The sequence below is a fragment of the Mesorhizobium sp. USDA 3734 genome (genome assembly GCF_056279665.1).
The window spans coordinates 3770815-3827223 of sequence record NZ_JBWCCW010000001.1; the positions used below are offsets into that span (position 1 = coordinate 3770815).

The 56409-nt window shown below is 61.7% G+C and carries 55 protein-coding genes and 1 tRNA gene (2 of these 56 cut by a window edge); 20 read left to right on the top strand and 36 right to left on the bottom strand.

All coding sequences use genetic code 11. The features are described 5' to 3' along the window. Positions 1-1170, bottom strand: the 5' portion of a protein-coding gene (locus tag ACZ89F_RS18580) for a dihydroorotase (RefSeq protein ID WP_476093386.1). It extends 162 nt beyond the left edge of the window; 1170 of the gene's 1332 nt are visible here — the first part of the coding sequence; it begins with the start codon at positions 1168-1170; its stop codon lies off the left edge, out of view. Positions 1171-1245: 75 nt separating this feature from the next. Between ACZ89F_RS18580 and ygfZ the strand changes: the two genes are divergently transcribed. From ygfZ to ACZ89F_RS18595, 3 genes are all read left to right on the top strand, one after another. Further along, entirely contained in the window at positions 1246-2106 is an 861-nt protein-coding gene (ygfZ, locus tag ACZ89F_RS18585; protein WP_476093388.1) for a CAF17-like 4Fe-4S cluster assembly/insertion protein YgfZ, read from the top strand. Continuing rightward, positions 2106-2741 carry an HD domain-containing protein gene (locus ACZ89F_RS18590; protein WP_476093389.1) on the top strand — a complete coding sequence of 212 codons (636 nt, stop codon included), beginning with the start codon at positions 2106-2108 and terminating at the stop codon, positions 2739-2741. The genes ygfZ and ACZ89F_RS18590 overlap by 1 nt, the downstream gene beginning before the upstream one ends. Positions 2742-2804: 63 nt before the next feature. Continuing rightward, a complete protein-coding gene (locus ACZ89F_RS18595; RefSeq protein WP_476093390.1) occupies positions 2805-4943 on the top strand; it encodes a putative bifunctional diguanylate cyclase/phosphodiesterase in 2139 nt (712 codons plus the stop codon). Between the two features lie 12 nt (positions 4944-4955). On the opposite strand, the gene ACZ89F_RS18600 is transcribed toward ACZ89F_RS18595, so the two are convergent. Beyond that, entirely contained in the window at positions 4956-5846 is an 891-nt protein-coding gene (locus tag ACZ89F_RS18600) for a fatty acid desaturase family protein (protein WP_476093392.1), read from the bottom strand. A gap of 111 nt (positions 5847-5957) precedes the next feature. Here ACZ89F_RS18600 and ACZ89F_RS18605 point away from each other — a divergent pair, with 111 nt between their 5' ends. Then, positions 5958-6887, top strand: coding sequence for a LysR substrate-binding domain-containing protein (locus ACZ89F_RS18605; protein ID WP_476093393.1), 930 nt, complete (start codon positions 5958-5960; stop codon positions 6885-6887). A 10-nt stretch (positions 6888-6897) separates the two neighbouring features. On the opposite strand, the gene ACZ89F_RS18610 is transcribed toward ACZ89F_RS18605, so the two are convergent. From ACZ89F_RS18610 to rpoZ, 22 genes are all read right to left on the bottom strand, one after another. Next, a complete protein-coding gene (locus ACZ89F_RS18610) occupies positions 6898-7536 on the bottom strand; it encodes a hypothetical protein (protein WP_476093395.1) in 639 nt (212 codons plus the stop codon). Positions 7537-7648: 112 nt separating this feature from the next. Continuing rightward, positions 7649-7921: a DUF3303 domain-containing protein gene (locus ACZ89F_RS18615; RefSeq protein ID WP_057143425.1), complete on the bottom strand. Its 273-nt coding sequence runs from the start codon at positions 7919-7921 to the stop codon at positions 7649-7651. 17 nt (positions 7922-7938) lie between these two features. Next, positions 7939-9402 (bottom strand): RimK family protein, encoded by a 1464-nt coding sequence (locus ACZ89F_RS18620; RefSeq protein WP_476093396.1) that lies wholly within the window; start codon positions 9400-9402, stop codon positions 7939-7941. A 5-nt stretch (positions 9403-9407) separates the two neighbouring features. Continuing rightward, entirely contained in the window at positions 9408-10505 is a 1098-nt protein-coding gene (locus tag ACZ89F_RS18625; RefSeq protein WP_476093397.1) for a peptidase C39 family protein, read from the bottom strand. 202 nt (positions 10506-10707) lie between these two features. Continuing rightward, entirely contained in the window at positions 10708-11499 is a 792-nt protein-coding gene (locus ACZ89F_RS18630; RefSeq protein WP_476093399.1) for an anti-sigma factor family protein, read from the bottom strand. Next, the gene (locus ACZ89F_RS18635; RefSeq protein ID WP_476093400.1) at positions 11496-12014 is read right to left on the bottom strand and encodes a sigma-70 family RNA polymerase sigma factor; all 519 of its coding nucleotides are present in this window, start codon (positions 12012-12014) and stop codon (positions 11496-11498) included. The genes ACZ89F_RS18630 and ACZ89F_RS18635 overlap by 4 nt, the downstream gene beginning before the upstream one ends. Before the next feature lie 161 nt (positions 12015-12175). Continuing rightward, a complete protein-coding gene (locus tag ACZ89F_RS18640) occupies positions 12176-12592 on the bottom strand; it encodes a type II toxin-antitoxin system VapC family toxin (protein ID WP_476093402.1) in 417 nt (138 codons plus the stop codon). Continuing rightward, positions 12592-12834, bottom strand: coding sequence for a type II toxin-antitoxin system VapB family antitoxin (locus ACZ89F_RS18645; protein ID WP_476093403.1), 243 nt, complete (start codon positions 12832-12834; stop codon positions 12592-12594). Before ACZ89F_RS18645 ends, ACZ89F_RS18640 begins: the two co-directional genes overlap by 1 nt. Positions 12835-12880: 46 nt before the next feature. Next, positions 12881-15661 carry a DUF2339 domain-containing protein gene (locus tag ACZ89F_RS18650; RefSeq protein WP_476093405.1) on the bottom strand — a complete coding sequence of 927 codons (2781 nt, stop codon included), beginning with the start codon at positions 15659-15661 and terminating at the stop codon, positions 12881-12883. Between the two features lie 66 nt (positions 15662-15727). Continuing rightward, on the bottom strand, positions 15728-16246 hold the full coding sequence (locus ACZ89F_RS18655; RefSeq protein WP_476093407.1) for a PaaI family thioesterase: 519 nt from the start codon (positions 16244-16246) through the stop codon (positions 15728-15730). Then, positions 16243-17019: a DNA repair protein RecO gene (gene recO, locus ACZ89F_RS18660; RefSeq protein WP_476093408.1), complete on the bottom strand. Its 777-nt coding sequence runs from the start codon at positions 17017-17019 to the stop codon at positions 16243-16245. The genes ACZ89F_RS18655 and recO overlap by 4 nt, the downstream gene beginning before the upstream one ends. A 136-nt stretch (positions 17020-17155) precedes the next feature. After that, positions 17156-18292, bottom strand: a complete 1137-nt coding sequence (locus tag ACZ89F_RS18665; protein ID WP_126068546.1) for a porin — start codon at positions 18290-18292, stop codon at positions 17156-17158. A 584-nt stretch (positions 18293-18876) separates the two neighbouring features. Next, a complete protein-coding gene (locus tag ACZ89F_RS18670; protein WP_476093409.1) occupies positions 18877-19773 on the bottom strand; it encodes an aminoglycoside phosphotransferase family protein in 897 nt (298 codons plus the stop codon). Between the two features lie 9 nt (positions 19774-19782). Continuing rightward, positions 19783-20709, bottom strand: coding sequence for a GTPase Era (era, locus tag ACZ89F_RS18675; protein ID WP_476093411.1), 927 nt, complete (start codon positions 20707-20709; stop codon positions 19783-19785). Beyond that, entirely contained in the window at positions 20706-21461 is a 756-nt protein-coding gene (gene rnc / locus ACZ89F_RS18680) for a ribonuclease III (protein ID WP_476093412.1), read from the bottom strand. Before rnc ends, era begins: the two co-directional genes overlap by 4 nt. Continuing rightward, on the bottom strand, positions 21461-22210 hold the full coding sequence (gene lepB, locus ACZ89F_RS18685; protein WP_109663347.1) for a signal peptidase I: 750 nt from the start codon (positions 22208-22210) through the stop codon (positions 21461-21463). The genes rnc and lepB overlap by 1 nt, the downstream gene beginning before the upstream one ends. A 77-nt stretch (positions 22211-22287) precedes the next feature. Then, positions 22288-22701: a holo-ACP synthase gene (gene acpS, locus ACZ89F_RS18690; protein WP_056580473.1), complete on the bottom strand. Its 414-nt coding sequence runs from the start codon at positions 22699-22701 to the stop codon at positions 22288-22290. Beyond that, on the bottom strand, positions 22698-23297 hold the full coding sequence (locus ACZ89F_RS18695; protein ID WP_476093413.1) for a DUF2062 domain-containing protein: 600 nt from the start codon (positions 23295-23297) through the stop codon (positions 22698-22700). Before ACZ89F_RS18695 ends, acpS begins: the two co-directional genes overlap by 4 nt. Before the next feature lie 255 nt (positions 23298-23552). Next, positions 23553-23954, bottom strand: coding sequence for a VOC family protein (locus ACZ89F_RS18700; protein WP_476093414.1), 402 nt, complete (start codon positions 23952-23954; stop codon positions 23553-23555). Between the two features lie 45 nt (positions 23955-23999). Beyond that, entirely contained in the window at positions 24000-24578 is a 579-nt protein-coding gene (gene pyrE, locus ACZ89F_RS18705; RefSeq protein WP_476093415.1) for an orotate phosphoribosyltransferase, read from the bottom strand. 65 nt (positions 24579-24643) lie between these two features. Next, on the bottom strand, positions 24644-26872 hold the full coding sequence (locus tag ACZ89F_RS18710; RefSeq protein ID WP_136621234.1) for a RelA/SpoT family protein: 2229 nt from the start codon (positions 26870-26872) through the stop codon (positions 24644-24646). Between the two features lie 131 nt (positions 26873-27003). After that, positions 27004-27405 carry a DNA-directed RNA polymerase subunit omega gene (rpoZ, locus tag ACZ89F_RS18715; RefSeq protein WP_476093416.1) on the bottom strand — a complete coding sequence of 134 codons (402 nt, stop codon included), beginning with the start codon at positions 27403-27405 and terminating at the stop codon, positions 27004-27006. Positions 27406-27732: 327 nt separating this feature from the next. Here rpoZ and ACZ89F_RS18720 point away from each other — a divergent pair, with 327 nt between their 5' ends. Both ACZ89F_RS18720 and ACZ89F_RS18725 read left to right on the top strand, forming a co-directional pair. Beyond that, positions 27733-28314, top strand: coding sequence for a LabA-like NYN domain-containing protein (locus ACZ89F_RS18720; RefSeq protein WP_010915096.1), 582 nt, complete (start codon positions 27733-27735; stop codon positions 28312-28314). Between the two features lie 11 nt (positions 28315-28325). Next, on the top strand, positions 28326-28982 hold the full coding sequence (locus tag ACZ89F_RS18725; RefSeq protein WP_476093417.1) for a uracil-DNA glycosylase: 657 nt from the start codon (positions 28326-28328) through the stop codon (positions 28980-28982). Positions 28983-28991: 9 nt separating this feature from the next. On the opposite strand, the gene ACZ89F_RS18730 is transcribed toward ACZ89F_RS18725, so the two are convergent. Beyond that, the gene (locus ACZ89F_RS18730; RefSeq protein WP_476093418.1) at positions 28992-30005 is read right to left on the bottom strand and encodes a zinc-binding alcohol dehydrogenase family protein; all 1014 of its coding nucleotides are present in this window, start codon (positions 30003-30005) and stop codon (positions 28992-28994) included. A gap of 110 nt (positions 30006-30115) precedes the next feature. On the opposite strand from ACZ89F_RS18730, the gene ACZ89F_RS18735 reads away from it, so the two are divergent. Next, positions 30116-30478: a winged helix-turn-helix transcriptional regulator gene (locus ACZ89F_RS18735; protein WP_476093419.1), complete on the top strand. Its 363-nt coding sequence runs from the start codon at positions 30116-30118 to the stop codon at positions 30476-30478. 28 nt (positions 30479-30506) lie between these two features. Here ACZ89F_RS18735 and ACZ89F_RS18740 read toward each other — a convergent pair whose 3' ends face one another. The 3 genes from ACZ89F_RS18740 to dapA are packed head-to-tail and all read right to left on the bottom strand — an operon-like array spanning position 30507 to position 32645. Further along, complete coding sequence (locus ACZ89F_RS18740; protein ID WP_476093420.1) at positions 30507-31244, bottom strand: glycoside hydrolase family 25 protein; 738 nt, start codon at positions 31242-31244, stop codon at positions 30507-30509. A 14-nt stretch (positions 31245-31258) separates the two neighbouring features. Beyond that, on the bottom strand, positions 31259-31738 hold the full coding sequence (smpB, locus tag ACZ89F_RS18745) for an SsrA-binding protein SmpB (protein WP_013532594.1): 480 nt from the start codon (positions 31736-31738) through the stop codon (positions 31259-31261). 25 nt (positions 31739-31763) lie between these two features. Then, complete coding sequence (dapA, locus tag ACZ89F_RS18750; protein WP_476093421.1) at positions 31764-32645, bottom strand: 4-hydroxy-tetrahydrodipicolinate synthase; 882 nt, start codon at positions 32643-32645, stop codon at positions 31764-31766. 235 nt (positions 32646-32880) lie between these two features. Here dapA and ACZ89F_RS18755 point away from each other — a divergent pair, with 235 nt between their 5' ends. Together ACZ89F_RS18755 and ACZ89F_RS18760 are read left to right on the top strand one after the other, a co-directional pair. Beyond that, positions 32881-34932: a lytic transglycosylase domain-containing protein gene (locus ACZ89F_RS18755; protein ID WP_476093423.1), complete on the top strand. Its 2052-nt coding sequence runs from the start codon at positions 32881-32883 to the stop codon at positions 34930-34932. 164 nt (positions 34933-35096) lie between these two features. Beyond that, on the top strand, positions 35097-35996 hold the full coding sequence (locus ACZ89F_RS18760; protein ID WP_476093425.1) for an alpha/beta fold hydrolase: 900 nt from the start codon (positions 35097-35099) through the stop codon (positions 35994-35996). Positions 35997-36055: 59 nt separating this feature from the next. On the opposite strand, the gene ACZ89F_RS18765 is transcribed toward ACZ89F_RS18760, so the two are convergent. From ACZ89F_RS18765 to ACZ89F_RS18775, 3 genes are all read right to left on the bottom strand, one after another. Beyond that, a complete protein-coding gene (locus ACZ89F_RS18765) occupies positions 36056-37147 on the bottom strand; it encodes a tyrosine-type recombinase/integrase (protein ID WP_476093426.1) in 1092 nt (363 codons plus the stop codon). A 236-nt stretch (positions 37148-37383) separates the two neighbouring features. Continuing rightward, positions 37384-38526: a porin gene (locus ACZ89F_RS18770; RefSeq protein ID WP_476093427.1), complete on the bottom strand. Its 1143-nt coding sequence runs from the start codon at positions 38524-38526 to the stop codon at positions 37384-37386. 138 nt (positions 38527-38664) lie between these two features. Beyond that, a tRNA-Ser gene (locus ACZ89F_RS18775) sits at positions 38665-38755 on the bottom strand. A 471-nt stretch (positions 38756-39226) separates the two neighbouring features. On the opposite strand from ACZ89F_RS18775, the gene ACZ89F_RS18780 reads away from it, so the two are divergent. Further along, entirely contained in the window at positions 39227-40351 is a 1125-nt protein-coding gene (locus ACZ89F_RS18780) for a porin (RefSeq protein ID WP_476093429.1), read from the top strand. A 225-nt stretch (positions 40352-40576) separates the two neighbouring features. Here the strand turns inward: ACZ89F_RS18780 and ACZ89F_RS18785 are convergent, their stop codons facing one another. Together ACZ89F_RS18785 and ACZ89F_RS18790 are read right to left on the bottom strand one after the other, a co-directional pair. Beyond that, positions 40577-42244 carry a tetratricopeptide repeat-containing sulfotransferase family protein gene (locus tag ACZ89F_RS18785; RefSeq protein ID WP_476093431.1) on the bottom strand — a complete coding sequence of 556 codons (1668 nt, stop codon included), beginning with the start codon at positions 42242-42244 and terminating at the stop codon, positions 40577-40579. 233 nt (positions 42245-42477) lie between these two features. After that, complete coding sequence (locus tag ACZ89F_RS18790) at positions 42478-44142, bottom strand: tetratricopeptide repeat-containing sulfotransferase family protein (RefSeq protein ID WP_476093432.1); 1665 nt, start codon at positions 44140-44142, stop codon at positions 42478-42480. Between the two features lie 120 nt (positions 44143-44262). On the opposite strand from ACZ89F_RS18790, the gene ACZ89F_RS18795 reads away from it, so the two are divergent. Further along, the gene (locus ACZ89F_RS18795) at positions 44263-45375 is read left to right on the top strand and encodes a pyridoxal phosphate-dependent aminotransferase (protein WP_476093433.1); all 1113 of its coding nucleotides are present in this window, start codon (positions 44263-44265) and stop codon (positions 45373-45375) included. Positions 45376-45411: 36 nt separating this feature from the next. Here the strand turns inward: ACZ89F_RS18795 and ACZ89F_RS18800 are convergent, their stop codons facing one another. Next, positions 45412-46404: a bifunctional helix-turn-helix transcriptional regulator/GNAT family N-acetyltransferase gene (locus tag ACZ89F_RS18800; protein WP_476093435.1), complete on the bottom strand. Its 993-nt coding sequence runs from the start codon at positions 46402-46404 to the stop codon at positions 45412-45414. A gap of 164 nt (positions 46405-46568) precedes the next feature. Between ACZ89F_RS18800 and ACZ89F_RS18805 the strand changes: the two genes are divergently transcribed. From ACZ89F_RS18805 to ACZ89F_RS18825, 5 genes are all read left to right on the top strand, one after another. Next, the gene (locus ACZ89F_RS18805) at positions 46569-46853 is read left to right on the top strand and encodes an acylphosphatase (protein ID WP_476093436.1); all 285 of its coding nucleotides are present in this window, start codon (positions 46569-46571) and stop codon (positions 46851-46853) included. A gap of 71 nt (positions 46854-46924) precedes the next feature. Next, entirely contained in the window at positions 46925-47569 is a 645-nt protein-coding gene (locus ACZ89F_RS18810) for a TetR/AcrR family transcriptional regulator (RefSeq protein WP_476093438.1), read from the top strand. Beyond that, a complete protein-coding gene (locus tag ACZ89F_RS18815) occupies positions 47538-48701 on the top strand; it encodes an isovaleryl-CoA dehydrogenase (protein ID WP_476093440.1) in 1164 nt (387 codons plus the stop codon). The genes ACZ89F_RS18810 and ACZ89F_RS18815 overlap by 32 nt, the downstream gene beginning before the upstream one ends. 1 nt (position 48702) lies before the next feature. Next, positions 48703-50310 carry a carboxyl transferase domain-containing protein gene (locus tag ACZ89F_RS18820; RefSeq protein ID WP_476093441.1) on the top strand — a complete coding sequence of 536 codons (1608 nt, stop codon included), beginning with the start codon at positions 48703-48705 and terminating at the stop codon, positions 50308-50310. Positions 50311-50446: 136 nt separating this feature from the next. Then, positions 50447-52429, top strand: coding sequence for an acetyl/propionyl/methylcrotonyl-CoA carboxylase subunit alpha (locus ACZ89F_RS18825; RefSeq protein WP_476093443.1), 1983 nt, complete (start codon positions 50447-50449; stop codon positions 52427-52429). Between the two features lie 79 nt (positions 52430-52508). Here ACZ89F_RS18825 and ACZ89F_RS18830 read toward each other — a convergent pair whose 3' ends face one another. Continuing rightward, the gene (locus tag ACZ89F_RS18830; protein ID WP_109662624.1) at positions 52509-53630 is read right to left on the bottom strand and encodes an ABC transporter substrate-binding protein; all 1122 of its coding nucleotides are present in this window, start codon (positions 53628-53630) and stop codon (positions 52509-52511) included. 393 nt (positions 53631-54023) lie between these two features. Further along, positions 54024-54290: an SEL1-like repeat protein gene (locus ACZ89F_RS18835; protein WP_010915070.1), complete on the bottom strand. Its 267-nt coding sequence runs from the start codon at positions 54288-54290 to the stop codon at positions 54024-54026. Between the two features lie 449 nt (positions 54291-54739). Here ACZ89F_RS18835 and ACZ89F_RS18840 point away from each other — a divergent pair, with 449 nt between their 5' ends. The 4 genes from ACZ89F_RS18840 to ACZ89F_RS18855 all read left to right on the top strand — a co-directional run. Then, the gene (locus ACZ89F_RS18840) at positions 54740-55081 is read left to right on the top strand and encodes a DUF2147 domain-containing protein (protein WP_476093444.1); all 342 of its coding nucleotides are present in this window, start codon (positions 54740-54742) and stop codon (positions 55079-55081) included. 212 nt (positions 55082-55293) lie between these two features. Then, a complete protein-coding gene (locus ACZ89F_RS18845; protein WP_476093446.1) occupies positions 55294-55452 on the top strand; it encodes a hypothetical protein in 159 nt (52 codons plus the stop codon). A gap of 40 nt (positions 55453-55492) precedes the next feature. Next, positions 55493-55687, top strand: a complete 195-nt coding sequence (locus ACZ89F_RS18850) for a hypothetical protein (protein ID WP_056580548.1) — start codon at positions 55493-55495, stop codon at positions 55685-55687. A 116-nt stretch (positions 55688-55803) separates the two neighbouring features. Continuing rightward, on the top strand, positions 55804-56409 hold the 5' portion of the coding sequence (locus ACZ89F_RS18855; protein ID WP_476093448.1) for an AMP nucleosidase. It continues 858 nt past the right edge of the window; 606 of the gene's 1464 nt are visible here — the first part of the coding sequence; the start codon lies at positions 55804-55806; its stop codon lies beyond the right edge, outside the window.

Below are 56409 nucleotides of genomic sequence, written 5' to 3' on the forward strand. Positions count from 1 at the left end.
CGCATTGGTGATGGTCTGGCGCCGTTTCATATCGACGATGGTGAAGTCGGCGTCGTAGCCGGCGGCGATGCGGCCCTTTCTCGCCATGCCGAAGATGCGTTGCGGGCCGTGGCTCGACAGGTCGACAAAGCGCTGCAAGGTCAGCCGGCCGGCATTGACGTGGTCGAGCATGATCGGCACCAGCGTCTGCACGCCGGTCATCCCCGACGGCGAGGCCGGATAGGGCTTGGCCTTCTCGGCCAGCGTGTGCGGCGCGTGGTCGGAGCCGAGCACATCGACGATGCCCTGCGCAATGCCGTGCCAGACGCCGTCGCGATGGCGCGCGGCGCGCACCGGCGGGTTCATCTGGATCAGCGTGCCAAGCCTGAGATAGTCGTCGGCGCTTAGCGTCAAATGGTGCGGCGTCGCCTCGCAGGTCGCGACATCCTTGTGCTGTTCGAGGAACAAAACCTCCTCGGCGGTCGAGATGTGCAGGACATGAATGCGGGCGCGAACTTGCTGAGCGATGCGCACCAGCCGTTCGGTGCAGCGCAAGGCGGCGATCTCGTCGCGCCAGACCGAGTGCGATGAAGGATCGCCCTCGATGCGTTCGCCAAGACGCTCGCGCAGCCGGAATTCGTCTTCCGAATGAAAGGCGGCGCGGCGGCGCGTGTTCCGGAGGATCGATGCCACGCCCTCGTCGTCCTCGACCAGCAGATCGCCGGTGGACGAGCCCATGAAAACCTTGATCCCGGCCGCGCCCGGCAATCGCTCAAGCTCGCCGACATCCCCGGCGTTTTCGCGGGTGCCACCGACCCAGAAGGCGAAATCGCAATGCATACGACCACTGCCACGCCGAACCTTGTCGGCAAGCGCTGCCTCGCTGGTGGTCAAAGGATTGGTGTTGGGCATCTCGAACACGGCGGTGACGCCGCCAAGCACGGCCGCGCGCGAACCCGTTTCCAGGTCTTCCTTGTGCTCCAGTCCCGGCTCACGAAAGTGCACCTGGCTATCGATGACGCCTGGCAGGATATGCAGGCCGCGGCAGTCGATCGTCTCGCCGGCCGAGGCCTGGCGGAGATCGCCGATGGCAGCGATGCGCCCATCCTTCACGCCGATGTCGCGAGCCCCTTCGCCGTCATGGTTGACCACTGTGCCGCCTGTCAGGATGAGGTCGTAGATCATGGCCATGCTCTCTTGCGGGGGGAGTGCCAGCGGCTTACGTAAAGGCCGACCGTTTTGCAAGATCAGGTTGCTTTTCCGCCCATGCCCTTTGCCCAGCTCAAAGACCGCGCCCTCATTTCCGTGTCAGGCCCGGATGCCGAGCATTTTCTGCAGAACATCCTGACCACCGATCTCGACATCCTGGCTCCCGGCGAAGCCAAACCCGGTGCGCTGCTGACGCCGCAAGGCAAGATCCTGTTCGATTTCCTGATCTCGCGCGACGGTGAGACTGCATTCCGGCTGGAATGCCGGGCCGACATAGCGGACGATTTCGTACGCCGGCTGACGCTCTACAAACTGCGCGCCAAGATCGAGATTGCCAAGGCGGATCAGGCGTTTGTCACCGTCGCGTGGGGACATGAATCAACATCCTCACAATCTGATTCAACGGCGGCCGCCGACACGCGCTTTCCGAATGGCGCCGTCACGCGTTCCTATGGCGAAACAGATGAGCGCAGCGATCTTGCCGCGTGGCAGGCCTTCCGCATTGCCGGCGGCATTGCCGAAAGTGGCAGCGACTACCAACTCGGAGACGCCTTCCCCCATGACGTGCTGCTGGACGAAACCGGCGGCGTCGGCTTCAAGAAGGGCTGCTATGTCGGCCAGGAGGTCGTCTCGCGCATGCAGCATCGCGGCACGGCCAGGCGGCGTGTGCTGATTGCATCGGCCGACAGGCCCCTGCCCGCACCGGGCACCGAGCTAACCGTTGCAGGTCGGCCGGTTGGCACGCTCGGCTCGACCGTCGGCACGACCGGTCTGGCCATTGCACGCATCGACCGGGTCAAGGCGGCGCTCGACGCCGGCCAGCCGATCATGGCCGGGGACGCCACCGTTTCACTCGCCATCCCGGTCTGGGCAAAATTCGCCTTCCCGCAGGAAGCCGTCAGCGCGGAGGAGGCCTGATGGCCGCCGATCGCGTCGGCGCGCCAGCACGCGCCTGGCAGCGCATGCTGTCGGGCCGCCGGCTCGACCTGCTCGACCCCTCGCCGCTCGATATCGAGATCTCGGACATTGCGCATGGGCTGGCCCGCGTTGCCCGCTGGAACGGCCAGACCAGCGGCGAGCACGCCTTTTCGGTCGCCCAGCACTCGCTGCTGGTCGAGGCGCTGTACTGCGACCTGGTGCCTGAGGCTTCGGCCGACGCCAGGCTGGCAGCGCTGCTGCACGACGCTCCCGAATATGTCATCGGCGACATGATCTCGCCGTTCAAATCGGTGATGGGAGGCAGCTACAAGGACTGTGAATTGCGACTGCAGCGCGCCATCCATTTGCGCTTCTCGTTGCCGCCGGAACCAGCCGCTGCGCTGCGCAAGGAGATCAAGCGCGCCGACCAGATCGCCGCATACTTCGAGGCAACGCTGCTCGCCGGCTTTTCGACCGCCGAGGCGACCGAGTTCTTCGGCCGTCCGCGCGGCTTCAATGCCTCCCGCTTCGATTTCACGCCACGCTCGGTGACCTGGGCGCAAAATGCGTTCCTGAAGCGTTTTTCGGAGATCGAGACGTCGCGGCATCAGGTTTCGGCACCCGCCGTTGGCTGAAAAACGCTAAATTAACCGGAACGGGCAACAGTGCGGTGTTCGATCACGATCCGCAGGCGCCTCATGCCCGTCGCTGATGCCAAGGATGGTTCGGTCGTCCCGGAACGGGAGGCCGAAGGCATGGGGCGCTCGCGCCATATGGAAGACGAACTGCGCGAACAGAATGAACGCTTTTCGGCCGCGGTCGAGAACATGTCGCATGGGCTGTGCATGTTCGACGCCGACGAGCGGATGATCATCTGCAACGGCCACTACATCAACATCTTCTGTCTCGACGCCAAGGTGGTGCGGCCGGGCATCCATTTCATCGACATCCTGCGGCACAGCGTCGATATCGGCATTGCCTCGCAAAGCGCCGATGAACTCTACGCTATCCGCAAGCCCTATATCGACCAGGCGAGACCCTCGACCTATGAGGAGACGTTGTCGGATGGGCGCATCATCAACATCTCGCATCGTCCGCTGGCCTTGGGCGGCTGGGTGTCGATCTATGAAGACATCACCGAGCAGCGCCGCGCGCAAGAGGATCTCAAGGAGCAGCACCGCCGCTTCGACGCGGCGCTCGCCAACATGTCGCAAGGCCTGCTGATGTACGACGCCGACGGCAAGATGATCGTGCGCAACCGGCGTTATCTGGAACTTTACAACGTCACCGCGGCGGACTTCCCGCTTGGAACCACGCACCGCGACGCGCTCGAACGATTGTTGGAACTCGGCATCTATACGAAGATCGACGTCGACAGCGAGGTCGCCAAAACCGAAGCCTGCCTGGCGGCGGCAAAACCGCATTCGGCCCATCGGCATCTTACCGACGGCAGGACGGTTCTGGTCACACGCCGGCCGATGAGCGGCGGCGGCTGGGTGGTGACCTTCGACGACGTCACCGAACGCCGCCGCACCGAAGAGCGCATGACCCATCTCGCGCATCACGACACGCTGACCGGGTTGCCCAACCGCCAGATGTTTCGCGAACGGCTCGACCATGCTCTCGAGGAGGCGGCGGTGCCGCTGGCAATCTTCTCGCTCGATCTCGACCGCTTCAAGGCCATCAACGACACGTGGGGGCATCCTGCCGGCGACTGGCTGCTGAAGAGCGTGGCCGGCAGGCTGCAACGTTGCCTGCGCAGTGAAACGGACATCGTCGCCCGTTTCGGCGGCGACGAATTCGTCATCATCGAGTTCAATCTCAAAAGCATCGCCGATGCCGAGAAACTGGCAAAGCGCATCGTCGAGGCAATCGCAAAACCGTTCCGCGACAAGAACCGGGACATGCATGTCGGCATCAGCCTGGGCATCGCCATTTTTCCCGACGACGGGAAGGATGCCGATACGCTGCTGAAAAACGCCGATACGGCGCTCTACCGGGCGAAGAGCGAAGGGCACAACCTGTATCGCTTCTTCGAGCCCGGGATGGACGCCATGGTGCAGGCACGACGCGTACTTGAGACCGACCTCGAGGCAGCGCTGCCGCGCCAGGAATTCGATCTCGATTTCCAGCCCATCATGAACATCGCCTCCGGCGAGATCGTCGGTGCGGAAGCCTTGATGCGCTGGCATTCGCCGGAGCGCGGCACGGTGGCGCCGGACAAGTTCATTCCGGTCGCCGAAGAAACCGGACTGATCGTGCCGCTTGGCGAGTGGGCGCTGAGGAAGGCTTGCACTGCGGCGGCAAGTTGGCCTGCCGGCTTGCGGATCGCGGTTAATGTCTCGGCTGTGCAGCTCAAAAGCGGCGGCTTTGCCCGCAGCGTCATCTCGGCGCTGGCCTTTTCAGGGGTGCCCGCCGGCCGGCTGGAACTGGAAATCACCGAAACCGTGCTGATGGACGAGAGCGAGACCGTGCTGAGGACATTGCGGCAGTTGCGCGGACTCGGCATCCGCATCGCGCTGGATGATTTCGGCACCGGCTATTCCTCGCTCGGTTATCTCAGGCGTTTTCCCGTCGACAAGATCAAGATCGACCGTTCGTTCATCCACGACCTGGGCAATCGCGACACCGCGGCGATCGTTCGCACCGTCATCGGGCTGGGTGCCGAGCTTGGCATCACTGTCACCGCCGAGGGTGTCGAGAGCGAGGCGCAGCTCGACATCCTGCGAGGCAATGGCTGTACCGAGGCGCAGGGCTATCTGATCGGCGTGCCGTCAAATGCGGCCGATATTCAGCGTCTGTTGAAATCCGGCGCGTTGCACAGCCAGACCGGTTGAGGTCGACCATCGTCATTGCAGCGTCCCGATGTACTTTTCGTGGAAGCTGACATAGCCCGGCTCGACCATCTTCAAATGCCGCTCGATCAGCGCATGAAACTGCGGCAGTTGGTGAAACGGCACGCGGGGATAGGCATGATGTTCGGCATGGAACGGCATGTTCCACGCCAGCTTGCGGACCAGCCAGTTGGTCAGCGTGGTCCTGGTGTTCTCCAGCATGTTGGCGACGAACGGACAACGGCCGTGCTCGGCCAAGAGATAGAGGCGCAGAAACGGCTGGCCGAGCAAGGCCGGCAGTACCCAGACATAGAGAAGCACGGTGAGCCGGAAATAAACGGCCAGCAGAATGACCACCGCATATAATCCAATCATGGCGCGCGCCTCGATGCGCACCTTGTCATAGCCTTTGGGCGGAACGTAGCTCTCCCGGCCACGGTCCATAGCGTTGCCATAAAGCGTCTTGAGGTGCCCCCACCACAACGGGATACCAGAGACATGAACGAGATAGTGCCGCCATGTCTCCGGTTTGGGGAAAGCCAGTTCCGGATCATTGTCGGGGTCCTGGGTGAACCGGTGGTGGGCGAAGTGGAAGTAGCGAAACCAGTCCGCCGGCAGCGCGATCGCCAGGCTGCACACCCGCGCTACGGCGTCGTTCAGCCATTGCGTTTCGAAAGCCGTACGATGAACCGTCTCGTGCAGCAGCGTGAACAGGAACACGATAAGGATACCTTGCGGCAGCATCAGCAGCGGCCAGAACGGCACCTTGGCGGCGATCAGCGATCCGATGATCACGATCGCACCCCAATGAGCGGCAAGCTGAACGAGGCCCGCGACATCCGACTTGGCGGTCAGGCGGTTGCGTTCTTCCTGCGTCAACGATGAAATTACGTCGCGATGATCCACGGCTTCGATCCAGGCTGGGATTTGATGAAATTCACTGTAGCCAATGAAAAAACTTTCCAAAAACGACGATTTCTGCAATTTTGATAAGCTGAACTTATCTATCCGGTGATCATGGTCACACTTCCATCTCTCAAAGGACTTCAGGCCTTCGAAGCCGCGGCGCGTGCAGGTAGCTTTGCCGCGGCGGCGGAAGAGCTTTCGGTATCGGCCGCCGCCGTCAGCCAGCTCATCCGCGCCGTCGAGGAGCAGATGGGCCGCAAGCTGTTCCACCGCGTCAACCGGCGCGTCGTCCTCACCGAGGCCGGCGTCGAGATGCTGCCCAGGCTGACAATGGCCTTCCAGGAGATCGGCAGCGTCTCGCGCGAACTGGGCGGTGATGCATTCCGCCCGCGCCTGGTGGTATCGGTACCGCCTTCCATGGCCATGGGTTGGCTTTCGCAGCGTCTGGCCGGTTTTGTCGCAAGCCATGGCGCCGTCGACATATCGCTCAGAGGTGACGACGACCCGGTGCCGTTCGAGCGTGAGTTGATCGACATCCGGCTAACTTATGGCCCGCATTATCGCGAGCACCCGACCGAGGATATCGTCCGGGACGCAGTCTATCCCGTGTGTGCGCCCAGGCTGGCGAACACGATCAAACCCGCAGGCCTCGCCAGCCTGCCGCTCATCCACACCGGCTGGGGACCGACTGGTGCGTCCTTTCCGTCCTGGCACAACTGGTTCGAGGCGGCCGGCATCGAGCCCGGCCGGGCAGCACAGCGCGGCCTCTCGGCCAACTCATCGCGCGCGGCACTCGACCTTGCCATTTCGGGATTGGGCGTGGCGCTGGCGCAAGGGATCTACTGTGCCGCGGCCCTGGAAGACGGCCGGCTTGTCAGGCCCCTCGCCCGGGCGCTGGAGCTGCGCCAGCCCTATTGCCTGACGATCCCGGAGCGCAGTATGAGGCGCGATGTCGTGGCGGCGTTCCGCCAGTGGCTGATCGACGAATGCCGGCGCGCAGTGAGCTCACCGGCACTCGGCAGCGGATCACATCCCGATTGATTGGCCAAGCCTATCGCACCCTTTGACCGAATTGTCCCGGGACGCGCCTGGCCGGTTCCGCCGCCACCGGCAGCCTTGCTGGCTCGGCACGCGGACCCCGAGCAAATCCGTGCGGCAGAAGCCCAAGCACGATCATTGCCGCGATAAAGCTGTAGTGCAGGATCTCGAAAGTCGGCGGCGGGAGGCTACCGGGCAATACCGAAATAGCTAGTTTCGGCGCCAGAACACCAAAGCCGACCAAGGTTGGCCAGCCAATGTCGCGCACACGGGCGAACACCATCCAGATCATCGCCACGAGGGTGGCAAAGCCCATCGTAACAAGTATGGAGATGTAGATCGTGCCAATGGCGGAGCTTTTTGCCTCCATGGCCAGCGCCTGGGCCACCATGCCCGAAGCGTGCTCCTGTACCGGATCCGGCTGCGATGCGCCGCTTGGCGTGCCTTGGGTTCTCAACCCTTCGACAAAGGAGTTCTGGCTCTCGGCAATCCTTGCGCCGTCGGTCGCGTAGATTTGTTTTTGTATGCCTTCCTTTGCCCCGACCAGAAAATGCTCAATCGGGCCCTTGGCAAAATCGAAGCCGACAAGAAAAAACAGCAGGCAGAAATAGAGTATTTGGCCGCAACTTCCCGACTGAAACAGCTTTATCATCTTGCAAAAACCCTCGAGCAACCCGCAATATAGTCCGGGTTAACATGAAGGAGTTTAACGGCGGTTAGACCGTTTGTTCCAAATTGATCCAATCGGAAAGCCGGGACGAGGCTCAGAGGTGCCCGCTCAATGCTTCTGCCATGTCCTTGTTTGTCGCCACGGGAACGATCTCGAATTCCACCAGATCCGCCCATTCGATGACCCAGCGCTGCAGCAGCGTGACGTCATCGGCCTCCACCAGCAGGAAGCAGCGGCTCATGTCCGCCGCGATCCAGCTGTGATGCACGAGAAGCTCGTCCGGCTTCAGGCGGCCCCGGTCGCGAAAGCGGCGGTAGATTTCCTTGCGATCGCAGCCGGTAAAATCCTCGATCACGATGAACAGCATCTTTTCCCCCGATCAAATTACCGCCCCGGCCGGTCCAGCCGCTCCAGGAACCACTGCGTCAGCCGCACCCAGACCTCGTCCTTCTCGCCGGAATCCTCCCAGCCATGGTCGAGGTTGGGATTGTCATTGACCTCGATGACGAAGACACCGTCCTTGGTCTCCTTGAGGTCGACGCCATAGAGCCCGTCACCGATACAGCGCGCCGCCTTCACTGCCGTCTCGACGACATGCGCCGGCGTTTCCTTCAGCGTGAAGGTCTTGATGCCACCCTGGTCGGGCTTGCCGTTGGCCTTGTGGTTGACGATCTGCCAGTGCTTCTTGGCCATCAGATAGTGCACGGCAAACAAGGGCTGGCCGCCGAGCACGCCGACGCGCCAGTCATATTCGGTCGGAATGAATTTCTGCGCGATCAGAAGGTCGGAATCCTCCAGCCATTCGGTGGCGAGCGTCTTCAGTTCCTCGAAATTGGCGCATTTCTTGACGCCGCGCGAGAACGACGAATCCGGGATCTTCAGCACCAGCGGAAAGCCCAGTGTCTGCGCCGCCAGTTCGAGATCCGAGGTGCCGGCGATCATCACCGTCGGCGGCACCGGGACCTTGTTGTAGGCCATCAGCTCGTTGAGATAGACCTTGTTGGTGCAGCGGATCATCGATAGCGGGTCGTCGATGACTGGCATGCCTTCCTGCTGGGCGCGGCGGGCGAAACGATAGGTGTGATTGGAGATCGAGGTCGTCTCGCGGATGAACAGCGCGTCGTAGTTGGCGAGCTTGGCCAGGTCCCGCTTGGTGATCGGCTCGATTTCGACGCCCATCTTCTCGGCGATCTTGGCCCAGTAGCGCAGCGACGATATCTCCGAGGGCGGCAATTCCTCATGCGGGTCGACCAGCGTGGCGAAGGTGTAGCGCGCCGGCGTGCGGCCCTTGGTGTCGCGCCACTCGCGGTTGGTGTAGGTCTCCAGGCACTGGATGAAGCTTTTTTCCTCGTCCTCGGTCATGCGCGCCAGCGGATGGAAACCGATCTTGCGGATCGAGGCCCATTCGGCGCTGTCCTTGATGTGGACTTCGAGCGCCGGTGCGCGGAACCAGTCGAACAACAGCTTGGCGAAACGGTCCCAGATTTTCGTCGGCCCGATGCCGAAGAAGATGCAGACCTTTTGCGGAAAGGCGCCGCCAAGATCCTTGCGGCATTTGTTGAGCGCCAGTTCCAGCTCCGGCAGCGCGTGCTCATAGAGCTTGCGCTCCGACAGGTCGATCATCGTCTCGACGGTTGGGATCACCTTGTGGCCGCGCGAGCTTGCCAGCAGCGAGGCATAGTAGCCGCGGCTCTGGTAGGCGTAATTGTTCGACAGGTTGATGACCTTCGGCCGCTGGCCGCGAAACAGCGACGGATGCGCGAGATAGTCGCGATTGGTGATGATCTTGTGTGGTGTCGCCACCTGGTCGAGATCGCTCTGCCTGCCTGTAAGAATAACCCAGGTCATTGTTATCAGCGCTTTCCCAGAGTGATGGCGGCACGCAGTCCGTCGCGGCCGAACTGCGCCATGTTCATGAAGATGCCGTAAGGCACGGGAATGTTGGCGGCATCAAGGATGGTCTCCTGCCTTTCGTCCTCGACCCAGGGGTCGTGGATCAGGATATGGTCGCCGTCATCGCCGATCGCCAGCACCCAGTGCGGCACCTTCTTGCCGAACATCAAGAAGCCGCTGATCAGCACCAGCACCAGTTTCCCTTCCGCGATCGCAGCCCTGATATCATCGATGGTGAACGAACGGTAATTCACCGGGATGCCGTAAAGTTCCGCGCGCCTGCGAAAGTCGACCTGGGCGAGTTCCATCACCCGGCGCTTGTCCTCGCTGCGCACCGATTGCAGGAACAGCGCGCCGTAGAAGGAAACGTAGATCTCCGCCGCAAGTCCGCTCTCGTACCCCGAGACAGCGAGGCCGAACGGTTCGCATCCGCCGGGACCCGACATCATGAAGACGGTCGTCGCCTCGCGCCACAGGCGGATTTCCATGACCGGATCCGGCACGAAGCCACGGTCGAAATTGGCCATCGCCATCATCAGGCAGCACGGGCCGCAGGTGAATTCGCAGGTCTGCTGGTAGAACGGCACCTTGGTGGCGATCGGAATGTCGCCGCGCAAGGTCTTTTCGTAGCGAAGTGCTGTCTCGCCATCCTCATAGTAGCCGGGTTCACGGCCAATCTTGCGATAGCCGGCCTGTTCGTAGATGCGGATCGCGCGGCTGTTGTCCTCGCGCACCTCGAGGCGCAGCATCATGCGGTCGTGCTCGAAGGCGGCGTCTTCGGCGGATCCGAGCAGCATGCGGCCAACACCCAGCCCCCCGAAAAACGGACCGGTCGCAATCGAGTAGAGGCGCGCCACGCCGCTGCCCTTGCGAAAAAGCACGATCGCATAGCCGGCCACGCGGCCATCGACCTCGGCGACCAGGGTCTCGGCGGTTTCACGCTCGATGAACAGACGAAAGGAGCGGCGGGAAATACGGTCGCTCGAGAAAACAGCTTTCTCGATGGCGGCGAGATCATCGACGTCAGACGCGCGGGCCGTGCGGATCTCGGCAGGCATGCGGCTTCAGAAAACCTCGATTGGTGGGAAATGCCCTACTCGAAAACATTCAAGACATCAGCCGAAATACTGATGGCATAAAGCGCTATCGCACCTCGAATAGGGCCGAATTGTGACAGATTCAGCAGCAGTCCAGCGATGCAAAACGCTTTGAACTGGACGGCTATTCATGAACCCGCGTCGCCATTGGAAGCGCCGCTGTTCAACTGGCCAATCCGGCCAGAAGCTGTCCATAGGCGCTCTTTGCCACGACGGCCAATTGCTCGCGCGGCAGCGAACCGACGACGGCGCAGCCATAGCCCTTGTCCAGCCAGTAGACGGCCTGGGGACCGTCTTGCGCCGACGCATAGGTGCCCTTGGCATTCTCCGCCGATTCCGCCGTGACGAAGAGCGATATCCGCTCGCCCTTGTCGTCCTCGTACAGCAGCATCGCGGCCTTGCTCTCGCCGGCCGGAAGCAACCGGCCGCCGACCAGCTGGAAACCGTTTGCGGTCAGGTCCGGCGCCACCAGCTTCAGCCCCACCCGGTTGGACAGCCAGGTCTGCAGATGATCCTTGTCGCTGGCCGGCACTTCGACGGCATGCCGCTTCTCGGCGGCATAGATGACATGGGCCGCGATTGCCTGCTCGGCCAGCCGATCTTCCGCCGGGTCCTCCTGCCCGATGCCATCGACGCCGGCAAGGTAGCCACCAAGCCCCCCAGCGACCAGAAGCACGGCTGCGGCAGCGGCAAGCCACCAGCGTGAGCGTGGCACAGCTGCCTTGACCGGCGCCTCGCCGAGCACGACCTTGCGCAATCGCGCCGGGACGGCTTCATCCAGCACGCCGGCGAAGGCCGCCCGCAAGGCCGTCCGATCGGCGGTGAAGCGGGCGCTCTTGGCTTTCATCTCGGGATTGGCGTCAAGCCAGGCATCGTAAGCAGCACGCTCGTCGCTGGGCAACTCGCCATCGAGCGCCATGTGGATGTCACGTTCGGAAAAGTCGCGGCGGATCATTTCTCGACGATCCTTATCGAGCGGCGACGCGCCGTGTCGTCCAGCAACCCGCGCAATTCCTCACGCCCGCGCGCAATGCGCGACATCAGCGTGCCGGCAGGCACGCCCAGAATGTTGGCCGCTTCGGCATAGGAAAAACCTTCAATGGCAACCATGACAAGGGCTGCGCGGCGGTCGGGGCTGATCGCCTGCAACGCATCGATGATCTCGCGCGAGGCAATGCTCTCCACCTGCTCGGCCGGCTGGGCAACGGCCTCGCCCGCCTCCAGCGGCAGCATCGCCGCCTCGCCGCGACGGTTCACCTTGCGCATCTGATCGATGAACAAATGATGCATGATCGTAAACAGCCACCTCCGGGGGCTTTCTCCTGTCTGCCAGTTGTCGAGCCGTACAAGCGCCCGCTCAAGGCAATCCTGGACGAGATCGTCGGCGGCGTCGCGGTCGCGCAAAAGCGAGCGTGCGTAGCGGCGCAGGCGCGGTATTTCGCCAAGGATTGCTGCCTTCTTTTCGTCCATGACCGCTGGTTCGAGGTCGCCCTTGTTGATCCTGATTGAACGCGCCTTCCGGGCGCGGCGCAAGCGGCCAGCGCGAAGCGGTCCGCCGCTCCGGTCACCCAAGCAATGAGATAACGAGATGACCGGCTGAATTATTCCCACCAATCAAGGAGAAAGCCGAATTATCCCAAATCCGTTAGCAGGAAATCATTGCCCTTGTAGAGCAGCGGAACATCGAGGTTTTTTGCACAGGCATAGGCAAAACAGTCGCCGAAATTGAGATCGGCTTGATGACCGACGGCCTTGCCATAGCGAGCGCTGGCATTGATGGCGTGGAAACCGATCTCTTCGCCGATCACCACATTTTCTCCGCCAATTTCCACAATGAACTGATCGACCAGATCGCGAGCCTTAAGGAGGGCTTCAGCCGTAGGTTTGCGGGAGCCGGCGGCTGCGCGCGCCAGCGCCTGTGTCGCTTCAAAACGCACCAGCGGAGAAACGTAGGACAGGCCGGCAAAACCAGAAAGCCGCTTGGTCAGCTCCTCCCAACCCGGTTCCCGGTTGAGAATGGCGACAATCACCGACGCATCGACAAACATCAGTCCTCCCACATCTCGTCGGTGAATTTCTTCATGTCGAAATCGGGATTTGGCAGGCCTATCTTCGTCGCCTCCGCCTGCAGCCTCGCGAGCCGGTCGCGCAGCGGCACCTTGGCGCGATTGCGCTCGAGTTCGTGCACAAGTGCGGTCCTCACCGCCTCCGTCTTGCTCGGAGCGTTCGTCTCGCGCTGCAATTTGGCGGCCAGCGCATCCACTTCGTCGTCACGGATATAGAGCGGCATTGATATCTCCTGATGTATATCAAGATATCCCATCTTGAATATCACCTCAAGAAGCTTCGACACCCTCTCGCGCCGCCCGCGTCAGCAGCCGCTGGTAGAACAGGCCGATGCCGATCAGCACAGCACCGAGGCCGATGAACGACAACGCCCTGAGCACGCCTTCAAGCTCCGACATGTCGAAGATGAAGACCTTCAGCACGGCGATAGAGATCAGCGCGGCCGAGGCGATACGCAGCACCTGCGATTTCAGCCAGACGCCGGCGGTGAGCAGGACCACACCGATGACCAGCCAGAGTGCCGAGTAGGTGTAGGTTTCCAACTGGCCGAGGCCGCTCCACAAGCCGATGAACTCGCCCTTGAACAGCCGCCTTACCGACAGCGTGGCATAGGCGAAGGCGAGCACGGCAGCCACCAGCGCCAGCATCTGTGCATACCATTTCGGCCGCTTGTCCCTGACATAGAGCGCCAGCCCGCCGGCAGCGATGGCCGGCAGGAGATAGGCGAGGAACAACAGGTTGAAAACCGGAATCTGGCCGGTCGATTCGTCTGTGAAAAGCGGGTTCAACACCACGAAGTGCCTGACAACGATGAAGGCGACCGAAGCCACACCCGCGGCCATCGAACCATAGCGCAGCACCGAGCTTGGCGAGCGCATGTCGATGGCGACCAGGATGGCGCCGGCGCCGATGGCGATCAGCGTGTAGATCGCCTGTTCAGCGAGCGTCATGGCGCCCGTGTCGATGACGCCGCCATGCATGGCATGGCGCACCAGCATGGCGACGGTCAGCAGCGCAAACAGCGCCGCCGCCGCTTCCATGGCGAGGCGCGGCCGGCCATTGCCAGCTATTGGTAGTGCGGGGGTGGTGCGGGCGAGCTGCCAGGCGGCGAAGCCGAAGGCGAGCGCCGGCACACCGTAGCCCGGCAGCAGCCAGTTGAAAACCGGAGTCGTCGACAGGAACGCGGCACCGGCGATGGTCGGGTCGAAGGCGACGCGGCCAAGCACCGCTATCACCGCGCCGACCGAAATCCAGCCGAGCACCGGATAGGAGCGCCAGCGCGTGGCCAGCGCCGGCACGATGGCCGCCGCACCGAGCAGGATGGTGGTCCAGCCGGAATCGAAAGCCATATGCAGCAGCAGCAGGCCGGCGATGGCCGCGCCGCCGAGGGCAAACGACACCGCGATGCCGCCCTTGAGCGACGGCTCTTCGGCCCGCGCGATCCACTCGCCGCCGGTGGCGAAAACGACGACCAGCAGTACTGCTGCGGCAGCGTAGACAAGGTCACGGTCGAGATTGCCGAAGGTGAACCAGAGCGCCAGCAGGATGACCAGAGGGACGATGACGCCCCATGCTGCCCACGAGGCCGCGCGGATCTGCATCCCGGCGGCGAACCGGCGGGCGGCCCAGAAGCCGGCGCCGATGAAGACCAGGCCGAGTGCGATGCCGATGCGCAATGTCAGCGCATTGGACGTGGCCACAGGCAGGCCATCGACGCCCAGGGCACCGCCCGAAAAATCAGAAACGATCGAGGTTGGCGGGATGATGCCGAGATAGATCAGCACCGTGACCAGTCCGGCCGCATAAAGGAGCGGCAGCGCCAGCGGACGATAGAGCGCGACGGCCACCATCGCGGCAATCACCACGGCGCCCGGCAAGGCATAGCCGGCGGCGACAAAGGCCGGGTCGACCGACAGGCCCAGCGCGGAGAATGCGACGAACAGGCCAGGCACGATGGACGGCCAGTCGAAAGCTCTGGCTGGTCCAATTTCATCGCCACGGCGGGCGAGCCAGACAAGGGCGAGCACGGCCAGCGTGACGGCGTCGATGAACAGGATGGCAGAGAGGTTCGCCCCCGGCGCATCGGTCATGTAAAGGATGGTCCAGACACCGGTGCCGAAAAAGGCCGCCGCCATCAGCGACTTCCAGTCGCGCATGCGGGCGATGACGCCGGTGGCGGCGAGCACGATGGCGAGATAGCCAAACAGCGCCCAGGGATTGGGCGCCTGCGAGGCGACCAGCACCGGCGTCACCATTGCGCCGACGAGACCAATACCGGCCAGCGCTTGACCGTGGACCAGGGCTGCTGTGATCGTCGCCACGCCGATGGCGCCGAGCAGCGTAAAGGCGAGTGCCGGGCCGATGAAGCCGTAAATGCCATGCGCGGCATAGACGGTGCCAAACAGGATGAAGGCACCGGCCGCGGTCAGGATCGCTGGAATATAGGCGCCGGCAACGCCTTGCACCGGCACTTTGAAGCCGGTGCGGCGGATGAATTCGCCGCCGGCGACCAGCACAAGGCCCAGCACCCCGGCCATGGTCAGCCGCACGCCGGGACCGAAAATGCCGGCCTCGATGGTGTAGCGGATCAGGAACAGGCCGCCCAACGCCAGCGCGATGCCGCCAACCCAGACCGCCCAGCGGGTGCCGAGCGCGGTTTCGACATCGGACTGGCGGGCTGCTTTCGCAGCGGCAGTCGGCGCCGCAGGTTCCGCTGCCTTCGGTGCCGCCTCGCTTGGCGCCCATGGCCCGGACACGACCTCGCCTATTGGGGCCTCCGCTTCCATAGCTGGCGCCTGTGCGGCGACCGGCTCGCCTGTCGCTGGCGAGGGAATGTCCGCCGCTGCCGCAACAGCCGGCGCCACATCGGTGAGCACAACGGCTGGCGTGGCCTGTTCGGACGGCTTGGCCATGGGCGGCACGGCGCCGGAAAGGACCAGGCTGCGCAGTGCGCCAAGCTCGCGCTCGACAAGGCCGATGCGGCTTTGCTGGCGTGAAATGATGACGAACAAGGCGATGATGGCGACTAGACCGATCAGGCTTTCAAACATGGCGGTTCCCCCAAACCAGGCCGGTTTTCACTGACGTTCAAATGCGGCGGCCAAACGACCCGAAACTTAACGCGCCGCCAGATTGGCGGCCGGAAAGATCGAGCATGTTTCGGTGCCGAAAGCCAGCAGCTTGCCGGCGGCATCCTTCAACGTCGCCTCCGACACGGCCAATGTGCGACCCTTGTGGACGACTTTGCCCTCGCAGACCACCTCGCCGGTCTTCGGCGTGATCGGCCGCGTCAAATTCACCTTGAACTCCGCCGTCGTGTAGGCTTCGCCCTTTTCGAGCAGCGTCTGCACGGCGCAGGCCAGTGCCGAATCGAGCAGCGTCGCCGCCCAGCCGCCATGCACGCTGCCCAGCGGGTTGAGGTGGCGCTCGTTGGGCACGCCGCGGAACACGGCACGGCCTTCCGACACTTCGGTCAGTGCGAAGCTGAGCTGGAAGGAGATCGGCGGTGCCGGATACTTGCCGTCGACAATGCGCTGCAGCAGTTCCAGACCGGTGTATTTCAGGATGTCGGTGTGCGGAATGGTGCCGAGGCCGAGCGGCGAGACCCGGCCCGGATAAAGTTCGACCACGCTCATGTGATGATTTCTCTGGCTGCGTCTCCGCCGGCTATGGCCTTGCCCCGCGCGTGGTGTTTGCGCAAGGCGGCGAGGAAGCCGGCGCGAGCGTCAGGCGGCTCGATGCCGCGCGGCTCATAGACGTGGCGGGTGAAGAAGAAGCCGGTCAGCCGGAAGGCGTCGTCGACCGCCGCCGCATCGGCGCGCAGGCCGGAGCCCCGCAGCAGAAAGGCCGGCAGAGCCAGCATCTTGTCGCGCCATGGCAAGCCTGCTTCGCGCGATACCGCGCGACCCGATTTTGGCGAGACATAGGCCAGGTCCTGCCGCGTGCCGGTCGCGGCGCATTGACCGAGATCGAGGCCGAAGCCGAGTTCGTCCAGCACCAGAAGCTCGAAGCGCGCCACCAGTTCGCCGGCTGCATCGGCATCGTCGAGATGGACGATCATCACGGCAAGCGTTTCGTAAAGGCCTTCATGGGCGTCGCGCTCGGGCAACAGGCGCAGATGCGCGGCCATGGTCTGCAGCCCGTAGACGGCCACCGCGCTGTCCATCAGCCGGGCCGCGTTCATCTCGATCGCCTCGGCCTGGAACGTGCCGAGATGCTCGTCAAGGCGCGCCCGCCACAGCAGGTCAACACGATTGCCGGGTTGGAGGACAGGCTGCTGCTTGCGCGAACGGCCGCCACGAACAAGGCCGAGATGACGGCCATGCGCGCGCGTCATCACCTCGAGAATGGCGCTGGTTTCGCCATGCTTGCGGGTGCCGAGAATGATTCCCTCGTCGCGCCATTCCATTTCCGGAGCTTTTCACCGGTTGGATGGCGAAATCAAGATGAGGCCCCGATATCAGGCAGGCCGAGACCCGCAGACGTCAATGAAAAACCGCCCGCAGCAATACGCTGCGGGCGGGCTGGTAAGGTCAGTCGATCTGTTAGAAATTGCGCTGGAAGCGGACGATGCCGCCGACGCTGCTCTTCTTGTCGGCCTTGGTCCAGTTGTTGAAGTCGACGTCGTCGAATTTTCCTGCATTGAGGTAATCGACTTCAGCCGTGATCGTGTAGCCGGGCACAATGGTGTAGGCCACGTTTGCAGCGACGCCGAGGTTCTTCCAGTCGTCATAGGAGACCTGGGCGTTGAACGAGGTCTTGTCGTTGAACTTGTAGGTGCCGCCGCCCCAGATCGCCCAGTTTCCGCCCCACGGCTTGTATTGGGTACGGCCTGTGCCGAAGTCGTTGATGTTGTCGTTGGTGCCGTAGCCGCCCATGACGAACAGCGAGAGTTCCTTGGTGACGGTGACGTCCAAACGAACCTTGCCGGACACTTCCTCGTAGTTGCTGTCATAGGCGACAACGCCGGTGATCGCACCCCAGTCGGCCTTGTACTTCAAGCCGCCGACGACATGCGGGACGTAGCTGTCGATCGTGTTGACGCCAGTGCCTTCTTCGAGCGAGACCACGCCCGTGAAGCCGCTGCCAGCGTCGAAGTAGTAGCTGATGAGATTGGTATCCTTGACACCATACGGGATGAGCGTGTCCTGGATGACATTGCCGGCATAACCGATGAACTGGTCATATACCGTTTCATCCTTACCGACGCGCAGGCCACCGAGCTGAATCCAGGCGAAGTTGAGGGTAGTGGCCTTGTTGCCGGCCTGCCAGCCAGTGCCGTCACCTGAATAGTCGCCCGAGGAGTTACCGAACTGAAAACGGGTCTCGGTAAAGGTCTTCAACGTGCCGAGTTCGGTTTCCTGGCCGGTATAAGTCCTCAGCGTGAAGCGCATGTTCTTGTAGTAGGTGTCGTGCCTATCGCCGTCCATGTGATCGGCAACGTTATTGGCACCATCCAGCGAGCCGGAATCGCCGACGCCCATGTCGTAGCGGAGGTAGCCGCCGATGCGCAGGCAGGTCTCGGTGCCCGGGATGTAGAAGTAGCCGGCGCCGTAGACGTCGCAAATCTTGACGTATTCGGCCGGTTCCGGTTCGGCGACGACGACAGCGTCGGCGGCGCGTGCGCCACTGACCGCGATCAGTGCCGCGGCTGAGCCGAGAAGGAGGCTCTTGATGTTCATTTTCTGACCTCTCCAGTCAAAGTTTTAAATGGCTTCGGATTTGTGGCTGGCGGCAATGTTTTCCCGCCTCACCCCCACAACGAAAAAGGCTCGCATCGCGTCCCCTTTTCGAGGGCGAACATACCCATCGATCTTCTGCCTTCAATGACGATTTCGGAAATAACGCCGTTTCCGCAAACAGAATAATGCTGTGTTGCACAAATAACACTTATTCAACATACCGATGGCACAATCGGCACAACGTCATATATTCAATATATATCGGGATAATTTCGTGGCTAATTATACTCCCGATGGGTCATTCTTCTATAATATCACCAAGAATACGAAATAAATGCCCATTTCTCGTGAAAATCACCTGATTGTTGTCCGTCCGCCGATCATCGGATGACTCCAATCCGGCAAATCGTGCTCTGGCGTTGTGACGAAACGCCGGGCGACACCGACCAGGCCGCTTGGCTTCTTGCCGAAGCGATCGAAACGCACCGAGGCGCGCTGTCGCGTTCCGATTGTGACAACCGCCAACCGTTGAAGACGATTCCTCAGCAGCGCGCCGCTGGTGGCGAAAAACCGGCTTGGGTCGCTCAAGTCCGCTGCGCGTGATCGGCAAGCACTTCATCGATCACATGTCGGGATTTTTCAATCTCGACAGAATTGACGTCGATCTGTCCGGCGACCGTGATCAGCGCCTTCCACAGCGTCCAGCCACGACCGCGCGCCCACATCGCCTCGTCGGCCGGAAGGCCGGCACGAAACGCCTCCCGGCTTTTGCCTTCAAACAATGTCCACGCAATCGCCAGATCGCAGGCGGGATCGCCGACGCCGGAGGTTCCGAAGTCGATCACCGCACTCAACCGGCCTTGCCTGACCAGCAGATTTCCCCAACTGACGTCACCGTGGAACCAGACCGGCGCGCCTTGCCATGGTGCGGCAAGCGCTGCTTCCCAAACCGCGCTTGCGGCATCCGTATCGATCTTGCCGGCGAGGGCAGCAATCGCGTGCCGGGCTTCACCGTCATAGACGCTGAGTGGTCCACCGCGAAAGAAATTGTGTTGTCCCGGCGCAGGTCCGCCGGTGGCATCGATCCGTTGCAAGGCGATCAGGAACGTGGCCAGGTCGGCCGCGAATTGCGACAGGCCGGCAATACGCTCCCGCTTTGCCGTCTCGCCTTCGATCCAGCGGTAGACGGACCAATGCCAGGGATAGTTTTCGGCCGGCGCCCCCAGCGCCAATGGCGTGGGGATCGGCAGCGGCAACAAGGGCGCCAGCCTCGGCAGCCAGCGATGTTCCTTTTCCACTTGCAGGGAATAGGCCGCGGCACTCGGCAGCCGCACGGTCATCTCGTCGCCCAGCTGAAAGGTCCTGTTGTCCCAGCCGCCCGATGCAACGGGCTTGATCGCAAGATCCTTCCACTGGGGAAATTGCGTGGCCACCAATCGGCTGACGAGCGCTGCGTCGATGTTCGGCTTGCTGTCGTCCATGGACCGTAGTTAGCGCGGAAACTCGAGCCCCATCTCGCGGTAGCGCTCGGGGTCGTCGCCCCAGTTCTCGCGCACCTTGACGAACAGGAACAGGTGCACCTTCTGCTCGAGGATGCCTGCTATCTCCATGCGCGACGCCTGGCCGATGGCGCGGATGGTCTCGCCCTTGTGGCCGAGAACGATCTTCTTCTGGCTGTCGCGCTCGACATAGATGGTCTGGTCGATGCGCACCGAGCCATCCGGCTTCTCTTCCCATTTCTCGGTCTCGATATGTGAGGAATAGGGCAGTTCCTGATGCAGCCTGAGATAAAGCTTCTCGCGCGTGATCTCGGCCGCGAGCTGGCGCATCGGCAGGTCGGAAATCTGGTCTTCCGGATAGTACCAGGGGCCGACAGGCAGAGCCTCGGCCAGATAATCGAGTACGTCCTTGCAGCCGGAACCGGTGAGCGCCGAAACCATGAAGGTGCGCTTGAACGGCACCCTTTCGTTCGCTGCCGCCGACAAGGCCAGCAGCGCCTCATGCTTGACCCGGTCGACCTTGTTGAGGATCAGCACCATTGGCTGGCGCACATCCTTCAGCCGTTCGAGGATGGCGTCGGCGTCACCCCGGATGCCGCGCTCGGCGTCGATCAAAAGCAGCACGATATCGGCGTCCTTGGCCCCGCCCCAGGCGGTGGTCACCATCGCCGTGTCCAGCCTCCGCTTCGGCTTGAAGATGCCGGGCGTGTCGACGAAAACGATCTGCGCATTGTCATGCGTGGCGATGCCGCGCACGATGGCGCGCGTCGTCTGCACCTTGTGCGTGACAATCGACACCTTGGCGCCGACCAGCTGGTTGACCAGCGTCGACTTGCCTGCATTGGGCGCGCCGATCAGCGCGACGAAGCCGGAATGCGTGGGGACAGCTTCCGTTGCTGGCTCTTCGGTGGCGGTCATGCCGCACTCCCTTCATTAGGGCGCCGCGCGCCCTCCGATTTCTGGGTCGATGTATCGACCCAGACGCCTTCGCGCAAAAGAAATGCCGAAGCTGCCGCTTCTTCGGCGGCCCTGCGGGAACCGCCAGTGCCGCTTATCGGCGCAAAGCCGCGGACCTGCAAGGATACCGTGAAGACGGGTTGGTGATCCGGGCCTTCGCGTTTTTCGATCACATATTCGGGGCGCGCATCGCTGGTCTTGGCAATCCATTCCTGCAAATCGGATTTCGGATTGAGCGGCTTTGCCACGACGGTGCGCGAGCGCGGCTCCCAGTAGCGCAGGACGAACCGCCTCGCGGCGTCGATGCCACCGTCAACGTAAACCGCCGCGATCAGAGCTTCGACCGCATCCGCCAGGTAGTTTCCGCCCGAGCCACGCGAGCGCATCTTCAAGGCAGCATCGGCCCGGACCAGATCCTCGAGCTGCATCTCGATACCGATCTCGGAGCATGTCCGCGCATCCACCAGCGCATTGAAGCGTGGCGCGATCTCACCTTCCGGCGCGTCGGGAAATTTTTCGAAAAGCATATCGGCAACGATAAGCCCAAGCACGCGGTCGCCAAGGAATTCGAGACGCTGATTGTTGCTGGCCGCCTTGACCGCACTGGAATGCGTCAGTGCAGTCTCAAGCAACCGGATGTCCTGGAAGACATGACCGGTCTTGGCTTTGACCACACCGGCCAGTGTTTCGCCTGTCGGGCGCTTCAAAGCCATCAATTGACGAAGTGGAACAGGCGCGAAGCGCGCATTAGCGACGGCCATTTCCAGATTTCGAGCGGGCTCGCCTTGCCGGCGATCGAGAAGAAGACAAGATTGGCGCGGCCAACCAGATTTTCCTCGGGAACGTAGCCGACGGTGAAACGGCTGTCGGCGGAATTGTCCCTGTTATCGCCCATCATGAAATAATGGCCAGGCGGCACGTCGAATTCGCGCGTGTTGTCGCCGATCGAGTTCGAATTCAAGTCGAGCGTGTCGTAGCTGACGCCGTTGGGCAGGGTTTCGCGATAGACGTCGATCGGGCGCGATTCTTCGGTGATGTCGGGATTGTCGATCTGGCCGGTTTTCACGCGCGGCACGCCAACGCCATTGATGAACAGCTGACCGTCCTTGACCTGGATCTTGTCGCCAGGCAGGCCGACCACGCGCTTGATGTAGTCGACAGACGGATCAGGCGGGAACTTGAACACCGCCACGTCGCCGCGCTTCGGCTCGGAGCCCCAGATGCGGCCCGAAAAAATGTCGGGGCCGAAAGGCAGCGAATAGCGCGAATAGCCGTAGGACCATTTGGTGACGAACAGATAGTCGCCTTCCAGAAGCGTCGGCCGCATTGATCCCGACGGGATCGAAAAAGGCTGGAACAGCAGCGTGCGGATGACCAGGGCGAGCAAAAGCGCCTGGACGATGACGCTGACGGTCTCGCCAAGCCCGCCGGATTTCTTCTCTGATTTTTCAGCCACGCTCATGTCGTCCTCGATTGTGCGTTGGATGGTATAGAGTCTCGGCGCGCGCTGGGCAACGTCATGCCGGTCGTCAGATGCAATCAATGTGGCGCTTCTTCGACGGGCAACGCCTCGATGATCACAAAGGCTTGAGCAAGCGGGAAATCATCCGTGATGGTGAGATGGATCGCCGCCCGATGACCCTTTGGCAGGATTTTGTCCAGACGAGCCTGCGCCCCTCCAGTCAGTGCCATGGTCGGCGCGCCACTGGGCAGGTTGACGACACCCATGTCGCGCCAGAACACGCCCTGAGCCAGACCAGTGCCAAGCGCCTTGGCGCAGGCCTCCTTGGCGGCGAAACGCTTGGCATAGGAGGCCGCACGCGCCCGGCGCCCTTCAGAGCGGGCCTGCTCAAGGTCGGTGTAGATTCTCTGGATGAAACGCTGGCCGTGACGCTCCAGTGACTTTTCGATGCGTCTGATATCGATCAGGTCGCTGCCGATGCCGATGATCATCGTGCGGCGGAACCGATGCTTGCGCTGGGATGAGACGATTGCGCATGCCGGACCGCGCGCTCGGCCAGACGCTTGCGCCGCTGCTCGCGGAAGGCGTTCATGCCCCATCGCGTGATGGCGTAGAACAACAGCCCGAAGACCAGCCCGAGCGGCACCGCGCCGATCAGCATCGGCTCAAGGATAGGTTTCCACAATTGTGTAAAGGAGAGGTTATGCAGCATCTCGCCCAGATGCGCCGGCGGGCCGTGCGCCGGCAACCGATCATGCAAGATGAGCTTGCCTGTTTCCCAGGATGCACCCCACAGCAACGGGAAAGTCAGCGGGTTGCCGAAAAAAACCGCGCCCAGGGCCGCCGCCACCAGATTTCCGGCAATCACCCAGCACAGGATGGCGGCAATGATGAAATGGAAACCGACGGGAAAGAAAGAGGCGAAGACGCCGGCCGCAACGCCGGCCGCCACCGCATGCGGTGTGGCCTTCAGCCGCAGGATGCGCTTGGAAAAATACTGAAGAGAGCGCGAAAACGAGCGGCGCGGCCAAAGGTAGGTACGCACACGCTCGAAAAGGCCATCAGGCTTGCGGCGTCGAAAAAGCACTCTGTTCCCGTTCCACAGCTCCCGCGCCAGCAGCTTAAGCCGGACGTGACAGCCACATCTTGCGCTTGACGATCACCCAATGGCAATCGCAACCTTATATAACGACGCGCTGACGCAAGAACAACCAAACACCGAATGTGCGGCGCGCGCTGTTGCCGCCCTTCGGGTGGCAGGTCTTGCTTCGAACATTGGACAATCGCGGCGAATTTAAGGAGCCGGCAGTCGCATCGCCGAAAGGCGCAGCGTCGCAGACGGCTACGGCAGATATTCGCTAACCTCGACCAGATTGCTGTCCGGGTCGCGGAAATAGACCGACATCATCCGACCTCGGGCCCCGATACGTTCGACCGGCCCGACTTCCACGACAACCCCATTGGCCGCCAGGCTGGCGCATATCTCGGCGAGCGGCCGGGTAGTGATGAGGCAGAAATCGCCTGATCCGGGCGTTGGCGACTTCGCCTTCGGCTCGAAGGTGCGGTCGACCTCATGCACGTTGATCTTCTGGGTGCCGAAAGCCAGCGCCGTCGGCCGGCCCGGCGTATCGATGCGCTCAAAGCCAAGCACATGCTGATAAAAGGCGCAGGTTACTTCCAGCGAAGCGACCGTCAGCACGAAATGATCGATGCCGGCGATCATCACCAATTTGTCTTCATGCATGTCGTTGCCCCAAAACCGCTGCACACTTTTGGGCGACATGCACGGTCAGATATTGCGGCTGCCGGGCTTGACCGCCGGGATGGCGGCCAGCTCCGGCGGCAGCCGGTCGGCCGGATAGGCCGGAACCTCATATTCGGCGAGCGCGATCAGCGGCACGCCGACGTCGGTCTTGCCGGCCGAACGGTCGATGATGCAGGCGGCGGCAACCACTTCGGCGCCAAGCTCGCGCAGGCACTCGATGGTCTCGCGGATCGACAGGCCGGTGGTGACTATGTCCTCGACGATGACGACACGCGCGCCCCTGGCGATCTCGAAGCGGCGCAGGCGGAACTCGCCCCCTTCCCGCTCGACCCAGATCGCCGGCACGCCGAGATGGCGCGAGGTCTCGTAAGCCGGGATCAGTCCGCCGATCGCGGGGCCAACGACATAGTCGATCTTGCCAGGCACTGCCGTGCGTATCTTCTCGGCCAGCGCCCTGCACAGTCGCTCGGTCTTGTCGGCATGCATGAACACGCGTGCCTTCTGCAGGAAGACCGGACTGCGCAGGCCCGACGTCAAAATGAAATGCCCTTCCAGAACAGCACCCGCCTCGCGGAAAATGCCCAGCACTTCATCGGTGTTCATGTCTGCCTCTTTTGATTGACCATGATCTTGTCCGAAAACCGGTCCCCACTTTTCGGGATCATGGTCTAGCCGTTCACGCGCCTTGCATCGCTGACGCTCGAATTGTCCTTGAGCTGCGACAGCAGCCGGTTGAGGTGCTTCAGATCCCAGACTTCGAGATCGATCAGCATTTCAGTGAAGTCCGGCGCGGTGCGCACCATCGACAGCGTATGGATGTTGGCGTCGTTCGACGCAACGACCTGGGCGATATCGGCGAGCGAACCCGGCGCATTGATGGCGGTGACCGAGACGCGCGCCGGAAACCGCTCCTTGGTGCGCTCGTCAATGTCCCAGCGCACGTCGATCCAGCGCTCGGGCTGGTCGTCGAACGCCTGCAGCGCCGGCGACTGGATCGGATAGATGGTGATGCCGGTGCCCGGTTGGACGATGCCGACGATGCGGTCGCCAGGCACTGCTCCTTCCGGCGCGAAACGCACCGGCAGGTCGCCGCGCACGCCGCGGATCGGCACGGCGCCATCGCGCGGCTGGTCCTTGTCCTTGCGCGCGGCACGGCCCGGAATCTGGAACAGCATGCCGGCGGCATTGCGGATCTTCGACCAGCCCTCCTCGCGCGGCTTGGGTGCGGCCGTGGTGACGCGCTCGTCCTTGTAGTCGGGGAATACCGCCTTCATGACGTCGGCGGAGGCAAGCTCGCCACGCCCGACCGAGGCCAGCACATCCTCGATGTCCTTGCGCGCCAGCCGGTGCAGCACCTGCTTCAGGCTCTCCTTGGTGAAAGTCTTGCCGGCGCGCTCGAAGGCGCGTTCCAGGATGCGGATGCCGAGGCCCGAATACTGCTTGCGGATGGCGTTCTTGGTGGCCCGGCGGATGGCCGAGCGTGCCTTGCCGGTGACGACGACCGATTCCCACGCCGCCGGCGGCACCTGTGCCTTGGAGCGGATGATCTCGACCTCGTCGCCGTTCTTCAGTTCCGTCATCAGCGGCATGATGCGGCCGTTGACCTTGGCACCGACGCAGGTGTCGCCTACATCGGTATGCACCGCATAGGCAAAGTCGATCGGTGTCGCGCCGCGCGGCAGCGCAATCAGCATGCCTTTCGGGGTGAAGCAGAACACCTGGTCCTGGAACAGCTCCAGCTTGGTGTTTTCGAGAAAGTCCTCCGGATTGTCGCCCTCGGCTAGCTGCTCGATGGTGCGCCGCAGCCAGGCATAGGCGTTGGTCTCCTTCGAGATGGCGTGGGCAGCACCGTTCGTCTTGCCGCCGGTGTCCTTGTAGATCGAATGCGCAGCGACGCCGTATTCGGCGATCTTGTTCATCTGGTGGGTGCGGATCTGCAGTTCGACGCGCTGGCGCGACGGCCCGACGATGGTGGTGTGGATCGACCGGTAGTCGTTCTGCTTCGGCGTCGAGATGTAATCCTTGAAGCGGCCCGGAACCATCGACCATGTGGTGTGGATGGCGCCAAGCGCCCGGTAGCAATCCTCGACCGTGTCGACGACGACGCGGAAGCCGAAAATATCGGACAGCTGCTCGAACGACAGCGCCTTGGCCTCCATCTTGCGGAACACCGACCACGGCTTCTTCTGGCGGCTCTTCACACCTGCCTTGATCGCATGCTTTTCGAACAGCGTGGACAGCGCCTTCTCGATATCGGACAGCACATCCTTGTTGCGCTCGAAGATTTCGGCGAGCCGGGCGGTGACGGCGCGATAGGCTTCCGGATTGATATAGCGGAAGGCGAGCTCCTCCAGCTCCTCGCGCATGCCTTGCATGCCCATGCGCCCGGCCAGCGGCGCATAGATGTCCATCGTCTCCTCGGCGATGCGCAGGCGCTTGGCCTCCGGCATATGATCGAGGGTGCGCATGTTGTGCAGACGGTCGGCGAGCTTGACCAGAAGCACGCGGACATCTTCCGAAATCGCCAGCAGAAGCTTGCGCAGGTTTTCCGCCTGCTCGGCCTTCTTCGACACGAGGTCGAGCTTCTTCAGCTTGGTCAGTCCCTCGACCAGCTTGCCCATTTCGGGCCCGAACAGCTCGTCGATCTCGGCCCGCGTCGCGGTGGTGTCCTCGATGGTGTCGTGCAGCAGGGCGACCGCGATCGTCGCCTCGTCCATGTGCATTTCGGTGAGGATGGCGGCGACTTCGAGCGGATGCGAGAAATAGGGATCGCCGGAAGCGCGTTTCTGGTGGCCATGCTTCTGCATGGCATAGACGTAGGCCTTGTTGAGCAGCGCCTCGTTGACGTCAGGCTTGTAGCGCTGGACGCGCTCGACAAGCTCATACTGACGCATCATGGGCGGGATCTCGCAGCGGTGAAATGAATCATGCGCCGCACTGCTGTACGGCGCATGTCATAGATAGCCACGAAACTGCCGATACGGAAGTGCGGAAGATTGTTCCAGCGACCTTCGCAACAGTGGCTTGCTTAGTAGTCGTCGCTCTTTTCCGGCGGCACCAGGCCCTCGATGCCGGCTAGGAGATCTTCCTCGGTCATCCGGTCGAAGGTGATGTTCTCCTCGGCGTCATCGGCGTCGGTGGTCGCAACGGCGGCGCCGGTCTGATCGGCAATCGCCTCGCCATCGGCCTCGGGCTCGTCGACCTCGACGTGCTTCTGCAGCGAGTGGATCAGATCTTCCTTGAGGTCGTCGGGCGAAAGCGTCTCATCGGCGATCTCGCGCAGCGCCACGACCGGGTTCTTGTCGTTGTCACGCGGCACGGTGATCGGCGCGCCCTGGCTGATCTGGCGGGCGCGGTGGCCGGCCAAAAGCACCAGCTCGAAGCGGTTGTCGACCTTGTCGATGCAATCTTCAACGGTTACGCGGGCCATGGATGCCCCTTTCATGCGATGGATTTGATGGAAAACAGGCGCGGTCCATAACCCGAACGCCGCCAAAATACAAGCATCATGGCAATGGCGGGGCTGCGGGGCGCGCAATCCTTCGTTCGAACACCCGATTCGGTAAAACCTGCCTGTACTTATGCGTTCGGTGTCCCGATCACAATTGCTTGCAGTGCGGCAACACGCCCTTGGATTGCCGCGAAACTGGCGCTATCTCGGATGGTGTAGAGGTCAGCCGGTTTATTATGAGCCTGACCGAACGTCGCTATCGCATTTCGTTTAGACGGCCGTTTATTTCGAGAAGGAATATTTTCCATGTTCGACCCTCGTGAAAAAATCGCCCTATTCATCGACGGCGCCAATCTTTATGCGACGTCGCGTGCGCTCGGCTTCGACATCGACTATCGCAAGCTTCTGTCGAGCTTCCAGAAGCGTGGCTATCTGCTGCGCGCCTATTATTACACGGCACTTGTCGAGGATCAGGAATACTCCTCGATCCGTCCGCTGATCGACTGGCTCGACTATAACGGCTTCAAGGTGGTCACCAAGCCGGCCAAGGAATTCACCGACTCGACCGGCCGCCGCAAGATCAAGGGCAATATGGACATCGAGCTCACGGTCGATGCGCTGGAACTCGCCGATGTCGTCGACCACTACGTCATCTTTTCCGGCGACGGCGATTTCCGCACACTGGTCGAGGCGCTGCAGCGGCGTGGTCGCAAGGTGTCGATCGTCTCGACCATGGCCTCGCAGCCGCCGATGATCTCCGACGATCTGCGCCGCCAGGCCGACCATTTCATTGATCTGACAACGCTGAAGAATGAAGTCGGCCGCGATCCGTCCGAGCGGCCGGTGCGCCGGCCCGAGCCCGCCGAAGTCGACGAGGATGATTACTGAGGCCGGTCGCCTTGACCGCCCTTTCCGCCTCCGAACCCGGCCACGACTGCCCGCTCTGCCCGCGGCTGCACGATTTCATCGCCGAGTGGCGGCAGCGCGAACCATCCTGGTTCAATGCGCCGGTGCCGACTTTCCTGCCGCCGGAAGGCGACGCCGCGGTTCAGTTGCTGATCGTCGGGTTGGCGCCCGGGCTGCGCGGCGCCAACCGCACCGGGCGTCCTTTCACCGGCGACTATGCCGGCGACCTGCTCTACTCGACGCTGATTTCGCACGGCTTTGCCCGCGGCGAGTTCAAGGCGCGGCCAGATGACGGGCTGGAGCTCGTCGGCACGGCGATCACCAATGCGGTGCGCTGCGTGCCGCCTGAAAACAAGCCGGTGGGCGCCGAGATTTCCACCTGCAGGACATTCCTGGTGCCGACGATCGCTCGCTTTCCCAATTTGCGCGCCGTGCTGGCACTGGGATCGATCGCGCACCAGTCGACCGTGCGCGCATTGGGTGGGCGCGTCGCCGCCTACCCATTCAAGCATGGCGGGCAGCTACCGGCCGGCGGCATCACGCTGTTTTCGAGCTATCATTGCTCGCGCTACAACACCAACACCGGCGTGCTGACCGAAGCGATGTTCGTCAGCGTTTTCAGCCAGATAGCGGCGTTCCTGCGGACATAGCACCGCCCTTCAGAACCCTTCAAGCACGATCTTGCCCTTGGCCTTGCCGGTCTCGATCAGCGCATGGGCGCGCTTCAGATTGGCGGCATTGATAGGACCGAAGGTCTCGCCCAGCGTCGTGCGGATGGTGCCTGCGTCGACAAGCCGGGACAGTTCGTTCAGATGCTCACCCTGTGCGGCCATGTCCTGCGTCTCGAACAGTGAGCGGGTGAACATCAGTTCCCAATGGACCGAAACGCTCTTGCGCTTGAACGGATTGATGTCGAGCGTCTGGGGATCGTCGATCAATCCGAACCGGCCCTGTGGAGCGATCAATTCGGCGATCTCGGCCAGATGCCGGTCGGTGTTGGTTGTCGAGAACACAAAGGCCGGGGCGCCGATGCCGAGGGCTGCCACTTCAGCAGCGAGCGGCCTGGAGTGGTCGACGACATGATGGGCGCCAAGCCCAACAACCCAGTCGCGCGTCTCGGGCCTTGACGCGGTGGCGATGACAGTCAGATCGGTCAGTTGGCGCGCAAGCTGCACCGCGATCGAGCCGACGCCGCCGGCGCCGCCGATGATCAGGATGGCGTTTGCGACGCCCCTGACCGACTTCTTCACGTCAAGCCGGTCGAACAGCGCCTCAAAGGCGGTGATCGCCGTCAGCGGCAGCGCCGCCGCCTGCGGATAGTCGAGCGAGCCGGGCTTGTGGCCGACAAGGCGCTCGTCCACGAGGTGGAACTCGGCATTGGTGCCTTGCGGCGCCAGCGCACCGGAATAGAAGACATCATCACCCGCTTTGAACAGGCTGGCGTCCGGACCGGTCGCAACGACCCGGCCGGCGGCATCCCAGCCGAGCACCCGCCACGTTCCGGCTTCGGGTCTGGCGCTACGCCTGATCTTGGTGTCGACCGGATTGACCGAGATCGCCTTCACCTCGACCAGCAGTTGACGACCTTTCGGCTCTGGCTTGGGCAGGTCGATATCGACAAGGGAGGTCTCATCGGTGATGGGGGCTGGGATTTGATAGCCGACGGCGCGCATTTTGGTCTCCGCGATTGCTGTTGAGCGTTGTCTGGAGCAGAGATGCGGATTATGTGCGCCAAGTGCAAGAATGCACATATAGAGCACATAGTGTCGAAAAGGATACCGTTATGCCGCGCATTCGCCATGAGCGATTCGATTGCAGCCCCGGCTGCACCGTGGAGGGAGCGCTCCGCTATATCGACGGAAAGTGGAAGGGCGTCGTGCTCTATCACCTGTTCGAGGGTACGATGCGCTTCAACGAAATACGCCGGCGCATTCCGAACTGCACGCAGCGCATGCTGACCAACCAGTTGCGCGAACTGGAGATGGATGGGCTCATCGCCCGCAAGGTCTACGCGCAGGTGCCGCCGAAGGTGGAATACAGCCTGACACCGCGCGGCAGAAGCCTGGAGCCGGTGATCACCGCCCTGAAAATCTGGGGCGACGCCAATGTCACGCTGGCACCGGAGGTTTCCCAATCCGCAGCATGAAACGACGGCGAACGATATCTCTCAGTGATTAAGGGGAGTCACCGGGTTCCCGGGTGACCGGCGATGCAGCAGACAGCGCAGCCAAAACCGCCGGTCCACCCTGCAGCACGTTCAGGTCAACATCGCCATTGATGCCGTCGACGCGACCCCTGTTGTGGTATTGCCAGTAGACCCAGTCGCCGCGATCCGGCTCCAGAAGCAATGAACGAAGCCAGAGCGGGCGGGCGGCGATGCGTCCGGCATAGGTCTGTGCTGCCTCATCGGTGAGATAAACAATCGCAGGCTTGCCGAACGCTGCCTCGACAGGGACGAGGAACGCGGCCAGTTCGGCGCTCAGTTGTTCGGGCGTTGGCCGCTGCGGGCAGTTGCCGCCGAATTCGATGTCGACGACCGGCGGCAGCAGCGGCTGGTCGTGCGGCACCACCGAGATGAAATTCTTTGCCTGGTCGGCGCCAGGCCGGCAAAAGGTGAAAAAGTGATAGGCGCCGACGGCGAGACCGGCAGCGCGGGCCTCTTCCAGATTCCTCGCGAAGGCATCGTCCACATGATCGCCGCCTTCGGTCGCCTTGATGACGGCGAAGGCGACATCGTCGGCGGCTACACGCCGCCAGTCGATCTGACCCTGATGGTGGGAGACATCGATGCCCCTGACCGGATATTTATCGCGGTCCGGCGAGAATGCCCTGAAATAGAGATAGCCGCCTGCTGCGACGAAACAAACCAGGACCAGGCCGGCCAAACCGAAAAGGACAATCCGGTTCTTCAAACGAATGCCCCAGCCTACCCACGCTCTTTTAAGAGCCGACCCTTCTCGCGCGACCAGTCGCGCTGCTTCTCGGATTCGCGCTTGTCGTGCAGTTTCTTGCCGCGGCCGACGGCGAGCAGCAGCTTGGCGCGGCCCTGGTCGTTGAAATAAATCTTCAGCGGCACCAGCGTCATGCCTTCGCGGTCGACGCTCTGCGACAGTTTTGCCATCTCGCGCTTGTTGAGCAGCAGCTTGCGGCGCCGGCGCGGCTCATGGTTGAAGCGGTTGGCCTGCAGATATTCCGGCAGATAGGAATTGATCAGCCAGATCTCGCCGCCTTCGACCGAGGCATAGCTGTCCTGGATGTTGGCCTGGCCCTGGCGCAGCGACTTGACCTCGGTGCCGGTCAGCACCAGCCCGGCCTCGACCGTGTCGAGCACCTCGTAGGAAAACCGCGCCTTGCGGTTTTCCGAAACGGTCTTGTTGTTGGGATCGGCTTTTCTGACTTGATTCATGATGTGGAGAGGTGGCGCCTCATCGCTAATTAATCAAGCCGGCGTGCTTCATGGCCGCATCGATCTTCTCGGCGGTCGACTGTTCGACCGTGACAAGCGGCGAGCGCAGCACATTCTCGACCTTACCCAGCTTCGACAGCGCGTACTTGGCGCCGGAAACGCCAGGTTCCAGGAAGATGGCCTTGTGCAGCGGCAGCAGGCGATCCTGCAGATCCAGCGCCTTGGCGCTGTCGCCGGACAGTGTTGCTTCCTGGAATTCGGCGCAGAGCCGCGGCGCGACGTTCGAGGTCACCGAGATACAGCCGACGCCGCCATGCGCGTTGAAACCAAGCGCCGAAGCATCCTCGCCCGAAAGTTGGATGAAATCCTTGCCGCACGTGGCGCGCTGCTCGGAGACCCGTTCGACCTTGCCGGTGGCATCCTTGACGCCGACGATGTTCTTGAAGTCGTGCGCGAGCCGCCCCATCGTCTCCGGCATCATGTCGATCACCGAGCGCGGCGGGATGTTGTAGATGATGATCGGCAGCTTTGTCGCCCTGGCAACGGCAGCGAAGTGCTCGTACAGGCCGCGTTGTGTCGGCCTGTTGTAATAGGGCGTGACGACCAGGGCGGCATCGGCGCCGGCCTTCTCGGCATATTGAACGAGGCCAACGGCTTCCTCGGTGTTGTTGGAACCGGCGCCGGCAACGACCGGAACGCGGCCCTTGGCAACCTCGATGCACACCTTGACGACCTGGCGGTGCTCGTCATGCGACAGCGTCGGCGACTCGCCGGTCGTGCCCACGGGAACCAGTCCCGTCGTGCCCTCCGCGAGTTGCCATTCGACGAACGCACGAAAGGCTTTCTCGTCGAAACGCCCGCTCTTTTCGAACGGTGTCACGAGCGCAGTAAGCGAGCCTCTCAGCATATCGTCCAACTCCTTGGGACTTCTGGTATTTGCGGTGCGCGCCTTCTAGCCGAAAGCGAAGCGGCGCACCATAGTCTCGACATTGTTGCGCGGCAAGCATTGCCATGGTGCCAGCAAGCGCAATTCGAACGGCCTCGCTAACTCTTTGTTTACGGGCTCTTCACGACCTAAGTCTAGGCTTCGAGGCATCTTCGCCCGCTGGTAGAATGCCAGGACAAGGAAAGACTTAAAGATCATGCCGGGCAGTCGGCCTCACCTTTTCGCGCTGTTTGGCGCCACGCTCGCGCTGATGCCGGGCATGGCGACGGGCGGCAGCGTCGATGTGCAGGTCACTTCGGCCATCCCGATGCCAGGCTCGGCCATCCCGATGCCCGACCTGCAGGACAAGGCGCAACAGGGACCCTCGCCCGACGTCGCCCTCTTGAAGAGCGGGCTCGATGCGCTGGCGGCTGGCGACATTCCCGGCGCCCGTGGCGTGCGCGATGCCCTTCCCGCTTACTCGCTCGACCAGCACATCCTTGCCTGGGCGATCGCGCTCTATGGCGGCGACAAGGTTCCGAGCGGCGATATCGCCGCCGCGGCGAAGATGCTGCCCAGTTGGCCGGGCACCGTCGCCCTGCGCAAGAACAGCGAGCGCGCACTCTATCGCGAGAACCCTGCCCCCAACATCGTTATCAGGGCGTTCGATGGCAGCCAGCCGCAGACATTCGAAGGCGTGATGGTTCTTGCCCGCGCCTATGTGGCGTCAGGCAATACCAAGGCGGCGCGCTCGGTGCTGTCGCCATTCTGGCGCACCGCTATCCTGGAGGCCAAGGACGAGACGGCGCTGATCAAGGAATTCGGCAGCCTGATCCCGGCTGCCGACCACCGTTTTCGAATGGAGCGCATGTTCTATGCCGACCGCGCGAATTCCGCCCTGCGCGTCGCCGGCCTCGCCGGTGCCCAGCAACTTGCCGACGCCTGGGCGGCGGCGGACAAGGGCGACAAGAATGCCGCAAAACTGTTGAAGGCAGTGCCTGCGGCACAATTTTCGGCCGGCTATTTCTTCGCGCGGGCCGAATATCTGCGCAAGCAAGAGGATTTTGCCGGCGCCGCTGCCATTGTGATGCAGGCACCGACCGATCGCGACGCTCTGGTCGATCCGGATGCCTGGTGGGTCGAGCGCCGGGTGTTGTCGCGCGAACTGGTAGACCAGGGCGACATGAAGACGGCCTACCGGATCGTCGCCACACACGCCGCCGAAAGTGCCACCAATGCGGCGGATGCTGAATTCCACGCCGGTTGGTATGCGCTGCGTGGCCTGAACGACCCCAAGCTTGCCGCAACGCATTTCGCGCGCATCGCCGACCTTGCCCAAGGGCCGATGACGCTGTCGCGTGCCTATTATTGGCTCGGCCGTGCGGCGGAAGTCGGCGGTCCGGGCAATACCAAGGACTATTTTGCACGCGCCGCAGCCTACGGCACGACATTTTACGGCCAGCTTGCCGCCGAACGCGTCGGCCGGCAGGCGCTGAACATCGTCTATCCCTCGCCAAGTGCCGCCGACCGGCAGAATTTTGCCGGCCGCGAGGCCGTCAGCGCCATCAAACGGCTGCAGGAAGCGGGTTACGACCGCTATGCCGAGACACTCTATCGCGACCTTGCCGGGCAGTTGACCAGCCCGGGGGAACTCGCGCTCCTCGCCGTCCTTGCGGAAAAGCAGGGCAACCATTTCATGGCGCTAAAAATCGGCAAGATCGCCGGTGCGCGTGGCATTGATGTCGGCGCCCTGTCGCATCCGCTCGGCGTCATTCCCGATTCGGCTGACATTTCCGGCTCGGGCAAGGCGCTAGCCTATGCGATCGCCCGCCAGGAAAGCGAGTTCAACATCGGTGCGGTATCCAGCGCCGGCGCGCGCGGCCTGCTGCAGCTGATGCCGGGCACCGCCAAACAATTGGCGAAGAAGGCCGGATTGCAGTTTTCACAGACACGACTGACCACCGACGCCGGCTACAATGCGACGCTTGGTTCGGCCTTCCTCGGCGAGCAGCTCGATCGCTTCAACGGCTCCTATGTGCTGACCTTCGCCGGCTACAATGCCGGTCCCAACCGTGCCAGCCAGTGGGTGGCCAGATATGGCGATCCGCGCGGCAAGGACATCGACGCCGTCGTCGACTGGATCGAGCGGATTCCCTACACGGAAACAAGAAGTTACGTTCAGCGCGTGATGGAGAATTACGAGGTCTACAAGATGCGTATTTCCGGAAAATACGACATCGTTGGAGATCTGGTGAACGGACGGAGCTGACCGAAGCGGTGACAGGTTAGCCAATGGCTGGCGATCCTTCGCGCCCCCTCTGTCCTCTGACATCCCGAAAGTTTCAGCGCCCGCACCTTTGCCCGATTTGACCGCCCCTGCCCCCGCCTATAGCAGTTGGAGACGATCCGATAGCGGTGAGGAATCGAGTCTACATGCCAAGCGACCAGGGCTTTTCAGATTTTTTCTACGCCGCACCGGATGCACTGGAACTTCACGCGCGCATCTATGGCGAAGCAAATTCCGGGCACAGGCCGGTTGTCTGCCTGCCAGGCTTGACCCGCAATGCCCGGGATTTTCATGAGCTGGCGCTCTTTCTGTCGACGCATGCGGCAAAGCCGCGAAAGGTCATCGCCTTCGACTATCGCGGGCGCGGGCAATCCGCCTACGATCCCGATATCAGCCACTATAATGTCGGTGTCGAAGCCGGCGACGTCCTTGCCGGGCTGGCGGCGCTGGGCATCGGGGAAGCAGCCTTCATCGGCACGTCGCGCGGCGGGCTGATCATCCATATGCTCGGCATGATGCGGCCGGCTGTCCTAAAAGCCATTGTTTTCAACGACATCGGACCGGTGATCGAGGTGGCTGGGCTTGCCCATATCCAGTCTTATCTCGAGCGCGACCCGAAGCGGAAAACCTTCACCGAGGCTATGGATGCCCAGCGTAGCGTTCATGGCCAGGATTTTTCCGCACTCACCGACGCCGATTGGACGCGGATGGTGGCCGCGCTTAACCGCGAAACGGACGGTGGCCTGGTGCCGGATTTCGACCCGAATCTGGTCGACACGGTTGCCAGTCTCGACCTCACGCAGCCGCTGCCTGATCTATGGCCGCACTTCGAGGCGTTGGCCGCGATTCCTCTGCTCACCATACGCGGTGCCAATTCGAGGCTCTTGGCGGAGGAAACGCTGGAGCAGATGCGAAAGCGCCATCCTGGCATTGAAACGATCACAGTCGCGGGTCAGGGCCACGCGCCATTCCTCGAGACCGGCAGCCTGCCCAACGACATCGCGACCTTTCTTGATCAGGCCGAGGGCCAGAGCAGGCCTAAGTAAGTCCCAAGACCAAACAAGGTCCTGGGATAGTCACGGCAGTATAGGCTGGGCTCGCCAGCCTACTTGGCTTTTGAACTTTTCCGGGGCGCTTTCGGCGAGTCCTTTGCCGCGGCGGCTTCGTCCGTCTGTTTCCGCCCTGCTTTCGGCGACGAAGGCGTCGTCACGGGTGATGAAAACACGGAGCCTTCAGCGCATTTGCCGGCCGGCTGAGTCGATCGAGGCGTTTCCAGCACGATAACGCAGCCGTCGAGATCGTTGGTGGCCAGATGCGCGTAACGCATGGTCATCGACAGTGTCTGGTGGCCGAGCCACATCTGCACGCGACGGATGTCGATGCCGCCCTGGACAAGACGGGAGGCGCAGGTGTGGCGCAATATGTGCGGAACCACCTGGTCGTCGGCGCCGAGACCGACTTCGGCCTTTGCGTCGTTCCAGATGGCACGGAACTGTGCCTGGCTGAGCTTGGTGAACGGTCCCTTGGGCCGACGGCCTTCGGCGGGCGGCAGCTTGATGACCTCCTTGACCCGCTCGGTCATCGGAATGGTGCGGCTGCGGCCTGATTTGGTGATCCAGAAACTGACGCGATGCTCCTGGATGTCGTTCCAGATCAGCCCAAGCGCCTCACCGAGGCGGCATCCGGTATCGACCAGGAAAACGGAAAGCCTGTAGGCGTCCTCGCTGCGGCTCTTGATGGCGGCGAACAACCTTGCCTCTTCGTCCCGTTCGAGGAAACGAATCCGTCCCGCCCGCTCCTTCTGGCGGCGGAACTCGGGCAGGCTGTGGATATCTCCCATCTTGTGAGCCTTGCGCAGCAGTTTGCTGAGGGCAGCCATCTTCCGATTGATGGTTGCGTTGCTGTTGCCGCGCTGGCGCAAGGTGCCGATAAGGTTGTCCAGGGTACTCTGGTCAAAGGCGCTGAATCGCTCTCCAAGGAGAAGCTCATCTATCTCGCCGATGAAAGAGCTGACATTGTATTTATGCCGCCCATCATCCCATAATATGTCCCGGTATGCTAAAAAAAGCTCTCCGACCCTGTACGACTTTACTTCTCTGATCTTGTTATAACTGTATCGTATCGTCGAATTTTGAGAAGAAAACATCGAAAAATGATCAGAGGGCTCACCCTCTTGAATCGCTTCGTTCGTCATCATTTGCCACACCCCCGAGTGGGATAGATCAGCCCTATCCTCTTGGGAGCGTCCTTTCAAGAGATTTGAATCACGCGATTGTGATCTCATCCGCCCATCAGCGGATCCCACGAAATCACTCCACGGACCCTATTCAGCTACCGTACCCCCATCCTTCTGTTTGCCTTGGTCCAGTCACGAAATAAAACAGCCCGGGCGTTGTGCGCCCGGGCTGGATTTCACCTGTAAGGAACCAGCCCTTAGAACGAGCGCTGGAAGCGGAGCACGCCGCCAATGCCGTCGTAGCTGTCGTGCCAGTCGCTATCGCCGGCGTTCACGTAGTCGACTTCGCCCGTGATGGTGAAGCCTGGGACGATATCATAGGCAACGTTGGCTGCGAGGCCGAACTTCTTGCCATCATCATAGGAGGCCTGCACGTTGAACGAGGTCTTCTCGTTGAACTTGTAGCTACCACCGCCCCAGATCGCCCAGCTACCGTCCCACAGCTTGAAGAAGTTGTGGCCTGTATTCGGATCCAGGAAGTCGTCGTCACTTCCGAAGCCGCCCATGACGAACAGAGACAGTTCGTTGGTGGCGTTCACATCCAAGCGAGCCTTGCCGGCCCATGCTTCGTAGTTGCTGTCATAAGCAGCAACCGCAGTGATGGCGCCCCAGCCCTGCGTGTACTTAACGCCGCCGACGACATGCGGAACGTAGCTGTCGATCGTGTTGGCGCCAGCGCCTTCTTCGAGCGAGACCACGGCCGAGAAGCCGTTGCCAGCGTCAAAGTAGTACTGGATCACATTGGTGTCGAACGAACCGTAGGGAACCAGCGTATCCTGGATGACGTTGCCGGCGTAGCCGATGAACGTATCGAATGCCGATTCGTCCTTACCGACGCGGAGACCACCGAGCTGAATCCAAGCGAAGTTCAGCGAGATGCCCGAATTGCGAGCCTGCCAGCTGTCTTCAGTCAAAGAACCGGTGCCGTCCGGATCGCCGAGGGCATAGTCCCCGCCGCTGTTGCCGAAGTTGAAGCGGGTTTCGGTGTAGGTCTTCAAGGTGCCGAGTTCGGTTTCCTGGCCGGTCCAGGTCTTCAGCGTGAAACGGGCCTGCTTCCAATACGTGTCGTTGGTGTCGCCTGCATCCAGGTGATCCGGAACGTTGTTGACGCCGTCGAAAGAAGCCGCATCACCCACGCCGATGTCATAGCGGACATAGCCGCCAATGCGCAGGCAGGTTTCGGTGCCGGGGATGTAGAAGTAGCCAGCGCCGTAGACGTCGCAGATCTTGACGTATTCAGCGGGTTCCGGCTCGGCGACGACGACGGCGTCGGCGGCGCGCGCACCGGAAACTGCGATCAGGGCCGCAGCGGAGCCGAGGAGAAGGCTCTTAATGTTCATTTTCTGACCTCCAGTCAGAATCGAACGAAACAGCGGTGGTTTCGGCGCAGAAACGCACGGCGCCGATAGGTAGGTATCCCGCTATCTATTTGTTCTGATGGGGTAATTTTCGAGATGCCGCCAACGGTGCAGGCAAAATGGCGGAGAGGATGGGATTCGAACCCACGAGAAGCTTTTGACCTCTACTCCCTTAGCAGGGGAGCGCCTTCGACCACTCGGCCACCTCTCCGTTGCGCCGCTGGATAAAGAAAAGCGCCGGCACAATCAACAAGCCCCCAGCCATTATCTCGGAAAAGAAGCCATTATATGGAAAAATAACAACGCACGAAGCGCGGCTTTCCACGGATGCGGCGGTTCTGCGGCTGTTTCCTGGCTAGCGACTCGGAAGCTTGCCATGATTCCGTCGGCCGATTGCCGGATTCGGCTGGAAATAAGGGGTTGCCGCGGGCCTGATGGTTAACGAGAGCTTTCTGAGTGAGGCCAAATCGTGTCATTTGTGCAACAACGCCGGGGGATAGCAGCCGATCAGCCCTTTCGCCGGTACGATCGTGGTTGAACGCCGCCGCCTCATGGGTAATGTCGATTTCGAAGGAGCGGCGCGGTGCGCATCTTTTTCGGTAGTGGGGATGGGGCAGGGAACGCTGTCCTTCAGCAAAGAATACCCAGACCCGTTTTTTAACTTTTGACTGGAGGTCAGAAAATGAACATTAAGAGCCTTCTCCTCGGCTCCGCTGCGGCCCTGATCGCAGTTTCCGGTGCGCGCGCCGCCGACGCCGTCGTCGTCGCCGAGCCGGAACCCGCTGAATACGTCAAGATCTGCGACGTCTACGGCGCTGGCTACTTCTACATCCCCGGCACCGAAACCTGCCTGCGCATTGGCGGCTATGTCCGCTATGACATCGGCGTGGGTGATGCCAACTCGTTCGACGGCGCCAACCACGTTGGGGACCGTATGGGTGATGGCGACCATTCGACCTATGTCAAGAATACCCGTTTCGCGTTGAAGACCTGGACCGGTCAGGAAACCGAACTCGGCACCTTGAAGACCTACACCGAACTCCGCTTCAACTTCGGCAACGGCTATGGCGACGACGGCTTCCCGAATTCTGCTGATGCCGGTGGCCACTCCTCGGTGAATTTCGCCTGGATCCAGCTCGGTGGTCTTCGCGTCGGTAAGGACGAATCGGCCTTCGATACGTTCATCGGCTACGCCGGCAACGTCATCAACGACACGCTCGTTCCTTACGGCAATTTCGACACCAACGTCGTCCAGTACTATTTCGATGCTGGCAACGGCTTCTCCGCCGTGGCCTCGCTCGAAGAAGGTGCCGGCGACAACACGATCGACAGCTACGTTCCGCATATCGTCGGCGGTCTGAAGTGGACGCAGGGCTGGGGCGCCATCACCGGCGTCGTCGCTTATGACAGCAACTACGAAGAAGTCGCCGGCAAGGTTCGCTTGGACGTCAACGTTTCCAACGAGCTGTCGCTGTTCATCATGGGCGGCTATGGTTCGGACGACAACCTCAACGACTTCGCTGACGGTCGCGGTATGTACAAGCAGTGGGGCGGCAACTGGGCAGTCTGGGGCGGCGGCACCTACAAGTTCAACGAGAAGACCTCGTTCAACGCGCAGGTATCGTATGACGACTGGAAAAACCTCGGCATTGCAGCAAACGTCGCCTATGACGTCGTTCCCGGCTTCACGGTCACGGCCGAAGTCGATTACAACCGCGCCGACGACGTCGCACTGGCATTTCCTATCACGCCTGCACCCAAGGAGAGCAGCCTCGGCGGTATTCTCCGCTTCCAGCGCTCGTTCTAACAGAGTTCGACTTGTCGAAATCGAAACCCGGCGGGCAACCGCCGGGTTTTTCTATTCAATTACTGCGGAAATGTATCTTTTCCGATGTTAGGCTAAGACCTTGGTGCCGGATGAACAGCCCATTGCCTTTGCAGCAACGAGCAGTTGCCCGGTCGGAACCAGGAATTCGAAACGACCAGGGCACTCAACGCAATCCCGACGGCTTCCAGCGCAAGCGTGCCTGGATCAATTCCCGGCCAAATCACCCAAGGCATCGATCAGCGGTTGGGCGGCGCTGCCGTAGCTCTTCCAGCGATTTACGGACGAGGTGTAGATCGGTTGTCGAACCTGCCAGCGGCTGAACGTGTTCACCGCACCGCCTTTGTCAAAAAATCGCAAACAGGCATCGTCCCAAGGCAGACCCAAATGGTCTATCAAGCGGCGCGATTGCCCTTCCTGATCGGAGACCATGTCCTCATAGCGATTCTGCAGGATTTGCCCCGGAAAAACCACGTCCCAGTGACGCATAAGCCTGTCGTACTCGCGATAATACAGTCCGAGTGTCTTCAGATCGGCGTTATAAATATTATCCTCGTTGAAACTCAGGAAATAGCACGAGATGCAATTGTCGGCGGCATCGCGACGGCAATGAATGATGCGTGCCTTGGGAAACAGGATTCTTATAAGGCCGATAAGCTCAAAATTGTGCGGTAGCTTGTCGACGATTCGCCGTGCGGCGGGTGATCGTTGCCTGATGTGGCTGAGATATTCTTCGGCCAGGGACCTGGACTGCTCAACCGTCATGTCCAGGATCGATCTTCTCAATTCCTCTGGCGAGCGCGTTTTAGGCGCGAGCCTGTTTGTGATCCGCCGGAGCTTTGTCAGCTCTCCGGCTCCGTGTACGTCGGGATGGCTCGCACAGATTTGCTCGGTCAAAGTGGTGCCTGAACGCGGCATGCCAAGCACGAATACAGGCACCTCCGAAGAGCTTCCATATCCTGCCTTGGCGGCCAGCATCCGCGGGCTGAACAGCTCGATCATGAAATCGACGCTGCGGCGATAGGAGTCTATGTCGAAGCGGCGGGCTGAAAGTTCCTTTGCCTGCCGGAAATGACCCATCGCCTCGTCATAGCGCCGAAGATCATTCAGTACCTTCCCCGCCGCGTGATGAAGCTGCTGTATGCTTTTCCTGTCGAGTTCCGGATTTTTCAGCTCAGCCAGAATGGATTTCAATTCCGCCGGCTCTTCAGCGAATTTTCGGATGCCGACCAGACCGTCGTAGGCGGCCGCGACACCCAGGCGATGGCTGATCGCCTCTTTCATATAGGTGGTCGCCTCATCCATACGGCCGAGGCTTACCAGCGCATTGGCCAACCCCGCTCGGACGAGAGGATGGCGGCCATTGATTGTGAGCGCCCTTTCATAGAGCGGCACCGCAAGATCGGCCTTGCCGAATTCGGTGTAGGCGCGGCCAAGGGCGCAAAGCGCCTCTACCCAGTCGGCTTTCAGTTGGCAAGCAACCTCAAAATGTCGGATCGCCTCCGAATGTTCGCCGACTTTCAAATAGGATTCACCCAGAGTCAGATGATAGTGTGGATTTCCCGGGGCTTCCTCAACGGCCCGCGCGAAATAGCGGATGGCCCTCTCGTCATCCAAATCTTGCGCGAGGATGCCCATTATATACAGGGCAAGAGAATGCCTTGGGGCGCGGGCCAGGACACGCTGACATAGTTCCTCCGCCTCTCGCAACCGATCGGCCTGCCGAAGTTCGAGCGCCTGTCTCAGCAACGCGTCATCTGCCTGCGCGCGCGGCAGTGGTTTCGCGGTCGGCTGCACGATTTTCTGCTGAGAGATTTTGGGGCCAGCAGGGCCCTTGAGATGCTTGGACCAGGCGGGCGGCAATCGATTGCTCATAGTGTCTGGCTAGCAAAAAGAGGCGCAGGAATCCAGCGTTTCTGACCTGCCTCGCGGCAACGTGCACTGGCCAAGCTGGCGTTCCAGAAGGCAGTTTTCAAAGCGAGCTAACGCGGCTCGACCTGGCCTCCCGGGCAGTGCTGTTGGTCGCTCCAAAGCACAGAAGCGCGAGAGCGGCCGCGCTTTCGCCCGTACTGGCGCCAACGAAATAGCTTGAATACGGTGCGGGTTAGTCAGAGCTCGACCAGATCGCCGAGGGCCTCTATCAGTGGCCTGAGCCTGCCTTCATAATTTTTCCAGCGCTTGACCGATGACCTATAGATGGGCTGGCGGACCTGCCAGCGGCTGAGCGTCCTGACGGATCCAGCCTTGTCGAAGAAGCGAAGGCAAGCATCATCCCAGGCCAGACCAAGATGCTCGATCAACCGGCGCGATTGCCCTTCCTGATCGGAAACAAGGTCTTCATAGCGATTCTCAAAAATCCGTCCGGGCAACACCGTATGCCAATGGCGCATCAAGCGGTCATATTCGCGATAGTATAGCCCAAGACTTTTCAGACTCCCGATATAAGCGTGGCTTTTGTTCAGATTCGAAGTGAACAGTGATAAACAATTATCTATGGCGTCACGTCTGCAATGGATAATCCGAGCATTTGGAAAAAGAATTGCAATAAGGCCGATAACCTCGAAATTGTGTGGCATTTTATCGACAATTCGCACCGCTGAGGGCGCATAGAGATGCAGATTGGCTAGGTAGTCCTCGGCGAAGGTCTGCGATTGACGTATTGTCATCGATTGGATCGCTTTTCCAAAGGACTCTTCCGGCACCTTCGCAAGACCGGTGGCTACGGCCACACGTCCAAGTTTGGTGAGTTCGCCAGCCCCATGAACATCAGGATGACTTGAGCAAATTTGCTCAGTCAGCGTTGTGCCTGAGCGTGGCATTCCTAAGACGAATACGGGCGTTTCAGACGGATCGCCATATTCCGCCCTGGCTGCCAGAAACTCCGCATTGAATAATCGGATGATGGAACCAACACGCTTGCGATAGGGTTCGATCTCGAAATCATCGTGGGGTTTGACAGCCTTGGCCTTCAAAAAACAATCCATTGCTTCATCATAACGGCCAAGATCGTTCAATATCTTGCCTGCCGCAAGATGAAGGGCGTAGGGATCCGAGACTAACGGGTTGGAAATTTCGCCGAGAATTTCTTTAAGTTCTGGTGGCTCCTCGGAGAACTTCCGAATGTTAGCCAGAGTCTGATAGGCATCTGGGACGCTAACCCGACGGTCGATAGTCTCTTTGAGATATCTAGTCGCTTCGTTCATACGTCCGAGGCTGATAAGCAGGGTCGCCAAGTCCATTCGAACCGTCGGGTGGTCGCGATTGATTTCGAGCACCTTCTCATAGAGCGGCAAGGCTATGTCCGTCCTGTCAAACCTGGAGTAGGCCTTGCCCAATCCGCAAAGGGCCTCCATCAGGTCGGGCTTCAATTCGCAGGCGCGTTCCAGGTGCCTGATTGCCGGCGGATAGTCGCCAACCTTCAGGCAGGCTTCGCCCAGGCTGAGCCGATAATAGGGATTGTTGGGCTCCTGGGCGACGGCTCGTGCAAAATACTTGATGGCCAGCTCGTCATCGACACCGAGCCCCAGCGTGCCGAGTATATACAGGGCCAACGCGTGATTGGGCGTGCGGGCTAGAACGCGAAGACACAATTCCTCCGCGTCCACAAGCCGCTTCGCCTCCTGCAGTTGGAGCGCCTGTCTCAGCAACGCTTCGTCTGCTTGTGCGCGCGACAACGGTACGGCTGTCGGCTGCACGATTTTCTGCTGAGAGATTTTGGGTCCAGCAGGGCCCTTGAGGTGCTTGGACCAGGCTGGTGGCAATCGATTGCTCATCACGTCTGGCTAGCAAAAAGAGCCGCAGGAATCCAGCGTCAGGGATCTGTCTCGCGGCAACTTGCACCAGCTCACCCGGCGCGCTAGCAAGAAGGCCCCTTTCCAACTGAGCCTTTTGCCATGCGCCAGCGCCCTCCCCTTACGCCGCTCGTCGACGCGCTTCCGTCGACCGTGCCCTTTGTCGGCCCCGAAGCGCAGGAGCGCGAGCGTGGCCGCGCTTTTCGCGCCCGCATCGGCGCCAATGAGAGCAGCTTTGGGCCTTCGCCGCGCGTCATCGAGCGCATGGCCGAGATCGCCGGCGACATGTGGATGTATTGCGATCCCGACAATCATGATCTGAAGGTGGCGGTTGCCGCGCATCACGGCGTGAAGGCCGGGAACGTCGTTGTCGGCGAAGGCATCGATGGCCTGCTCGCCCTGGTGGCACGCATGTATGTGGCGCCTGGCGATGCGGTGGTCACCTCGCTCGGCGCCTATCCGACCTTCAACTTCCATATTGCCGGTGTCGGCGGGCGGCTGGTGGCGGTCCCTTACGAGAACGACAGGGAAAGCCTTGATGGCCTGCTGGCGGCGGTGCGCAAGGACAAGGCGCCGTTGGTCTATCTGTCCAACCCGGACAATCCGATGGGCAGCTGGTGGGAGGCGGGTGAGCTCATCCGCTTCATCGAGGCGCTGCCGGAAACCACCATGCTGGTGCTCGACGAGGCCTATGGCGAACTCGGACCGGCCTCGGCGCTGCCGCCGATCGATATTTCCAGGCCAAACGTCATCCGCATGCGTACCTTCTCGAAGGCTTATGGGTTGGCCGGCATACGCTGTGGCTATGCAGTGGCCGAAGCCCAGGTGATCCGCGACTTCGAGAAGATCCGCAACCATTACGGCGTCAGCCGCATGGCGCAGATCGCCGGCGTCGAGGCGCTTGCCGATCAGGACTATCTCAGGAGCGTGGTGGCGCGGGTCGCGGCCGGCCGCCGGCGCATCGCCGGGATAGCCGAAGACAACGGGCTGAAGCCACTGGCGTCGGCAACCAACTTCGTCACCATCGACTGTGGCCGCGACGGCGCCTTCGCGCTGAAAGTCCTGCAAGGCCTGCTGTCACGCGACGTGTTCATTCGCAAGCCGATGGTGCCCGTGCTCGACCGCTGTATCCGCGTCAGCGTCGGCCTCGATCACGAGCTCGATATTTTTGCCGAGGAGTTGCCTGGTGCGCTGGCAGCGGCGCGGGGAAACTAGGATTCCGTTTGTAAGCAAACCAGCAGCAAAAGCTGCCTACAAATCCAGTTCCCAGGTCTGGCCGGTCAATTCCTTGCCGAAACTGTGGTGGTGCTGCTGAGAGACCAGCCTGAAGCCGGCGCGCTCGTAGATCGCGCGCGCCGCGACGAGGATGTCGTTGGTCCACAGCACCAGCCTGATGTAGCCGCAGGCGCGAGCCTGGTTCACGCATTCCGCGACCAGGCTTTTGCCGATGCCGAGGCCGCGCGCCGACGCCTCGACATGCAGCATCCTCAGCTTGGCCACTTCGCCGTCCTGATGAACCAGAAACACCGCGCCGACTGGCTGACCGCCGCGTTCGGCGATCCAGCAGAAGTCGCGGCCGGGCGCGAAATTGCGGATGAAATCGGCGCCGATCTCGGCGAGCATGGCCTCGAACTCGATCGTCCAGCCATACTCCTCGGCATAGAGCTGGGCCTGCCGCTGCACGACCCAGCCGACGTCGCCGACGCGATGCGGCCGCAGCGTCACCTCGCTGTTCTCACGGGCGGAATCGCCCAGCAATTCCCCCGCCTTGCGCAAGGCGCTGCCCAGTTCCTGCAACCTGTCGTCGGGCACGCTTTCGATCAGCCGCGCCGTGTCCCGATCCGCCGCGGCCTGGAGCCCTGAAAGGGCGGCCTCGCCTCTTGCCGTGAGCGACAGAATCCGCCGGCGCTTGTCGACCGGATCGGTCCGGGTCGCGATCAGTCCCTCGCCGGCGAATTTGCGTAGAATTCGTGTCAGATAAGCGGCATCGACGCGCAGTTGCCTGGCGATGTCGGAGGCAGTGGGGGCCATCTCCAGATGAAAAGCCTTGGCAAGAAAACCCCGCTCGCCTGCGGTTTCAGAAGCCGCCGGACGATCAAGGTGGCCGAGTTCGAAAAGCACACGCGCCTCGGTCAAAGTGAATGCGCTTTGTGTCAACGTTTCGTCGAGAAGGCCGACGGTGCGCGTGTAGAAGCGATTGAAGCGCCTGATATCGGCCACCAATGCTTTTCGTTCATCCAACATCTGGGTCCAGCTCCTAACAAGGCAGCTCATTTTCCAAAATTAGTGGACTGAGTCAATTAAATTTCAAAAGGCCAGGAGCCTAGCTACCGCGTCGTGCCCGCAATTCTCAGGTTGCATTCCTTGCACCGTGCGCCAGATTCATCGAGACAGGCTTGGAGAGATTCATGACTGGTCATCGCAGGAATGTGCGGGCGCGCATCTACGGCAATGTGCAAGGCGTCGGCTTCAGAATCTGGGTTCGGAGCGAGGCCACAGGCCTTGGTCTTGCGGGCTGGGTTTGCAATGAAGCGGATGGGTCAGTAACGACCCAGATCGCAGGCCTCGATGAAGCGGTCTCGACAATGATCGAGCGACTCTGGGAAGGGCCGGCCGGGGCTTCGGTTTCCAGCATCGACGTCGAGGAGTTGGCAGCCGGAAACGCTTTCGTTGGGTTCAGGATCGTTGCATGAAGGCGGATTTTGTTCAGGTCTCTTGAATTAATTGAACGTTCGTTTTATTATTGCTCCGTAGAGGAGCTGACATGGCACGCACCACCGGATCCGATGGCGAAAGGACCGAAGCGGCCATCCGTGAGGCGGCGACCAATCTCATCGCGCGTTTTGGCTACGAGGCGATGTCGATGCGCCAGCTCGCCAGCGAAGTCGGCGTCCAGGCCGCCGCGCTCTACCGTTATTTTCCAACCAAGGAAGAGCTCCTGTTCACGCTGATGCGCGAGCACATGGAAGGTTTGACCGATGCGTGGGAAGCAGCCCGCCCCGTCAGTGCAGATCCCGCGCAACGGCTCTCGGCCTATGTCGAAAACCACATCGCTTTTCATATCGAGCGCCGGCACGCCACGCATGTGTCGAACATGGAATTGCGCAGCCTGTCGCCCGAACGGCTGACCCAGATCCTGCGCATGCGTACAGCTTACGAAAAGGAGCTGCGCGCCATCCTGCGCGACGGCGCCGAGGCTGATGTCTTCAGCGTCGACGACACCGGTCTGACGGCGATGGCGCTGATCCAGATGATGACCGGCGTCATCGTCTGGTTTCGGCCGGGCGAACGGCTGTCGATCGGTGAAGTAACAGCGACATATCTTTCAATGACAATGCGCCTGGTTGGCGCGAGGATCGGTACCGGGGAGGAACGACATGTACACGAACACGCTCAGCTTCGGGCATGACGAAGAGATCGAGGCGCTGCGCGACATGGTGCGGCGCTTCGCCCAGGACCGCATCGCGCCGATCGCCGCCGACATCGATCGCTCGAACGAATTCCCGGCGCATCTGTGGGGCGAACTCGGCGCACTCGGCTTGCTCGGCATTACCGCCGACCCCGATTTCGGCGGCAGCGGCATGGGCTATCTCGCGCATGTGATCGCCGTCGAAGAGATTTCCCGCGCTTCGGCCTCGGTCGGCCTCTCCTACGGCGCCCATTCCAACCTCTGCGTCAACCAGATCAACCGCTGGGCGACGACGGCGCAGAAGGAAAAATTCCTGCCGCCGCTGTGCTCGGGCGAGCGTGTCGGCGCACTGGCGATGTCGGAATCCGGCGCCGGCTCGGACGTCGTCTCGCTCAAGCTGCGCGCCGAAAAGCGCAACGACCGCTATGTGATCAACGGCACCAAGATGTGGATCACCAACGGGCCGGATGCCGAGACGCTGGTCGTCTATGCCAAGACCGATCCGGAACGGAAATCGCGCGGCATCACCGCCTTCATCGTCGAGAAGGCAATGGCCGGGTTTTCCGTGGCGCAAAAGCTCGACAAGCTCGGCATGCGCGGCTCCAACACCGGCGAACTGGTGTTCGAGAATGTCGAGGTGCCCTTCGACAACGTGCTGCATGAGGAAGGCCGCGGCGTCGAGGTGCTGATGTCGGGTCTTGACTATGAGCGCACGGTGCTTGCCGGCGGCCCGATCGGCCTGATGGCGGCGTGCCTCGACGTGGCGATCCCCTATGTTCATGAGCGCCAGCAGTTCGGCCAGCCGATCGGCGAGTTCCAGCTGGTGCAAGGCAAACTGGCCGACATGTACACGACAATGAACGCCGCACGCGCTTACGTCTATGCCGTCGCCGCCGCTTGCGACCGCGGCCAGACGACACGCAAGGATGCCGCCGGCTGCGTGCTGTTTGCCGCCGAGAAGGCGACGCTGATGGCGCTCGACGCCATCCAGCTGCTTGGCGGCAATGGCTACATCAACGACTATCCAACCGGCCGCCTGTTGCGCGACGCCAAGCTCTACGAGATCGGCGCCGGCACCAGCGAAATCCGCCGCTGGCTGATCGGCCGCGAGATCATGGCGGAGGGGGTGTAGCATGGCAGTACTCCACACCCAGATCTCGCCCTCCTCCGAAACATTCCGTGCCAATACCGAGCGCATGCGGGCGCTGGTCGCCGACATTGCGGAGAAGGCTGCCACCGTCGAGCGCGGCGGTTCGGAGGAAGCGCGTGAGCGCCACGTTTCCCGTGGCAAGCTCCTGCCGCGCGAGCGCCTCGCGCAATTGCTGGATGTCGGCTCACCCTTCCTCGAGATCGGTCAGTTCGCCGCATGGTCGATGTATGGCGAGGAGATTTCGTCGGCCGGCATGATCGCCGGCGTAGGCCGCGTCGAGGGCACCGAGGTGATGGTCGTCGTCAACGACGCCACGGTGAAGGGCGGCACCTATTATCCGCTGACCGTGAAGAAGCATCTGCGGGCGCAGGAGATTGCGCTGCAGAACAATTTGCCTTGCATCTATCTCGTCGACAGCGGCGGCGCCAACCTACCCAACCAGGACGAGGTGTTTCCCGACCGCGAGCATTTCGGCCGCATCTTCTACAATCAGGCCAACATGTCGGCGGCAGGCATTCCGCAGATCGCCTGCGTCATGGGCTCCTGCACGGCGGGCGGCGCCTATGTGCCGGCAATGTCCGACGAGACGATCATGGTGCGCAACCAGGCGACCATCTTCCTCGGCGGCCCGCCGCTGGTGAAAGCGGCCACCGGCGAGGACGTCAGCGCCGAGGACCTCGGCGGCGCCGACGTGCACACACGGCTTTCCGGTGTTGCCGACCACTACGCGCTGGACGACGACCATGCGCTCGCCATCTGCCGCCGCATCGTCAAAAACCTGAATCGGAACAAGACTGTAAGCCTGAACTTACAGAAGTCGATTCCGCCGCTTCATTCGGCGGATGAACTCTACGGCATCGTGCCGACCGACCTGCGTCAGCCCTATGACGTGCGCGAGGTGATCGCGCGCATCGTCGACGGCTCGGAATTCGATGAGTTCAAGCAGAACTACGGCATCACGCTGATCACCGGCTTTGCCCATCTGCATGGCATGCCGGTCGGCATCATCGCCAACAACGGCGTGCTGTTTTCCGAAAGCGCGCTGAAGGGCGCGCACTTCATCGAACTCTGTTGCCAGCGCAAGATCCCGCTTGTCTTCCTGCAGAACATCACCGGCTTCATGGTCGGGCGGAAATACGAAGCGGGCGGCATCGCCAAGGACGGCGCCAAGCTGGTGATGGCAGTCGCCACCGCCCGCGTGCCGAAGGTGACCATGATCATCGGCGGTTCGTTCGGCGCCGGCAATTACGGCATGTGCGGCCGCGCCTATTCACCGCGCTTCCTGTGGATGTGGCCGAACGCCCGCATCTCGGTGATGGGCGGCGAACAGGCGGCAACCGTGCTCGCCATGGTCAAGCGCGAAGGCATCGAGCGCAAGGGCGGCGAATGGAGCGCCGAGGAAGAGGCGAAATTCAAGAAGCCGATCCTGATGAAATACGAGCATGAGGGCCACCCGCTCTATTCGTCCGCTCGCCTTTGGGATGACGGCATTATCGACCCGGCGAAGACGCGTGACGTGCTGGCGCTCAGCCTGTCCGCCGCGCTCAACACCGAAATCGAGGAGACGCGCTTCGGCGTGTTCAGGATGTGATGACCGGCCAACGTGCATCATTCGTAGAGCACTCCCTTGGTAAGGGAGAGGCCGACGCCAAGGGCTGGACTGCCAAGCACGGGGGCGCAAAGGAACGTCTGCGTCGCTCCAAGCAAATTGTGGCTAGGGAGGCTCCATGTTCGCCAAGATCCTGATCGCCAATCGCGGCGAGATCGCCTGTCGTGTCATCCGCACGGCGCGGAAGATGGGCGTGCGCACCGTCGCCGTCTATTCGGATGCCGACGCGAAATCCCTGCATGTCGAGATGGCCGACGAGGCGGTGCATATCGGCGCCTCGCCCGTCGGCGAAAGCTATCTGCGCAGCGACAAGATCATCGCCGCGGCTTTGGCAACGGGCGCGCAAGCCATTCATCCCGGCTACGGCTTCCTGTCGGAAAACCCCGATTTCGTCGACCAGGTGGTGGCGGCGGGGCTCATCTTCATCGGCCCGTCGGCGGCCTCGATCCGTGCCATGGGGCTCAAGGATGCCGCCAAGCGGCTGATGGAAAAGGCCGGCGTGCCGGTCGTGCCGGGCTATCATGGCGAGGTGCAGGAGATCGTGCTGCTCGCGTCCAAGGCACGCGAGATCGGCTACCCGGTGCTGATCAAGGCGCGCGCCGGCGGCGGCGGCAAGGGCATGCGCCGGGTCGAGCATCCCGACGAGTTTTCCGAAGCGCTGTCCAGCGCGCGGCGCGAGGCGAAAGCCGCTTTCGGCGACGACCGCGTTCTGGTCGAAAAATATGTCGACAAGCCGCGGCACATCGAGGTGCAGGTGTTCGGCGACAATTTCGGCAATGCGGTGCATCTCTACGAGCGCGATTGCTCGGCGCAGCGCCGCCACCAGAAGGTGATCGAGGAAGCGCCCGCCCCTGGCATGACCGAGGCGCTGCGCAAGGCGATGACGGAGGCGGCGGTAAAGGCCGCCAAGGCGATCAATTATTCGGGCGCGGGCACCATTGAGTTCATCGTCGATGCCTCGCAAGGCCTGAAGGCCGACCGCTTCTGGTTCATGGAAATGAACACCCGCCTGCAGGTCGAGCACCCGGTCACCGAAATGGTCACCGGCACCGACCTGGTCGAGTGGCAGTTGCGGGTCGCCAGCGGCGAAAAGCTGCCGAAGATGCAAAGCGAGATCGCGCTCGCCGGCCATGCCTTCGAGGCGCGCATCTATGCCGAGGACGCGGCAAAGGGCTTCCTGCCGGCAACCGGCACGCTGCATCATCTGAAATTTCCGAATGCAGCCCCCGAAGGCGCCACGATGCGCATCGAGACCGGCGTGCGGGCGGGTGACGCCATCTCGCCCTATTACGACCCGATGATCGCCAAGCTGGTCGTCCACGCAACGGACAGGCAGGCGGCACTCGACGCGCTCGGCGCGGCGCTGTCGCGAACCGAGATCGCCGGTTCGACCGTCAACACCGCCTTTCTTGCCGCTCTTGCCGCCGATCCGGACTTTGCCGCAGGCGATGTCGACACCAGCCTGATCGCCAGGCACCAGACGGCGCTGGCCGAGGTCGCGCCGCCGAGCGGCGAAACCATTGCTGCTGCCGCCGTTGCGGCCTCCGGCGCCGGAGCAGCGCCGCCATCCGACGATCCGTGGTCGTCGCTTGCCGGCTATGCGCATTTCCACAGCGTGGCGCGGCGCACGCGGCTGAAATTCGGCGAAGACGATATCGCGGCGAAGGTTTCGGTGCGGCCAGACGGGCGATTCCAGGTCGCGCTGGATGCACCGTATGACAATACAAATTCGCATGACTTTCGCGCCGCGCCGCGCCTCGCCTGCTGGCCAGGCCACATCACCGTGTTCGAAGGCGCCGTTGGCTATACTTTCGCCGTGCCGGACCCGTTGGCACGAACCGACGATGCGGCCGCAGGTGCCGGCAGCCTGCGCGCGCCGATGCCGGGACTGGTCAAGCTGGTGCGCGCGGCAATAGGCGATGCCGTGACCAAGGGCCAACCGCTGCTGATCCTCGAGGCGATGAAGATGGAGCACACCATCGCCGCGCCGCATGACGGCGTGATCGCCGAGATCGCCACAGAGGGCGCGCAGGTCACCGACGGGACTGTGCTGGTGCGGTTCGTCGAGGACCAAAACGCCTCTACCGCAGCAGTGAGCTGACGGCTCGGAAAGACAAACCACAAGAAAATGGCCGGGACGAGCCCGGCCATTTCTCTATGCTATCCAGTCGCCAGGGCGATTACTGCGCGATCGGCGCGTATTTGCCGTCATGCCACTGGTTGATGTCGTAGCTGGCATTCTTGAGGTCGCCCTTCTCGTCGAAGGTGACATCACCGACAACAGTGCTGATCGGCGTGCCGTTCTTCAATGCTTCGGCCACCTTGGCCGGATCGTCGCTGCCGGCGCGCTTGATGCCTTCAGCGAAAGCCTGGATGGTGGCGTAAGAGAACAGCGTGAAGCCCTCTGGCACGAAACCGCCGGCCTTGATCTTCTCGACAGCTGCCTTGGCCTCCGGCTTTGCCTGGGGATCCGACGGGAAGACGAACATGGTGCCCTCGCCGGCCGGGCCAGCGACCTGCCAGAATTCGGGCGAGGCGATGGAGTCCGGCATGATCAGCTGGAACTTCAGGTTCTGTTCCGCCGACTGACGCAGGATCAGGCCAGCTTCAGGATGATAGCCGCCGAAATAAACGACGTCGGCTTTCAAGTCCTTGAGCTTGGTGACGAGAGCCGAATAGTCCTTCTCGCCAGCGTTGATGCCGTCATAATAGACCTCCTTGAGGCCGCCGGCATTCATCGTTGCCCTGACGGCGTCAGCCACGCCCTGTCCGTAGGCGCTCTTGTCATGCAGGACGACGACATTCTTGCCGGCAAACTTCTTGGCGATCCATGGGCCGATGAAGGCGCCCTGCGCATCGTCACGCGTATAAAGGCGCATGATCGTCGGCCAGCCGGCCTTGGCCGCCGCGTCGGTCAGCACCGGGTTGGAAGAAGCCGGGCTCATCATCAGAGCGCCGGCTTCGGCATAGACGGCCGAGGCCGGAATGCTCGAACCCGAGCAGGCATGGCCGTCGATGAACTTGACGCCGTCGGCGACGACGCGGTTGGCGACCGACACGGCCTGCTTGGGATCGCACTGGTCGTCTTCGATATCGAGCTTGATCATCGACCCGTTGACGCCGCCAGCGGCGTTGATGGCGTCAGCAGCGGCCTGTGCGCCCTGCTTGAACTGATCGCCGATGGTCGCGAGCTGTCCGGTCATCGGGCCGATCACCGCAAAGGTGATGTCGTCGGCGAATGCGACCGGCGTGCTCATCATCAGGCCGAATATGGCCGCGTTCAAAATACTCAATTTTTTCATGATGGTAGAACTCCTCCACTCACGCGCGGCCGCCCCGGCCGCGCTTCTTCCAGAGAGGCCGGACAATTTCATCCTTCCTTGGGCCTGTCTAGGCGCATTGGCGCCGCTCGATTGGGCCTGCAAGACGTCATCCACGCAAAAAGCCACGCCAGCCTTATTCCGGCTGGTCGTGGCTTTTTTGCCCGTCGAGCAATCTCCAGGCGCCCCCGCGCCTAAAAATCCCGCTCACCTTCCCTGTGTCGCGCACGACTGGGCCCTGCGGCCTGCCGCGTTCTTTCTTTTATGTCGTTGACCGTCTTGCGCGGCCTTCTGTTCCGCCGGGTCTGGCTGTCTGTGCAGTCTTGATCCCGGAGCTTCCCTGTCTTCTATAGGCCTGTCCGCGATTGGCAGATCTCAGTGCATGGTCATCCATTCGCGGGCTTCGCGAAGCGCCTTGGCTATCTCGACCTTCGACATGGCCGCCGACAGTTCCGAGCGCAGTTCCGCGGCGCGGGCCGAGCCCTTGATCGCGGCGATGTTGAACCATTTGTGGGCGGCAACGACATCGGTCTCGCAATCGCGGCCGGTCGCATACATCATGCCCAGTTCGAAAAGAATGTCGGCCTGGGCAGTTGCCCCCATGGCGCCGAAACCTGCTTCAAGCATTTCAAAACGTGCCATTTCAATCCCCTGTTTCCGGCCCCTGTCAGGCTCCCGAGAGCTGCCTTCTTTCGTGCTTGCCGGCTGCTCTTCCGATGCTTTCGAGAATGCCGTGCAGGCTTGAATCCGCCGTTAAATGGCGTGCTTAATTTGAGGAAAACAAAGCTAAAACAAGAGGTAAACGCGAAAATTCGTTAAGGATACAAAGCCAGCAATTCAGCCTGCTTGCGTCAAATTTGACGAAAATTTTCTGACGCCAAGTCAAGACTTCGCTAACCACGGGAGACAAAGGCGAAGCGCCGATCGTTTCATTTCCTTGGCCAGGAGGCGCTTTCAGGGACTTTCAAAATCCGAAAATCTTCCGTTGCGGCACCGCTTTTGTTTTGCTGGGAGCTGGATTAGCTTACGTTTGCGTAAGCGGCAGACCGGCGAGGCGGAGCATCCGGCCGGACATCCAAAGGGAGGAAGACATGTTTCGAAAATTGAGCCTGGCCCTTGCGGCCACATTGATCATGGCCGGTGCGGCCTGGGCCGATCCGATCGAGGGCAACTGGAAGACGCAGGCCGGCGACACCGCAGCCATCGTTGGCGGCGGCTCGTTTTCCATCACGCTCAAGTCCGGCAAATATGCCGGCAAGACCATCGGCTCGCTCAAGGCGACAGGCGACAACAAATATGCCGGTAACATCACCGATCCGGCAAACGACAAGACCTATTCGGGCAAGGCGACATTGTCGGGCGCCTCTCTCAAGATGAGCGGCTGCGTGCTCGGCGGACTGATCTGCAAGAGCCAGACCTGGCACAAGCTCTGATCGACTACATCCTTCCGACATGAGGACGGGGCCCACAGGCCCCGTTTTCGTTTGTCGAGGCGCAATGCCCTGGTCTCGCCGGCACCTGCCGAAACCGACGCCGGCACCGTCAAAATCCCGTCAATCATTTTGAACCGCAGATGAACGCCGGCATCAGAGCCGGTTCAGTTGCATCAGGGCATTCTCCGGCGTGTTGAAGGAGACCCGACCCGATGCTTGCTCGCCGCTTCACCATCGTCTGCCTGCTGATGAGCCTGTTTGGAATGTTCTTCGCCATCCTCGTCGCCGAAGCGGGCCGTCCGGCCCGCGCCTGGGACGAAGCCAGTTCCAGAGCCTGCCGCCTCGCCTGCCCCACCCATCTTCGCAACTGAACAAAGAAACCAAGACCCCGAAAAGAAAAGCTGAAACACCATGAACCGCATCGCCGCCAACGCTCTCAAGACCCTTCGGCTTCTGCCGCGGGCGGCGCTTATCCTGACGGTTCTGGCCGCTCCGGTTCTGGCCGTGCCGATGATGCGCACTGACGCCGGCTCGACGATCGACGCGCCAGCCCTGAAGAAGTCCGGCGTCGGCTTCGTGCTCCTGGTCAGCCTGCAGCGCGGTTGAAGAAAAATGGCGCTTTCGGCCGCTTCGGTCGCGTCACCCCTCCCAAGTGCCGATCCAAGTCTCTATATTGGGCCATGGAAAAGCGAATCTACCCACAAGCCATCGAATCTGTCGTCATGCCGGAGCCTTTTGGCCGGCAAAGCTTTGATAGTGCCGAAAAGGCAGTCGCGGCACTGCAGGTGCTTTACGACCGCAACACCAAATTCCTGCGCGACTCCTTTGCAGAACTGGCGGCAGCGGGCGGCGACAATGGCAAGCGCTACCGGGCCTTTTATCCAGAGATCGGCGTCACCACCAACTCGTTCACCCAGATCGACTCACGCCAGGCCTATGGCCATATGCCGACGCCGGGGCATTTTTCCACCACCATCACCCAGCCGGGCCTGTTTGAAAGCTACCTTGTCGAGCAGCTGCGTCTGATCATGCGCAATCATGGGGTTGCGGTCACGGTGTCGGAATCGACCACGCCAATCCCGCTGCATTTCGCCTTCCTCGAAGGCACCCATGTCGACGGCGCGGCGGCCGAGCGCATCAAGCGGCCGATCCGCGACCTCTTCGACGTGCCGGATCTCGACGGCACCGACGACCAGATCGCCAACGGCACTTTCGAAGTGGCCTTTGGCGAGCCTCGGCCGCTGGCGCCCTTCACGGCGCAGCGCATCGACTATTCGCTGCATCGCCTGTCGCACTATACGGCGACCACACCGCAGCATTTCCAGAAC

Coding starts and splice junctions, on each gene's coding strand:
- pyrE (WP_476093415.1), bottom strand. CDS start 24,578: ATGAACACCGATGAAGTGCTGGGCATTTTCCGCGAGGCGGGTGCTGTT.
- ACZ89F_RS18830 (WP_109662624.1), bottom strand. CDS start 53,630: ATGAAAAAATTGAGTATTTTGAACGCGGCCATATTCGGCCTGATGATG.
- ACZ89F_RS18710 (WP_136621234.1), bottom strand. CDS start 26,872: ATGATGCGTCAGTATGAGCTTGTCGAGCGCGTCCAGCGCTACAAGCCT.
- ACZ89F_RS18765 (WP_476093426.1), bottom strand. CDS start 37,147: ATGATGACGAACGAAGCGATTCAAGAGGGTGAGCCCTCTGATCATTTT.
- ACZ89F_RS18835 (WP_010915070.1), bottom strand. CDS start 54,290: ATGGCACGTTTTGAAATGCTTGAAGCAGGTTTCGGCGCCATGGGGGCA.
- ACZ89F_RS18605 (WP_476093393.1), top strand. CDS start 5,958: ATGGTCACACTTCCATCTCTCAAAGGACTTCAGGCCTTCGAAGCCGCG.
- ygfZ (WP_476093388.1), top strand. CDS start 1,246: ATGCCCTTTGCCCAGCTCAAAGACCGCGCCCTCATTTCCGTGTCAGGC.
- ACZ89F_RS18730 (WP_476093418.1), bottom strand. CDS start 30,005: ATGCGCGCCGTCGGCTATCAAATCCCAGCCCCCATCACCGATGAGACC.
- ACZ89F_RS18630 (WP_476093399.1), bottom strand. CDS start 11,499: ATGATCCGCCGCGACTTTTCCGAACGTGACATCCACATGGCGCTCGAT.
- dapA (WP_476093421.1), bottom strand. CDS start 32,645: ATGCTGAGAGGCTCGCTTACTGCGCTCGTGACACCGTTCGAAAAGAGC.
- ACZ89F_RS18665 (WP_126068546.1), bottom strand. CDS start 18,292: ATGAACATCAAGAGCCTCCTTCTCGGCTCAGCCGCGGCACTGATCGCG.
- rnc (WP_476093412.1), bottom strand. CDS start 21,461: ATGGCTTTGAAGCGCCCGACAGGCGAAACACTGGCCGGTGTGGTCAAA.
- ACZ89F_RS18760 (WP_476093425.1), top strand. CDS start 35,097: ATGCCAAGCGACCAGGGCTTTTCAGATTTTTTCTACGCCGCACCGGAT.
- acpS (WP_056580473.1), bottom strand. CDS start 22,701: ATGATCATCGGCATCGGCAGCGACCTGATCGATATCAGACGCATCGAA.
- ACZ89F_RS18620 (WP_476093396.1), bottom strand. CDS start 9,402: ATGACCTGGGTTATTCTTACAGGCAGGCAGAGCGATCTCGACCAGGTG.
- ACZ89F_RS18785 (WP_476093431.1), bottom strand. CDS start 42,244: ATGAGCAATCGATTGCCGCCCGCCTGGTCCAAGCATCTCAAGGGCCCT.
- ACZ89F_RS18780 (WP_476093429.1), top strand. CDS start 39,227: ATGAACATTAAGAGCCTTCTCCTCGGCTCCGCTGCGGCCCTGATCGCA.
- ACZ89F_RS18815 (WP_476093440.1), top strand. CDS start 47,538: ATGTACACGAACACGCTCAGCTTCGGGCATGACGAAGAGATCGAGGCG.
- ACZ89F_RS18640 (WP_476093402.1), bottom strand. CDS start 12,592: ATGTTTGTCGATGCGTCGGTGATTGTCGCCATTCTCAACCGGGAACCG.
- ACZ89F_RS18650 (WP_476093405.1), bottom strand. CDS start 15,661: ATGTTTGAAAGCCTGATCGGTCTAGTCGCCATCATCGCCTTGTTCGTC.
- ACZ89F_RS18595 (WP_476093390.1), top strand. CDS start 2,805: ATGCCCGTCGCTGATGCCAAGGATGGTTCGGTCGTCCCGGAACGGGAG.
- ACZ89F_RS18790 (WP_476093432.1), bottom strand. CDS start 44,142: ATGAGCAATCGATTGCCACCAGCCTGGTCCAAGCACCTCAAGGGCCCT.
- ACZ89F_RS18700 (WP_476093414.1), bottom strand. CDS start 23,954: ATGCATGAAGACAAATTGGTGATGATCGCCGGCATCGATCATTTCGTG.
- ACZ89F_RS18590 (WP_476093389.1), top strand. CDS start 2,106: ATGGCCGCCGATCGCGTCGGCGCGCCAGCACGCGCCTGGCAGCGCATG.
- ACZ89F_RS18840 (WP_476093444.1), top strand. CDS start 54,740: ATGTTTCGAAAATTGAGCCTGGCCCTTGCGGCCACATTGATCATGGCC.
- ACZ89F_RS18845 (WP_476093446.1), top strand. CDS start 55,294: ATGCTTGCTCGCCGCTTCACCATCGTCTGCCTGCTGATGAGCCTGTTT.
- ACZ89F_RS18615 (WP_057143425.1), bottom strand. CDS start 7,921: ATGCTGTTCATCGTGATCGAGGATTTTACCGGCTGCGATCGCAAGGAA.
- ACZ89F_RS18655 (WP_476093407.1), bottom strand. CDS start 16,246: ATGAGCGTGGTCGAACTTTATCCGGGCCGGGTCTCGCCGCTCGGCCTC.
- rpoZ (WP_476093416.1), bottom strand. CDS start 27,405: ATGGCCCGCGTAACCGTTGAAGATTGCATCGACAAGGTCGACAACCGC.
- ACZ89F_RS18770 (WP_476093427.1), bottom strand. CDS start 38,526: ATGAACATTAAGAGCCTTCTCCTCGGCTCCGCTGCGGCCCTGATCGCA.
- recO (WP_476093408.1), bottom strand. CDS start 17,019: ATGGAATGGCGCGACGAGGGAATCATTCTCGGCACCCGCAAGCATGGC.
- ACZ89F_RS18795 (WP_476093433.1), top strand. CDS start 44,263: ATGCGCCAGCGCCCTCCCCTTACGCCGCTCGTCGACGCGCTTCCGTCG.
- ACZ89F_RS18805 (WP_476093436.1), top strand. CDS start 46,569: ATGACTGGTCATCGCAGGAATGTGCGGGCGCGCATCTACGGCAATGTG.
- ACZ89F_RS18720 (WP_010915096.1), top strand. CDS start 27,733: ATGTTCGACCCTCGTGAAAAAATCGCCCTATTCATCGACGGCGCCAAT.
- ACZ89F_RS18825 (WP_476093443.1), top strand. CDS start 50,447: ATGTTCGCCAAGATCCTGATCGCCAATCGCGGCGAGATCGCCTGTCGT.
- ACZ89F_RS18625 (WP_476093397.1), bottom strand. CDS start 10,505: ATGCCTGCCGAGATCCGCACGGCCCGCGCGTCTGACGTCGATGATCTC.
- ACZ89F_RS18645 (WP_476093403.1), bottom strand. CDS start 12,834: ATGCCGCTCTATATCCGTGACGACGAAGTGGATGCGCTGGCCGCCAAA.
- smpB (WP_013532594.1), bottom strand. CDS start 31,738: ATGAATCAAGTCAGAAAAGCCGATCCCAACAACAAGACCGTTTCGGAA.
- ACZ89F_RS18735 (WP_476093419.1), top strand. CDS start 30,116: ATGCCGCGCATTCGCCATGAGCGATTCGATTGCAGCCCCGGCTGCACC.
- ACZ89F_RS18820 (WP_476093441.1), top strand. CDS start 48,703: ATGGCAGTACTCCACACCCAGATCTCGCCCTCCTCCGAAACATTCCGT.
- ACZ89F_RS18800 (WP_476093435.1), bottom strand. CDS start 46,404: ATGTTGGATGAACGAAAAGCATTGGTGGCCGATATCAGGCGCTTCAAT.
- era (WP_476093411.1), bottom strand. CDS start 20,709: ATGACCGCCACCGAAGAGCCAGCAACGGAAGCTGTCCCCACGCATTCC.
- ACZ89F_RS18610 (WP_476093395.1), bottom strand. CDS start 7,536: ATGATAAAGCTGTTTCAGTCGGGAAGTTGCGGCCAAATACTCTATTTC.
- lepB (WP_109663347.1), bottom strand. CDS start 22,210: ATGAGCGTGGCTGAAAAATCAGAGAAGAAATCCGGCGGGCTTGGCGAG.
- ACZ89F_RS18670 (WP_476093409.1), bottom strand. CDS start 19,773: ATGGACGACAGCAAGCCGAACATCGACGCAGCGCTCGTCAGCCGATTG.
- ACZ89F_RS18755 (WP_476093423.1), top strand. CDS start 32,881: ATGCCGGGCAGTCGGCCTCACCTTTTCGCGCTGTTTGGCGCCACGCTC.
- ACZ89F_RS18635 (WP_476093400.1), bottom strand. CDS start 12,014: ATGGACGAAAAGAAGGCAGCAATCCTTGGCGAAATACCGCGCCTGCGC.
- ACZ89F_RS18810 (WP_476093438.1), top strand. CDS start 46,925: ATGGCACGCACCACCGGATCCGATGGCGAAAGGACCGAAGCGGCCATC.
- ACZ89F_RS18850 (WP_056580548.1), top strand. CDS start 55,493: ATGAACCGCATCGCCGCCAACGCTCTCAAGACCCTTCGGCTTCTGCCG.